Here is a 55,492-nt window from a genome sequence, read left to right on the forward strand (position 1 = left end):
GCGGGAATAGCTCAGTTGGTAGAGCACGACCTTGCCAAGGTCGGGGTCGCGAGTTCGAGTCTCGTTTCCCGCTCCAAATTCTTACCTCAATAAAAAATATCCACAACGAATAATCGCGTTGGGGACGTTTTGTTTCGTCATTGACATACTCTTGTAAACAGACTTATCCACAGGTTAGGGTATTATTCCTGGAATGCAAAAAACTTCGATAGGTGAATAGTATCATTTTAACTGCTTGAAATTATTGGTTTAATTATCATTTCAAATTGTTAATGCGATCACTTGACGATTTTTTCCCTCTTGAATATCAATGTGTTTTTATTTTTATACACAAGCTGTGGATGACTTAAGCGTCGCGCGGTAGACCCTTTTCAATGACCCTGACCAAACGTTGTTTCTTCGGTAACTGCACCTCAACTACGCAGGCATTTCGCTTCTCGATTTGCTGAGCAACCGCCCAGTCTATGTGTTCGTCGAGAAGTGTGTACTCACCTCTGCGACTTTCCAGCGCGTGAATAACAGCGTCATCCCAGGGGGCATTACCCAACGCAACGGCGATATTTCGCAGCCAACGCAGGTGGCCAATACGACGAATGGCAGACCCCTCTGTGACTTTTAAAAACCACGCTTCGCTCCAGCTAAACAGCTCTATTAACTCTGGAGCATGAAGCTGCTTGCGCGGGCTGAAGTCATCCTCTGCCGTCAACTGCGAATAGCGATTCCACGGGCAAATAAGCTGGCAATCATCGCAGCCGTAAATTCGATTCCCCATCAAGGGACGAAATTCTTCCGGGATCGCGCCTTCCAGTTCGATCGTGAGATAAGAGATACAGCGGCGCGCATCCACCGTGTAGGGTTCGACGATGGCCCCGGTGGGACAGATGGTCATGCAGGCGACGCATTTCCCGCATCCTTCTTCTACTGGTTGGTCGACCGGCAAGGGTAAATCGATCAGTAATTCCCCGAGGAAGAAAAATGATCCGGCTTCACGATTGAGGATAAGTGAGTGCTTACCTGTCCAGCCAAGCCCGGCTTTTTCCGCTAACGGGCGCTCAAGAATGGGCGCAGAATCGACAAAAGGTCTAAAATTCAGCGAAACGCAGTGCTGTTGAATCATCTCCCCCAGCTTTTTTAAGCGGTTACGCAGCAGCTTGTGATAGTCGCGGCCAAGCGCATAACGGCTGACGTAACCCAGCGAAGGGTTTTTCAATGTGCTGGCAAAGGCCGCTTTGGCAGGAAGATAGTTCATACGTACGCTGATGACTCGTAGCGTACCGGGCAATAATTCGTGAGGTCGGGCGCGCATCATGCCGTGACGGGCCATCCAGTCCATCTCGCCGTGATAGTGTTTATCCAGCCAGGCCTGCAGTTTGGGTTCCGCTTCGCTGAGGTCGGTATCGGCAATACCGACCTGCTGAAAGCCAAGCTCCAGCCCCCACTGCTTAATATTTTGCGCTAACTGATTGAGATCGAGGGGCTCTGACATGACGGACCATACAATGAAGAAAAACCCCGCAAGTATACCACACTCCATCTGGCACGCCGATGACATCAGGCGGATGGAGCGAGAGGCGGCAGACAGTTTAGGGCTGACGTTGTACGAACTGATGCAACGGGCGGGAGAGGCGGCGTTTCAGGTCACCCGCGAGGCATATCCGAACGCCAGACACTGGCTGGTGTTGTGTGGTCATGGCAACAACGGCGGAGATGGATACGTAGTGGCAAGGCTTGCCAAAGCGCAGGGTCTTGATGTTACGTTGCTGGCGCAGGAGAGCGATAAACCGCTCCCCGGGGAGGCGCAGCAGGCCCAGGACGCCTGGCTTAACGCCGGTGGCGTCATTCATGCTGTAGATATCAACTGGCCAGATAGCGTGGACGTCATTATTGATGCGCTGTCAGGCACTGGCTTAAAACATGCGCCGCGAGAGTCCCTTTCGGCAGTGATCGAGCGTGCCAATAGTCATCCTGCTCCTGTTGTGGCGATAGACATTCCATCCGGTCTGCTGGCGCAAACAGGGGCGACGCCGGGAGCGGTCATCAACGCCGCGCACACCGTCACCTTTATTGCGCTCAAGCCAGGTCTGCTAACGGGTAAAGCGCGCGATGTCACCGGATGCCTGCATGTTAACGCACTCGGGCTGGATGACTGGCTGGCGGGGCAGAACGCGCCGCTGCAGCGTTTTGATGCTCAACAGCTTGCGCACTGGCTGACGCCGCGTCGACCCACCTCGCACAAAGGCTCCCACGGTCGGCTGGTGATTATCGGCGGTGACCACGGTACGGCAGGCGCAATACGCATGGCCGGTGAAGCGGCGCTGCGTGCAGGAGCCGGGCTGGTCAAAGTGCTGACCCGCAGTGAAAACATTGCGCCTATTCTGACTGCCAGGCCGGAACTGATGGTTGATGCGCTGACGCCGCAGACGCTGGAAGAGAGCCTGGCATGGGCGGATGTTGTGGTGATAGGGCCTGGGCTTGGTCAGCAGGAGTGGGGTAAAAAAGCGCTGCAAAAGGTCGAGAATTTTCGCAAACCGATGCTCTGGGATGCGGATGCGCTGAACCTGCTGGCAATCAATCCCGATAAACGTCACAATCGCGTGATCACGCCGCATCCGGGTGAAGCCGCGCGACTGCTGGGCTGTTCCATTGCAGAAATTGAAGACGATCGCTTACTTTGTGCACAACGTCTGGTAAAACGGTACGGAGGCGTCGTGGTGCTGAAAGGCGCGGGTACGGTTGTTGCCGCTGAACAGGCTGAGTTGGGTATTATTGATACCGGCAATGCAGGAATGGCCAGCGGCGGAATGGGTGATGTGCTTTCCGGTATTATTGGCGCATTGCTCGGACAGAAGCTTACCCCGTATGATGCAGCATGTGCGGGATGTGTTGCGCACGGTGCGGCGGCGGATGTACTGGCGGCGCGTTTTGGTACGCGCGGCATGCTGGCGACAGATCTCTTTACCACGCTACAGCGTATTGTTAACCCTGATGTGATTGACGTTTATCATGATGAATCGAGTAATTCCACTACCTGATGAGCAGGCGACTTTAGACCTGGGACTGCGGGTAGCCAAAGCCTGTGATGGCGCGACGGTAATTTATTTGTACGGCGACCTGGGGGCGGGTAAAACCACTTTCAGCCGGGGATTCCTGCAAGCGTTAGGTCATAAAGGTAATGTAAAAAGCCCCACCTACACGCTGGTTGAACCCTATTCGCTCGATAACTTGATGGTATATCACTTCGATCTGTACCGACTTGCGGACCCGGAGGAGCTGGAGTTTATGGGGATCCGCGATTATTTTGCCAATGATGCCATCTGCCTGGTGGAATGGCCGCAACAAGGTAAAGGTGTACTGCCAGACCCGGACGTCGAAATACACATTGAATACCAGGCGCAAGGTCGAGAGGCGCGCGTAAGCGCAGTCTCCTCATCGGGTGATTTATTGCTGGCGCGTTTAGCCGATTAACCTTAAGGGTGGCGGGATGATTTATCGCATCAGAAACTGGCTGATGGCAACCCTGGTCCTGCTGTGCGCGCAGGCAGGGGCTGCCAGCCTCTCCGATCTTCAGGTATCTAATGGCGATCAACAGGCGCGGATTACGCTGAGCTTTATTGGCGATCCTGAATACGCCGTTTCGCAGGACGGGAAACGAACCGTCGCGCTGGATATTAAACAAACCGGTGTGATTCAGGGATTACCGCTGCTGTTTAGCGGCAATAATCTGGTGAAATCTATCCGTTCCGGCACGCCAAAGGATGCGCAGTCTCTGCGCCTGGTGGTGGATTTAACCGAGAATGGCAAAGCCGATGCCGTAAAACGCCAGAACGGCGGCAATTATACCGTCGTGTTTACCATCAAGGCTGATGCACCGCCGCCGCCGCCTCCACCGCCAGTGGTTGCGAAGCGTGTTGAGGCGCCGGTTATCGCCACGCGTCCTGCCGAGCCTGCGCGTAACCCGTTTAAAGCGGAAAACGATCGCACTACCGTGGTGACCAACAGTAATACCTCCACACGACCTGCGGCGCGCGCCAGCACAGGTAGCGGCGAAAAAGTGGTTATCGCTATTGATGCCGGTCACGGTGGACAGGATCCTGGCGCTATTGGTCCTGGCGGCACGCGTGAGAAAAACGTCACGATTGCCGTGGCGCGCAAACTGCGCAGTTTGCTCAATGATGATCCGATGTTTAAAGGCGTACTCACCCGTGATGGTGATTACTTTATCTCGGTGATGGGGCGTTCAGACGTCGCGCGTAAACAAAACGCTAATTTCCTGGTCTCTATTCATGCGGATGCCGCGCCAAACCGGGATGCCACAGGCGCTTCCGTCTGGGTATTGTCAAACCGTCGGGCAAACAGTGAGATGGCCGGCTGGCTGGAACAGCACGAGAAGCAATCGGAGCTGTTGGGCGGGGCGGGCGATGTGCTGGCAAACAGCCAGTCCGATCCTTATCTCAGCCAGGCCGTGCTGGATCTGCAGTTCGGTCATTCGCAACGCGTCGGGTATGATGTGGCGACCAGCATGATCGGCCAGTTAGAACGTATTGGCTCGATGCATAAGCGTCGCCCGGAACACGCCAGCCTTGGGGTATTACGTTCGCCTGATATCCCGTCAGTACTGGTCGAAACCGGTTTTATCAGTAACAACAGCGAAGAGCGTCTGTTGGCGAGTGATGACTACCAGCAGCAACTGGCCGAGGCAATTTACAAAGGATTGCGTAACTATTTCCAGGCGCACCCGATGCAAAGCGGGCCGCAGGGCGCACCGGCGCAAACCGCCAGTGCGGTATCACCTGGTAACACGTTAACAAATTAAGGATTAGCCATGCCGATTCAGGTTCTACCGCCACAGTTGGCGAACCAGATTGCCGCAGGCGAGGTGGTAGAACGGCCTGCGTCAGTGGTGAAAGAGCTGGTGGAAAACAGTATCGATGCCGGTGCGACGCGCATTGATATTGATATTGAGCGCGGCGGCGCGAAGCTTATCCGTATTCGTGACAACGGTTGCGGGATTAAAAAAGACGAGCTGGCGCTGGCTCTGGCGCGTCATGCCACCAGTAAAATTTCTTCGCTTGACGATCTTGAGGCTATCGTAAGCCTCGGGTTTCGCGGCGAAGCGCTGGCCAGTATCAGCTCCGTTTCTCGTTTAACCCTGACGTCACGGACGCAAGAACAACCCGAAGCCTGGCAAGCCTATGCCGAAGGGCGCGACATGGATGTGACGGTCAAACCTGCCGCGCATCCGGTGGGAACCACGCTGGAGGTGTTAGATCTGTTCTACAACACCCCGGCACGGCGCAAGTTTATGCGCACCGAGAAAACCGAATTTAATCATATCGATGAGATTATCCGCCGCATCGCGCTGGCGCGTTTTGATGTGACGATTAATTTGTCCCACAACGGCAAAGCGGTGCGCCAGTATCGCGCAGTGGCTGCGGATGGGCAGAAAGAGCGCCGACTGGGCGCGATTTGCGGTACGCCGTTTCTGGAACATGCGCTGGCGATTGAATGGCAGCATGGCGATTTAACACTGCGCGGCTGGGTGGCCGATCCTAATCATACGACGGCGGCGCTGGCGGAAATCCAGTATTGCTATGTGAATGGTCGAATGATGCGCGACCGCCTGATCAACCATGCTATCCGTCAGGCCTGTGAAGATAAGCTGGGGGCCGATCAGCAGCCCGCTTTTGTGCTGTATCTGGAAATCGACCCACATCAGGTGGATGTTAACGTACATCCTGCCAAACATGAGGTCCGTTTTCATCAATCTCGCCTGGTGCACGATTTTATTTACCAGGGCGTGTTGAGCGTCCTGCAGCAGCAGCTTGAAACGCCGCTGTCGTTGGCTGACGACGACGAGCCCGCCCCAAGGCACATCCCGGAAAACCGCGTTGCTGCCGGACGTAACCATTTTGCCGATCCGGCTCCCGCGCGTGAACCTGCGACGCCGCGGTACTCAGCATCCGCTGGCGCTGGAAGCGGCAGCAGTGGTGGTCGTCAGGCGGGGGTTGGTTGGCCTCATGCCCAATCGGGATATCAAAAGCAGCAGGGTGAGATTTATCAGCAACTGCTGCAGACGCCGATTCCGCCGCGTAAAACGCCGGCCACTGAAACGCCATCGGCACCTCTGAGTGGCAACGGCCAGGGCTTTGGGCGGGTGCTAACGATTGTCGGTACGGACTGCGCGTTACTCGAGTGCGATGGCCAGATTCGCTTGCTGGCATTACCAGTGGCGGAACGTTGGCTGCGTCAGGCGCAGTTAACGCCGGGCGAGGGAGGCGTTTGCGCTCAGCCGTTGCTGATTCCTTTACGTCTAAAAGTGACCGCTGATGAAAAAGCGGCCCTGCAAAAAGGGCAGAGCCAACTGGCTGAATTGGGCATTGAATTTCAACTGGATGCGCAGCATGTGACCATCCGGGCGGTGCCTTTACCCTTACGCCAACAAAATTTACAAATCTTGATTCCTGAACTGATAGGCTACCTGGCGCAGCAGTCCGTATTCGAACCGGGCAATATTGCACAGTGGATTGCACGTAACCTGATTAGCGAGCATCCGCAGTGGAGCATGGCTCAGGCGATTACGCTGCTAGCGGATGTTGAGCGGCTCTGCCCACAACTCGTGAAGGCACCGCCGGGTGGTCTGTTACAATCTGTTGATTTACATTCGGTAATGAATGCCCTGAAACATGAGTGATACCCGTAAGGCGAGCCTGCCAAAGGCGATTTTTTTGATGGGGCCAACGGCCTCCGGTAAAACGGCTCTCGCAATTGAATTGCGTAAAGTTTTGCCCATAGAGTTGATAAGCGTTGATTCCGCCCTTATTTACAAGGGGATGGATATCGGTACTGCCAAGCCTGATGCAGATGAATTACAGGCCGCGCCGCACCGATTGCTGGATATCCGCGATCCGTCGCAAGCGTACTCCGCCGCTGATTTTCGCCGCGATGCGTTAGCCGAGATGGCCGATATCACCGCTGCGGGACGTATCCCGCTGCTGGTGGGCGGCACAATGTTATATTTCAAAGCCTTGCTTGAAGGGCTGTCGCCGTTACCGTCGGCGGACCCGCAAGTCAGGGCCAGAATTGAGCAGCAGGCGGCAGAGCTCGGGTGGGACGCGTTACACCGACAGCTTCAGGAAATCGATCCGGTGGCTGCGGCGCGTATTCATCCAAATGATCCGCAAAGACTTTCCCGGGCACTGGAAGTTTTTTTCATTTCGGGTAAAACTTTAACGGAGCTGACGCAAACGTCAGGAGATGCTTTGCCGTATCAGGTGCATCAGTTTGCAATCGCCCCGGCGAGCCGTGAACTGCTCCATCAGCGAATTGAGCAGCGTTTTCATCAGATGTTGGCTTCAGGTTTTGAAGCAGAAGTCCGGGCGCTTTTTGCCCGTGGAGATTTGCATACGGATTTGCCTTCCATTCGTTGTGTAGGGTATCGCCAGATGTGGTCATACATTGAAGGCGAAATTTCATACGATGAAATGGTTTATAGAGGTGTTTGCGCCACGAGGCAGTTGGCGAAGCGACAGGTAACCTGGTTGCGTGGTTGGGAAGGGGTGCACTGGCTTGACAGTGAAAAGCCTGACCAGGCGCGAAAAGAAGTATTACAGGTTGTTGGTGCTATCGCGAACTGAATGTGTACAATTGAAACGTATCGTGCGCAATTTTTCAGAATCGAAAGGTTCAAAGTACAAATAAGCATATAAGGAAAAGAGAGAATGGCTAAGGGGCAATCTTTACAAGATCCGTTCCTGAACGCACTGCGTCGGGAACGTGTTCCAGTTTCTATTTATTTGGTGAATGGTATTAAGCTGCAAGGTCAAATCGAGTCTTTTGATCAGTTCGTGATCCTGTTGAAAAACACGGTCAGCCAGATGGTTTATAAGCACGCGATTTCTACTGTTGTCCCGTCTCGCCCGGTTTCTCATCACAGCAATAATGCCACCGGCGGCACTGGCAGCAACTACCATCACGGTAGCAACGCGCAAGGTTCATCTGCGCAACAGGACAGCGAAGAAACCGAATAAGGTTGTTAGCTGTTTTACCCACGGGGAGCCAGCGATCCTGCGTTCCCCGTTGATATATATTAAGGGGTTGACGCTTGTTTGACCGTTATGATGCCGGTGAGCAGGCGGTACTGGTACACATCTATTTTTCGCAAGACAAAGATATGGAAGACCTCCAGGAGTTTGAATCTCTGGTTTCTTCCGCCGGTGTCGAAGCAATGCAGGTGATTACCGGGAGCCGTAAAGCACCGCACCCGAAGTATTTTGTTGGTGAAGGTAAGGCAATCGAAATTGCCGAAGCCGTAAAAGCGACTGGCGCTGCGGTGGTGATTTTTGATCATGCTCTAAGCCCCGCCCAGGAACGTAACCTGGAACAATTATGCCAGTGTCTTGTTATCGACAGGACCGGTCTTATTTTAGATATTTTTGCCCAGCGTGCGCGCACCCATGAGGGTAAATTGCAGGTTGAGCTGGCGCAGTTGCGCCATATGGCTACGCGTCTGGTCCGTGGCTGGACCCACCTTGAAAGGCAAAAGGGCGGGATTGGTTTGCGCGGTCCGGGTGAAACCCAGCTCGAAACCGACCGTCGTTTGCTGCGTAATCGCATTTTGCAAATACAGTCGCGCCTGGAAAAAGTTGAAAAGCAACGTGAGCAGGGGCGGCAGTCGCGCAAGAAAGCGGATGTCCCAACCGTATCACTGGTGGGATATACCAACGCCGGAAAATCCACCCTGTTCAACCAGATCACCGAAGCCCGGGTTTACGCAGCGGACCAGCTGTTTGCGACCCTGGATCCAACGCTGCGCCGCATAGACGTAGCGGACGTTGGTGAAACCGTGCTGGCGGATACCGTAGGGTTTATCCGCCATTTGCCGCACGACCTGGTGGCGGCATTTAAAGCCACCCTGCAGGAAACACGTCAGGCGACATTGCTGCTGCACGTTATTGATGCTGCAGATTTTCGTGTGCAGGAAAACATCGAGGCCGTCGACACGGTGCTCGAAGAGATCGATGCACACGAGATCCCGACCCTGCTGGTGATGAATAAAATCGATATGCTGGATGATTTTGAACCGCGTATTGACAGAGATGAAGAGAATAAACCCATTCGCGTTTGGGTTTCAGCGCAAACGGGTATTGGCATACCACAGCTTTTTCAGGCTTTGACAGAGCGTCTTTCCGGTGAGGTTGCGCAGCATACGTTGCGTTTGCCGCCGCAGGAAGGGCGTCTGAGAAGCCGGTTTTACCAACTTCAGGCAATAGAAAAAGAGTGGATGGAGGAAGACGGTAGCGTAGGTCTGCAAGTACGTATGCCGATCGTAGACTGGCGTCGCCTCTGTAAACAAGAACCGGCACTGGAAGACTATGTTGTCTGACCTGACGGATATGGCCTGAAGATTTTTTCGCCTCTATTCCTTGTGGTTTTGTGCAGCAGGAAGGCGGCAAGTTCTGAAATATCCCGAAGCATAGTCAACTATGTGACGGGAGTGAGGAACGTAGCCAACGCATCTGCAGCGCAAAAGACGCAGGTATAGCATCGCATAACAAATATGGAGCACAAACATGGCGTGGAATCAGCCCGGTAATAACGGACAAGACCGCGACCCGTGGGGAAGCAGCAAACCTGGCGGCAACCCTGAGGGAAATGGAAACAAAGGCGGTCGCGATCAGGGACCTCCCGATCTGGATGATATTTTCCGTAAACTGAGTAAAAAACTCGGTGGTCTGGGTGGCGGTAAAGGTACGGGTTCCGGCGGCGGTAGTTCATCGCAAGGTCCGCGTCCGCAACTGGGTGGTCGAGTCTTTACTATCGCAGCGGCAGCTATTGTCATTATCTGGGCGGCCAGCGGTTTCTACACCATTAAAGAAGCGGAACGCGGCGTGGTGACACGCTTCGGTAAATTCAGCCATTTGGTTGAACCGGGTCTGAACTGGAAACCGACCTTTATCGACGAAGTGACTCCGGTCAACGTGGAAGCCGTGCGTGAACTTGCCGCATCCGGCGTCATGCTGACCTCTGACGAAAACGTCGTGCGCGTTGAAATGAACGTGCAGTACCGCGTGACCGATCCGCAGCGTTACCTGTTTAGCGTAACCAGCGCGGATGACAGTCTGCGTCAGGCTACCGACAGCGCCCTGCGCGGGGTTATCGGTAAATACACCATGGACCGTATCCTGACCGAAGGGCGTACCGTTATTCGTAGCGATACCCAGCGTGAACTGGAAGAAACGATCCGCCCGTACAACATGGGTATCACTCTGCTGGACGTCAACTTCCAGGCAGCACGTCCGCCGGAAGAAGTAAAAGCCGCGTTTGACGATGCCATTGCCGCACGTGAAAACGAGCAGCAGTACATCCGTGAAGCAGAAGCATACACCAACGAAGTTCAGCCGCGTGCTAACGGTCAGGCGCAGCGTATTCTGGAAGAAGCGCGCGCTTACAAAACGCAAACCATCCTGGAAGCTCAGGGTGAAGTGGCTCGCTTCGCAAAAATTCTGCCGGAATATAAAGCCGCACCGCAAATTACTCGCGAGCGTCTGTATATCGAAACCATGGAAAAAGTGCTGAGCAATACCCGCAAAGTCCTGGTTAACGATAAGGGTAGCAATCTGATGGTTCTGCCGCTGGATCAAATGCTGAAAGGCGGTAGTGCGCCAGCAGCCAAGAGCGACAGCAGTTCAAACCTGCTGCGTCTGCCGCCAGCAACGACTTCCGGCTCTGGAGCAAGCAACACTTCGTCCACCAGTCAGGGCGATATTATGGACCAACGCCGCGCGAACGCGCAGCGTAACGACTACCAGCGTCAGGGGGAATAACGATGCGTAAGTCAGTTATTGCGATTATCATCATCGTTCTGGTAGTTCTGTTCATGTCCGTCTTTGTGGTCAAAGAAGGCGAGCGTGGGATTACTCTGCGCTTTGGTAAAGTTCTGCGTGACGATGAAAACAAGCCGCTGGTCGTTGCACCAGGCCTGCACTTCAAGATTCCGTTTATTGAATCTGTGAAGATGCTGGATGCGCGTATTCAGACCATGGACAACCAGGCCGATCGCTTTGTTACCAAAGAGAAGAAAGATCTGATCGTTGACTCCTACATTAAGTGGCGCATCAGTGACTTTAGCCGTTACTACCTGGCAACGGGCGGTGGCGATGTTTCTCAGGCTGAAGTCCTGCTGAAACGTAAGTTCTCTGACCGTCTGCGTTCTGAAATTGGTCGTCTGGACGTCAAAGACATCGTTACCGACTCCCGCGGTCGTCTGACCCTGGAAGTGCGTGACGCGCTGAACTCCGGTTCTGCTGGCACGGAAGATGAAGTCGCGACGCCGGCGGCAGATAGCGCGATTGCCGAAGCGGCTGAGCGTGTTCAGGCTGAAACGAACGGTAAAGTACCGGTCATCAACCCGAACAGTATGGCGGCATTGGGCATCGAAGTGGTTGACGTGCGTATTAAGCAAATCAACCTGCCTGCTGAAGTATCTGAGGCTATCTACAACCGTATGCGCGCTGAGCGTGAAGCGGTAGCGCGTCGCCATCGTTCACAAGGTCAGGAAGAAGCGGAAAAACTGCGTGCAACGGCGGACTATGAAGTGACTAAAACGCTGGCAGAATCTGAGCGTCAAGGCCGCATCATGCGCGGTGAAGGCGATGCGGAAGCGGCTAAACTGTTTGCCGATGCGTTCAGTCAGGATCCTGACTTCTACGCCTTCATCCGTAGCCTGCGTGCTTACGAGAAGAGCTTCGAAGGCAACCAGGACGTGATGGTCATGAGCCCGGACAGCGATTTCTTCCGCTACATGAAGACACCGAATACCGCAACACGCTAAGAGCAGTCCAGCGGTTTTAAAGCAGCAAAACCACCGGCATCTCCAGGGATGCGGTGGTTTTCTTTTTATTTAAGGGCGATGGATGAATTCAACAATTTTGCTGGCGCTTGCGCTGGTTTTGGTCCTTGAAGGCCTGGGTCCGATGCTTTATCCCAATGCGTGGAAGAAAATGATCTCCGCGATGGCCCAGCTTCCAGAAAATACTTTGCGTCGTTTTGGTGGAGGTCTTGTGGTTGCGGGCGTTGTGGTCTACTACATGTTGAGGAAAACGATTGGCTGATCAATAAGTAGCCTATTTTGCGGATTTTCGCATGCAAAAAGTGCTGTATATCTGAAAAAGCGGTGGTAGAATCCATTTTTAAGCAAACGGTGATTTTGAAAAATGGGTAACAACGTCGTCGTACTGGGCACCCAATGGGGTGACGAAGGTAAAGGGAAGATTGTTGATCTTCTGACTGAACGGGCTAAATATGTTGTGCGCTACCAGGGTGGACACAACGCAGGCCATACTCTCGTAATCAACGGTGAAAAAACCGTCCTCCATCTTATTCCATCAGGTATTCTTCGCGAGAATGTCATCAGCATCATCGGTAACGGTGTTGTACTGTCTCCGTCCGCGCTGATGAAAGAAATGAAAGGACTGGAAGATCGTGGTATCCCGGTTCGCGAGCGCCTGCTGTTGTCTGAAGCTTGTCCGCTGATCCTTGATTATCACGTTGCGTTGGATAACGCTCGTGAGAAAGCGCGTGGCGAGAAAGCGATCGGTACTACCGGTCGTGGTATCGGTCCGGCTTATGAAGACAAAGTAGCTCGTCGCGGTCTGCGCGTTGGCGATCTGTTTGATAAAGCAACCTTCGCTGAAAAACTGAAAGAAGTGATGGAATATCACAACTTCCAGCTGGTGAATTTCTATAAAGTTGAAGCAGTTGACTACCAGAAAGTGCTGGATGATGTAATGGCGATTGCCGACATCCTGACCGCTATGGTTGTTGATGTTTCCGATCTGCTGGACCAGGCGCGTAAGCGTGGCGATTTCGTCATGTTCGAAGGCGCGCAGGGTACCCTGCTGGATATCGACCATGGTACCTATCCGTACGTAACGTCTTCCAACACCACCGCGGGTGGCGTGGCGACCGGCTCCGGCCTGGGCCCGCGTTATGTGGACTACGTTCTGGGTATCATCAAAGCTTACTCTACTCGTGTCGGTGCGGGTCCATTCCCGACTGAGCTGTTTGATGACGTTGGCGAGTTCCTGTGCAAACAAGGTAACGAGTATGGCGCGACCACCGGTCGTCGTCGTCGTACCGGTTGGCTGGACTCCGTGGCCGTACGCCGTGCAGTACAGATTAACTCCCTGTCTGGCTTCTGCCTGACCAAACTGGACGTACTGGACGGTTTGAAAGAGGTGAAAATCTGTGTCGCTTACCGTATGCCGGATGGCCGTGAAGTAACGACTACTCCGCTGGCAGCTGACGACTGGAAAGGTATCGAGCCGATTTACGAAACCATGCCGGGCTGGTCTGAATCTACCTTCGGCGTGAAGGAGCGTAGCGGTCTGCCGCAGGCAGCACTGAACTACATCAAGCGTATTGAAGAACTGACCGGTGTGCCGATTGATATTATCTCAACTGGCCCAGACCGTACTGAAACCATGATCCTGCGCGACCCGTTCGACGCATAATTCTGGTTATAGCGTAGCGTCAAACGGCGCTGCGCTTGCACTAATTTAGGCCGGATGAGGCGTTTTGCATCAGGATCCGGCTTAAAATCACGTAAGTTCCTCGCTTTTTTCCTTCCCGAACTGAAATAAATTAGCGACCTGGCTGGTGGCTGGTTTATCATCAATGTAATTAATACCACCAGGTTTATCCGTTTTATCCCTTTTCCTGAGGTTGATGTGCAGTTAACAAGTTTCACCGATTACGGATTACGTGCGCTAATCTACATGGCGTCACTTCCCGAAGGACGTATGACCAGTATTTCTGAGGTGACAGAAGTCTACGGCGTGTCCCGTAATCATATGGTCAAAATAATCAATCAACTTAGCCGGGCGGGCTTTGTTACTGCTATTCGAGGAAAAAATGGCGGTATCCGCCTGGGTAAACCCGCTAAGGATATTGGTATTGGTGATGTGGTTCGCGAGCTGGAACCCTTATCGTTGGTCAACTGTAGCAGCGAGTTTTGCCACATTACCCCGGCCTGTCGACTCAAACAGGCGCTTTCTAAAGCAGTGCAAAGTTTTCTCACGGAACTGGACAACTACACACTTGCTGATTTGGTTGAAGAAAATCAACCGCTTTATAAATTATTGCTGGTGGAATAATGAATTCCAACGTATTTCGCGTCGCATCGCGGCGGCAACTGAGCGACTCCCCAGGAGCTTACAAAAGTAAGTGACTGAGGGGAGCAAAGGCAGCCAACAAAGAGGCGACGTGAAAGGCGAAGGAATTCCACCAGAGCTGACAATGGAGGAACCTCGATGTCACAAGATCCTTTCCAGGAACGCGAAGCTGAAAAATACGCGAATCCTATCCCGAGCCGGGAATTTATCCTCGAACATTTAACTAAACGTGAAAAACCGGCCAACCGCGATGAGCTGGCCGCTGAACTCAACATTGAAGGTGAAGAACAGCAAGAAGCGCTGCGTCGTCGCCTGCGCGCGATGGAGCGTGACGGACAACTGGTCTTCACCCGTCGTCAGTGCTACGCGCTGCCGGAACGTCTCGACCTGCTGAAAGGTACCGTTATTGGCCACCGTGATGGCTACGGCTTTCTGCGCGTTGAAGGGCGCAAAGATGACCTGTACCTGTCCAGTGAGCAGATGAAAACCTGCATACATGGCGATCAGGTGCTGGTGCAGCCGTTGGGCGCGGACCGTAAAGGTCGTCGCGAAGCGCGTATTGTGCGCGTACTGGTGCCGAAAACCAGCCAGATTGTGGGTCGCTACTTCACCGACGCTGGCGTCGGGTTTGTCGTTCCTGACGACAGCCGCCTGAGTTTCGATATCCTGATCCCACCTGAAGAAGTGATGGGCGCTCGCATGGGCTTTGTGGTCGTGGTTGAGCTGACCCAGCGTCCGACTCGTCGCACCAAAGCGGTGGGTAAAATTGTTGAAGTGCTGGGCGACAACATGGGAACCAGCATGGCCGTGGATATGGCACTGCGTACCCATGAAATCCCGTATATCTGGCCTCAGGCGGTTGAAAAGCAGGTCGCCGGGCTGAAAGAAGAAGTGCCGGAAGAGGCGAAAGTCGGGCGTGTCGATCTGCGCTCCCTGCCGCTGGTTACTATCGATGGCGAAGATGCGCGTGACTTTGACGATGCGGTCTACTGCGAGAAGAAACGCGGCGGCGGCTGGCGTTTATGGGTAGCGATTGCTGACGTAAGCTATTACGTTCGTCCGCCGACTCCGCTGGATCAGGAAGCGCGTAGCCGTGGCACATCTGTTTATTTCCCGTCGCAGGTTGTTCCAATGCTGCCGGAAGTGCTGTCTAACGGATTGTGTTCGCTCAACCCGCAGGTGGACAGGTTGTGTATGGTCTGTGAAATGACCATTTCGTCGAAAGGCCGCTTAACCGGCTTTAAATTCTACGAAGCGGTAATGAGCTCCCATGCGCGTCTGACTTACACCAAAGTCTGGCATATGCTGCAAGGCGATCAGGAGCTGCGTGAACAGTACGCGCCGTTGGTTAAACACATTGAAGAGCTGCATAACCTCTACAAAGTACTGGATAAAGCCCGTGAAGAGCGCGGCGGTATCTCGTTTGAGAGTGAGGAAGCGAAGTTTATCTTCAATGCTGAACGCCGTATTGAGCGTATCGAGCAGACGCAGCGTAACGACGCGCACAAGCTGATTGAAGAGTGCATGATCATGGCGAACATCTCCGCGGCGCGATTCGTTGAGAAAGCCAAGGAGCCGGCGCTGTTCCGTATTCATGATAAGCCGACGACCGAAGCGATTAACTCGTTCCGTTCGGTGCTGGCGGAACTGGGACTGGAGCTGCCTGGCGGCAATAAACCTGAACCGCGTGATTATGCTGAACTGCTTGAGTCGATTGCTGACCGCCCTGACGCTGAAATGCTGCAGACTATGCTGCTGCGTTCGATGAAGCAGGCTATTTACGATCCGGAAAACCGCGGGCACTTTGGTCTGGCGCTGCAATCTTATGCGCACTTTACCTCACCAATCCGTCGTTATCCGGACCTCTCCTTGCACCGGGCGATTAAGTATCTGCTGGCGCAGGAGCAGGGCCATAAAGGTAACACCACGGAAACCGGTGGCTACCATTATTCGATGGAAGAGATGCTGCAACTGGGTCAGCACTGTTCGATGGCCGAGCGCCGTGCGGACGAAGCGACGCGCGACGTTTCTGATTGGCTGAAGTGCGACTTCATGCTGGATCAGGTAGGGAATGTCTTCAAAGGCGTGATCGCCAGCGTGACCGGGTTTGGCTTCTTTGTCCGTCTTGATGAGCTGTTTATCGACGGTCTGGTGCATGTCTCCTCGCTGGATAACGACTACTATCGTTTTGACCAGGTTGGGCAGCGACTGACGGGGGAATCCAGCGGTCAAATGTATCGCCTGGGCGATCGCGTGGAAGTTCGCGTGGAAGCGGTTAACATGGACGAGCGTAAAATCGACTTCAGTTTGATCTCCAGCGAACGTGCGCCGCGCAATGAAGGTAAAACCGCGCGTGAAAAAGCGAAAAAAGGCGATGCAGGTAAAAATACCGGTAAACGTCGTCAGATGGGCAAAAAGGTGAATTTCGAGCCGGACAGCGCTTTCCGCGGCGAGAAGAAAGGCAGAGCCAAACCTCAGCCGGAGAAGAATGCGACTGAGAAGAAAGGCGACAAAAAAGCGAAAAAGCCATCGGCTAAAACGCTTAAAATCGCTGCCGCCACCAAAGCTAAACGTGCGGCGAAAAAGAAAATCGCACAGTAACAGCCATAAACAGTAAGCCGGGCAACTTCGCGTTGCCCGCGTTACGCATAAACTATTAACGAGTACATTCATGAGTGAAATGATTTACGGCATCCATGCGGTGCAGGCTCTGCTGGAACGTGCGCCTGAGCGCTTCCAGGACGTCTTTATTCTCAAAGGTCGTGAAGATAAACGCCTGCTGCCGCTGATCCACGCACTGGAAGCACAGGGTGTTGTCATTCAGTTGGCTAATCGCCAGTTCCTGGATGAGAAAAGCGAGGGTGCGGTACATCAGGGAATTATTGCTCGCGTGAAGCCGGGTCGTCAGTATCAGGAAAACGATCTGCCGGATCTGATTGCTACGCTCGATCAACCCTTCTTTTTGATCCTTGATGGCGTCACCGATCCACATAACCTGGGGGCGTGCCTGCGTAGCGCAGATGCTGCCGGCGTACATGCTGTTATCGTACCGAAGGATCGTTCTGCACAGTTGAATGCGACGGCGAAAAAAGTGGCCTGCGGCGCGGCAGAAAGCGTACCGCTGATCCGTGTGACCAACCTGGCGCGCACTATGCGTATGCTGCAGGAAGAGAATATTTGGATCGTCGGAACCGCAGGTGAAGCCGACCATACTCTCTACCAGAGCAAAATGACCGGGCGTCTGGCGCTGGTGATGGGCGCGGAGGGTGAAGGTATGCGCCGTCTGACCCGTGAACACTGTGACGAACTGATCAGCATCCCGATGGCAGGTAGCGTTTCGTCGCTGAACGTTTCGGTTGCAACGGGCATCTGCCTGTTTGAAGCAGTCCGCCAGCGCGGCTAAACTTACTTTTCAGACAAAGCCACTCGGATTCGGGTGGCTTTTTTTTATTTTAAACGAGTATGATAAAGGCTAGAAAATGATATTCATTTTATTTATTACTAATTAAATTATATATGGATAATATATGGCATGGACACCGCAGTTACTTGCTGAAGCACTACAAACTCGCCCTGAATTAAATATAGATATTGAATATGATGAGCAATCATTAATCGTTAAAATGAATGATTATGGCGATTTACCGCTCAATATTGTGTTTACTTCTCGCCAGATTATTATTGAAACAGTTATTTGTCCTGTTAGTAGTATTCATCAGCAGGATGAATTTAATATTTTCTTATTACGTAATCAGAAACTCCTTCCACTCTCTTCCGTAGGGATTTCCCGCGTTCAGCAGGATGAATATTACGTCGCATTTGGGGCTCTTTCGCTTAATTCATCGTTGAATGATGTGCTGCTCGAGATGACGACGCTTGCGGATAACGCGTTGGATCTGGCTGAAATCACAGAAGAATACACTCACGAATAACAAGGAACGCTATTTATGGGAATTTTAAAAAGCCTGTTTACCCTCGGCAAGTCCGTACTTTCTCAGGCGGAAGAGTCAATTGAAGAAGCGCAGGGGGTCCGCATGCTGGAACAGCATATCCGTGATGCGAAAGGTGAGCTGGATAAAGCTGGAAAATCACGAGTAGACCTGCTGGCGCGCGTGAAGCTGAGCCATGACAAGTTGAGCGATCTGCGCGAGCGTAAATCCAGTCTGGAAACACGAGTGCTGGAAGCGCTGAGTAAAAACGCTAACCCGTCACTGATCAACGAAGTTGCAGAGGAAATTGCCCGCCTGGAGAATGTCATTGCTGCAGAAGAGCAAGTACTCGCTAACCTTGAAGTGTCGCGGGATGGCGTTGAAAAAGCGGTGAGTGCAACCGCACAACGGATTGCACAGTTTGAACAGCAGCTTGAGGTGGTAAAGGCGACGGAAGCGATGCAGCGCGCCCAGCAGGCAGTGACCACCTCGACCGTCGGCGCGTCTTCCAGCGTGTCTACAGCCGCAGAGTCGCTCAAGCGTTTGCAAACGCGACAGGCAGAGCGTCAGGCCCGTCTGGATGCCGCTGCACAGCTGGAAAAGGTTGCGGATGGGCGTGACCTGGATGAGAAGCTGGCTGAAGCCGGCATTGGGGCGAGCAATAAAAGTTCGGCTCAGGATGTTCTGGCACGACTGCAGCGTCAACAAGGCGAGTAAACGTCGGCGAAATGCGTCAGCCTCGAAAGAAGGTTGGCTGGTCATAAAGGGAAAATGATGATGAGTTTTTTCCAGCGTTTATTTGGTAAAGCCGCTGCTGTTGCGCCGGCTCGCGGGCCGTTGGGGTTACATCTGAATGCCGGATTTACGCTTAACACGCTGGCATTTCTTCTGCTTGAAGAGTCTCTATTAATCGAATTACCCGGTGAGGAGTACACCGTTGCAGCCGCCAGCCACATTGATTTAGGCGGCGGAAGCCAGATTTTTCGCTACTACACGTCCGGAGAAGAGTTTCTGCAAATCAATACCACGGGCGGCTCAGACATTGATGATATCGATGATATCAAATTCTTTGTTTATGCGGAAAGTTACGGGATTTCGCAGAAAAAACACTGGCAGTCTGCCATTAGCCCTTCTGCAATAGGGACCCCGGCGCTGAGCTGGCAGGAAGAGCGTTGGCAGCGCTTTTTTAACGAGGAAGAACCCGGGAACATTGAGCCGGTTTATATGCTGGAAAAAGTAGAAAATCATCAGCATGCCACATGGGATGTACATAATTTTACCATGGGCTTTCAGCGACAGGTTACAGAGGATACATGGGAATACCTGCTGTTGAACGGCGAAGAGTCGTTTAATGAGCAGGGAGAGCCAGAGTGGGTATTCTCACGGGCGCTGGGTGTAGATATTCCATTAACATCACTTAATGTAATTGGTTAATTTCAGGGAAGGTTACACAATGCACATACTGGATTCATTACTGGCTTTTTGCGCCTATTTTTTTATTGGCGCGGCCATGGTGATCGTTTTTCTGTTTATCTACTCAAAAATCACCCCGCACAACGAATGGCAACTGATTAAAAATAATAATACGGCAGCGTCACTGGCCTTTAGCGGCACGTTGCTGGGCTACGTTATTCCATTATCCAGCGCGGCAATTAACGCCGTCAGCATCCCGGATTATTTCGCCTGGGGCGGCATCGCGCTGGTGATACAACTCGTCATTTACGGCGGTGTGCGTTTATACATGCCGGCACTGAGTGAAAAAATTATTAATCATAATACTGCAGCGGGATTATTTATGGGGACTGCTGCCCTGGCGGGGGGCATTTTTAACGCCGCCTGTATGACATGGTAATGGACGATCATGGCAAGAAAACGTAAATCTGGAAACAAAAACAGGGTGCCAGGGCATTCTGCCATCACGCGAATTGGACGCCCGGCGAACCCCTTTGCAAAAAAACGCAGCCGATACAGCGGAAAATACCTGACGCTGGCCATTATGGGCGGAGCGGCATTTTTTGTCCTCAAAGGATGTGCTGATGACGGCAATACCGATAACGATGGTGACGGTACTTTTTACTCGGCGGTGAGTGAATGCATTGACGATGGCAATAGCGCCACCGTTTGTGCCGATGGCTGGAACAATGCGAAAACAGAGTTCTACTCCAGCCTGCCAAAGCAAATGAACAAGCAGAGCTGTCAGACGCAGTTTGGCGACTGCTATCTCGATAGCACCGATCAAAGCTGGGTGCCGGTATTCACCGGTTTTTTACTCAGCCGCGTCATTCGTAAAGATCGCGACGAACAGTATGTTTACAGCAGCGGTGGTTCTTCCTATGTTTCGCGCCCGGTCTGGCGTACGACTTCCGGGGATTACAGCTGGCGTTCCGGTAGTGGAAAAAATGATACCGCAACCAGCCATAGCTATACGACGAAGAAAGTCTCGACGGTTTCACGCGGCGGCTACGGACGTTCGTCCAGCGCGCGTGGGCACTGGGGAGGTTAACGATGCTGCGACATGATGTCCCTGTTCGCCCCGATCTGGACAGGATCGCCTACGATCACGGCTTCGATTTTCATATTATCGATAACGAAATTTACTGGGATGAGAGTCGGGCATACCGCTTCACGCTCCGGCAAGTGGAAGAGCAGATCGAAAAACCTACTGCGGAACTGCACCAGATGTGTCTGGATGTCGTCGAACGGGCAGTTAACGACGAACTGATTATGCAGCAACTGGCGATCCCACCGCTGTACTGGGATGTTATTGCCGAAAGCTGGCGCCATCGCGATCCCTCCCTGTACGGCCGCATGGATTTTGTCTGGTGCGGAAATAACGCCCCGGTCAAGCTGCTGGAGTACAACGCGGATACGCCAACGTCGCTCTATGAGTCAGCCTATTTCCAGTGGTTATGGCTGGAAGATGCGCGTCGCAGTGGGGTGATACCACGCGACGCCGACCAGTACAACGCCATTCAGGAGCGGCTGATCTCCCGTTTTGCTGAGCTTTATAGTCCGGATCCCTTCTATTTCTGCTGCTGCGAAGATACCGATGAAGATCGTACCACGGTGTTGTATTTGCAGGACTGTGCGCAGCAGGCCGGGCAAGAATCACGGTTTATTTACGTGGAGGATCTGGGGCTTGGCATTGGCGGCGTTCTCACTGACATTGACGATAACGTCATTCGTCGCGCCTTTAAGCTCTATCCCCTGGAGTGGATGATGCGAGATGAGAATGGCCCCTTGCTGCGCCATCGCCGCGAACAGTGGGTTGAGCCGTTGTGGAAGAGCGTACTCAGCAATAAAGGGTTGATGCCTTTACTGTGGCGATTTTTTCCTAACCATCCCAATCTGCTGCCCGCCTGGTTTGACGGTGAAACGCCACAAGTTGCGGCTGGGGAAAGCTATGTACGCAAACCGATATTTTCCCGCGAGGGGGGAAACGTCACCATTTTTGATGGTCAGCAGCAGATTGTGGAGCATGCTGAGGGTGACTACGCCGAAGAACCGATGATCTATCAGGCATTTCAGCCGTTACCGCGCTTTGGCGACAGCTACACGCTGATCGGCAGTTGGATCGTGGATGATGAAGCCTGTGGTATGGGGATCCGCGAGGATAATACCTTGATCACTAAAGATACTTCTCGTTTTATTCCTCACTATATTGCGGGCTAACCGTACTTTTGTGATCTTCCTCCGTCGCGAATAATGTGGTTCTGGCCATACTTAAGGCGACGGCCATTGACGGAGGGAGACACAATGCACTGGCAAACGCATACCGTTTTTAACCAACCTGTACCACTCAATAACAGCAACTTATATCTGTCCGACGGCGCGCTGTGCGAAGCGGTTATCCGTGAAGGCGCTGGATGGGATAGCGATCTTCTCGCCAGTATTGGTCAGCAGCTAGGGACTGCCGAGTCGCTCGAACTGGGCCGTCTGGCCAATGCTTTTCCACCTGAACTGTTGCGCTACGACCCGCAGGGGCAGCGGCTGGATGATGTGCGTTTTCATCCTGCCTGGCATTTGCTGATGCAGGGATTATGCGCCAACCGCGTACATAATCTGGCCTGGGAAGAAGACGCGAGGCAGGGAACATTTGTTGCACGGGCGGCGCGTTTCATGCTGCATGCCCAGGTAGAAGCGGGCACGTTATGTCCGGTTACAATGACCTTTGCCGCCACGCCGCTGTTACTTCAGATGTTGCCTGCAACCTTTAACGACTGGCTGACGCCGCTGCTTAGCGACCGCTATGACTCGCATTTACTGCCCGGTGGGCAAAAGCGTGGGCTGCTGATCGGCATGGGAATGACCGAGAAGCAGGGTGGGTCAGATGTGCTGAGCAATACCACCCAGGCAGAACGTCTTGCAGACGGCTCGTATCGGCTGGTGGGGCATAAGTGGTTTTTCTCCGTGCCGCAAAGCGATGCCCATTTGGTGCTGGCTCAGGCAAAGGGGGGATTATCCTGCTTTTTTGTACCGCGATTTTTACCTGATGGGCAACGTAATGCTATTCGTCTTGAGCGACTGAAAGATAAGTTAGGCAACCGCTCCAACGCCAGCTGCGAGGTTGAATTCCACGATGCGATTGGCTGGCTATTGGGTGACGAAGGGGAAGGTATACGCCATATCCTGAAAATGGGCGGGATGACGCGTTTTGACTGTGCGCTCGGCAGTCACGCCATGATGCGACGTGCTTTTTCCGTCGCGATTTATCATGCGCACCAGCGACAAGTTTTTGGCAAACCATTGATTGAACAGCCGATGATGCGTCAGGTATTAGGCCGGATGGCGCTCCAACTGGAAGGTCAGACGGCGCTACTGTTTCGACTGGCGAGGGCCTGGGACCGTCGCGCTGATACCAAAGAAGCGTTGTGGGCCAGATTGCTCACGCCAGCGGCGAAATTCTCCGTGTGCAAAAGCGGGATGCCGTTTGTTGCAGAGGCGATGGAAGTGCTGGGCGGGATTGGCTATTGCGAGGAGAGTGAGCTGCCGCGCCTGTATCGGGAGATGCCGGTAAACAGCATCTGGGAAGGCTCCGGCAACATTATGTGTCTCGATGTATTGCGGGTACTGACAAAACAACCCGGCATATACGATATGCTCAACGAAGCCTTTGCGGAGGTAAAAGGGCAAGACCGACATTACGATCGAATGGTACGTCAGCTACAGCAGCGTTTACGCAAACCCAGCGAGGAGATGGGACGGGAGATTACGCAACAGCTTTTCCTGCTCGGTTGCGGAGCGCAAATGTTGCGCTATGCCTCTCCGCCAGTGGCGCAGGCCTGGTGTCAAATAATGCTTGATACGCGTGGCGGACTACGATTGTCTGAACAGGTGCTAAGCGACTTGCTCCTGCGGGCAACGGGGGGATTACGGTAATAATATGCCTGATGGCGACGCTGGCGCGCCTTATCATGCCTACGTTCAATGTAGGCCGGATAAGTTTACGCCATCCGGCAATCTGTTAAGCATAGAGTATGGCCTGTACGCGCCAGTTGTCGGGCTGCTGGTCTTCGTACATCTGAATGATCCGATACCATGAGGCACCCTGTTCATCCGCTTTTAACGCGACTACTCGTTCTACATCCTGCGGATTCCCTGCAATGTTACTGACAGATATCAGGCCAATTTCGTTCAGGCCCGTAACGCAGTCAGCACTGGCGAACTCGGCAGACTGCGCCGTAGTACCTACCAGTCCGGCAGAAAGCAGCAGTGAGGATAAGGCAAGTGATTGTTTCATCGTCAGCTCCATTATTCGTACCCCTACACACGGCAGGGCATTCCATCGCGATAATAAACCTCAAGCTTCCTGCTGTTGGTTTATTGTGCACAGGTAAACGCATAGGGGCGCAAAGCAATGTAAAACTGACTAAATTTCAACCCAATGTTATTTACGATACAAAATAGCTTGTGAATACCATTGGCCTGTCACGATGGTTTCATCCACTAATAAAACCACGTAGTAATCAGCTTTAGCCGCGACAGCTTTGGCACGGATTTCTGCCAGCGCATCATCCGGAGAGCCTCTTACCAGTGCACTAACCGTCCCTAATCGCTGTAACCCATTACTCTGGTCACGGCGGATCTCCTGCGGGTGGTCGGCAACGGGCGGTGCAGGTTGCGGCGTTCCCTGTAGCACGCTACAGGCGCTTAAAAACATCACCAGCAATAAAGAGGCAAACCGACGCATAACTCTATCTCGTTTCCTGATAGCCATAGTGTAGTGCCTTATCAATTTCCCTTTAGGGGAATGTTCCCGAATTGTTATCTCTCACGCGATTTTCGAATGAAAATGTTGCGAAAGCGTAACCCAGTTCTCAACATTATGAATCATTGCCGAACACATTCGCTTGCGTTAAGTATTGCTGCATGGCATACCAGAAAGAAAGAGGCGACAAATGATCGAAATTGAAACACGACAGTTGGCGGGTATCCCTGTCCTGCACGCCGTTCCGGCTGGCAAACGCGAATGTTCACTCCCTTGTATTATTTTCTATCACGGGTTTACCTCTTCAAGCCTGGTCTACAGCTATTTTGCCGTTGCTCTGGCTCAGGCTGGATTCCGCGTCGTTATGCCTGATGCGCCCGACCATGGTACGCGCTTCACGAGTGACGCCCAGGGGAGAATGTACCGCTTCTGGCATATTTTGCAGCAAAATATGCAGGAGTTTACGACGTTACGTGCGGCTCTGGTGGCAGAAAATTGGCTATCAGATGAACGACTTGCCGTCGGAGGGGCATCGATGGGAGGAATGACGGCATTGGGCGTTATGGCCCGCCATCCCGAGGTTAAATGTGTAGCTAGCCTGATGGGGTCGGGCTATTTTACCCATCTTGCGCAGACGCTTTTTCCGCCTTTACGGGTTCAGACACCAGAGCAGCAGGCGGAGTTCGATGCCGTCATCGCACCGCTCGCCGAATGGGACGTTACGCATCAACTGCAGCGCCTGGCCGACAGGCCGTTACTACTGTGGCATGGACAGGATGATGATGTGGTGCCGGCCGTTGAAACCTTCCGTTTACAGCAGGCGCTGATTCAGGCAGGGCTGGACAGCAATCTAACCTGCCTGTGGGAAGCGGGCGTGCGTCACCGCATCACGCCAGAAGCGCTGGCTGCGACGGTAACGTTTTTCCGCCAGCACCTTTAAACGCGCATAATGCTTACGCCCTGAGCTTCAAGCTGTTGCAGAATCTCAGGGTTTGCGTTTTTACCGGTAATGAGCATATCGATTTGATCGGCGCGACTGAACAGCATCCCCGCGCGTTCTCCGACTTTGCTGCTATCGACCAGCACCACCAGTTTACCCACCACGTTAAGCATCTTTTGCTCGGCCATCGCGGTCAGCATATCGGTTTTATACAGTCCGTCCGCGGTTAACCCTTTGCCGCTGGTAAACATCCAGTGTCCGGCGTACAGGCTATTTTCACTGCCCTGCGGGCTGAGTGTGATGGACTGACTTTTGTTATATTGCCCTCCCATGATGATCACGCTGTCATGCTCCTGGTCGATCAGATAGTTTGCCAGCGGCAGATAATTGGTGATGATCTGCACCGGCTTGCCGCACATTTCGCGACCCAGCAGAAAGGCGGTCGATCCGCAGTTGATCACTACGCTTTCACCTGCATTCACAAGCTGGGAGGCCGCCTTGGCAATACGAACTTTTTCATCGTGGTTCTGTGCCTGGTGCAGATTCATTGGCGTCCAGCGCGGACGCTGTTGGGTAATGGCTTCTGCGCCGTTGCGGACTTTCTTGAGTTTGCCGCTTTCGTCGAGCTTGTTGATGTCCCGGCGCGCTGTGGCGGGTGAAATCCCCAGGCGCTCAATTACGTTCTCAACGGTAACAAAGCCCAACTGCGCCAGCATATCCAGCAATATTTGATGTCTTTGTGCTTCAGTCATGAGCTATTCCGATACAAATTGATTTGAAAAGATGATATTTGAAATAGCCTGGAAATACTAAAGTAAATGGGAAAAAAATGCCGGGATGGCCCGGCATTTTGTGTGTATCACAAGAAGGATTTAAACGGTAAATCCGGTTCAATCGTGAAGCAGTCATCAAAGCCGCGCGGATAGTGATATTCAAAGTTATCTTTGTCCAGCGGCCAGGTGAACTTGCCGCCTACCTGCCAGATAAACGGCTTAAAGCCATACTTCAGCCGATCTTTTTTCATCTCCCACAGTACACGGATCTCCTGAGGGTCGGCCTGGAAGTTTGACCAGATGTCATGATGGAAAGGGATCACCACTTTTGTATTCAGCGCTTCCGCCATTCGCAGCATGTCGGAGCTGGTCATTTTGTCCGTAATCCCACGCGGGTTCTCACCGTACGAGCCGAGCGCGACGTCGATCTGGTGCTCGTTGCCATGTTTTGCATAGTAGTTGGAATAGTGCGAGTCTCCGCTGTGGTACAGCGTACCGCCCGGCGTTTTGAACAGGTAGTTTACCGCGCGAGCATCCATACCATCCGGCAGCACGCCAGCCGCTTTTTGATCGGCAGGGAGCGTAATCAATGCCGTACGATCAAACGCGTCAAGCGCATGAATTTCAATATCTTTCACTTTCACTACATCGCCTGGTTTTACCACGATACAGCGTTCTTTCGGCACACCCCAACCGATCCATAGATCCACACAGGTTTGCGGCCCGATAAATGGCACGTCATCGGCGCAGTTCTGCATGACGGCGGCTGCGACATTGACGTCGATGTGATCGTTATGATCGTGTGTCGCTAACACCGCATCGATCTGTCGAATTGCAAACGGATCAAGAACAAACGGCGTGGTGCGCAGGTTAGGCTGCAGTTTCTTCACCCCCGCCATACGTTGCATCTGGTGACCGGTTTTCATCAGCGGGTTACCGTGACTTTGTTTACCCGTTCCGCACCAGAAATCGACGCAGACGTTAGTCCCACCTTCCGACTTCAGCCAGATTCCGGTACAGCCAAGCCACCACATAGCGAAAGTGCCTGGTGCGACCTGTTCTTGTTCGATCTCTTCATTCAGCCAGCTTCCCCACTCCGGGAATGTGCTCAGGATCCATGATTCACGCGTGATGCTTTTTACTTTACTCATCGCAATTACCTTCATGTTTGTTCAAGTTGAATCAAATTGTGATTTGTTTTGATTGATACTGACATCATTTTATCAAGAAGGCAATGCGCTGATTTTTGGTGTTGAATAGAAAAGTGTGAACAAATTACAGCGTGGCAAGATGGTTTACATGAAATGTATTTTTGTATTTTATTGTTTTAAAGGGGTTTATTTTGGATTTGAAGAATTCGAAGAAAATCCACGCTGCAAGTAAGAGAATTATTTGCGTACTGCATCACATTTAATCAAATTCAATCTTGTTGTGATTACTTTTGAAAACTAGAGTGAGAGCACAACATCCTGGGCATCTGTAATGAATGTTCAGCAACTTCGTCTACTGGAGATCGTTATGGAGATCCTCTACAACATCTTTACCGTCTTTTTTAATCAGGTTATGACCAACGCACCGTTGCTGTTGGGTATTGTGACCTGTCTTGGTTATATCCTGCTGCGTAAAAGCGTCAGCGTTATTATTAAAGGCACGATCAAAACGATTATCGGTTTTATGTTGCTGCAGGCGGGATCGGGCATTCTGACCAGCACGTTTAAACCGGTGGTGGCGAAGATGTCTGAGGTTTACGGTATCAATGGCGCGATCTCTGATACCTATGCCTCCATGATGGCAACCATCGAACGCATGGGTGATGCCTACAGTTGGGTAGGGTACGCCGTACTGTTGGCGCTGGCGCTGAACATTTGTTACGTACTGCTACGGCGTATTACCGGCATTCGCACCATCATGCTGACCGGGCACATTATGTTCCAGCAGGCTGGCCTGATTGCCGTCTCTCTCTACATCTTTGGTTATCCAATGTGGACCACGATCATCTGCACTGCGGTGCTGGTGTCGCTCTACTGGGGCATTACGTCCAATATGATGTACAAGCCGACACAGGAAGTGACTGACGGCTGCGGTTTTTCCATCGGTCACCAGCAGCAGTTCGCCTCCTGGATTGCTTACAAAGTCGCGCCGTATCTGGGTAAGAAAGAGGAGAGCGTGGAAGATCTCAAGCTGCCTGGCTGGCTGAATATCTTCCATGACAACATCGTTTCAACCGCGATTGTTATGACTATCTTTTTCGGCGCGATCCTGCTCTCTTTCGGCATTGATGTGGTTCAGGCAATGGCGGGTAAAACCCACTGGACGGTCTATATCCTGCAGACCGGTTTCTCCTTCGCCGTCGCTATCTTCATCATCACCCAGGGCGTACGTATGTTCGTCGCTGAACTTTCAGAAGCGTTCAACGGTATCTCTCAACGTCTGATTCCCGGTGCTGTACTGGCTATCGACTGCGCGGCGATTTATAGCTTTGCTCCCAATGCGGTGGTCTGGGGCTTTATGTGGGGCACCATCGGCCAACTGATTGCGGTGGGCATCCTGGTGGGCTGCGGCTCTTCCATCCTGATTATCCCGGGCTTTATTCCGATGTTCTTCTCGAACGCCACTATCGGCGTGTTTGCTAACCACTTTGGCGGCTGGCGCGCGGCGCTCAAGATTTGTCTGGTGATGGGGATGATTGAAATCTTCGGCTGCGTCTGGGCGGTGAAACTTACCGGTATGAGCGCCTGGATGGGCATGGCGGATTGGTCAATTCTGGCGCCACCGATGATGCAGGGCTTTGCCTCCATCGGCATCGTGTTTATGGCCGTCATTATTCTGATTGCACTGGCTTATATGTTTTTCGCAGGACGCACGTTGCGCGCTGAGGAAGACGCAGAAAAACAACTGGCAGAACACTCTGCTTAATAAGGAGTTCCGATTATGACCGTACGTATTCTGGCTGTGTGTGGCAATGGGCAGGGCAGTTCCATGATCATGAAGATGAAGGTGGATCAGTTTTTAACCCAGTCAAATATTGACCATACGGTGAACAGCTGCGCAGTAGGTGAATACAAAAGTGAGCTGAGCGGCGCGGATATCATTATCGCTTCTACCCATATCGCCGGTGAGATTACGGTATCTGGCAATAAATATGTTGTTGGCGTACGCAACATGCTGTCCCCTGCCGATTTTGGACCAAAACTGCTGGAAGTGATCAAGGCGCATTTCCCACAGGATGTGAAGTAAGGAGGCGGCATATGAAATTACGTGATTCGCTGGCAGACAATAATTCCATCCTTTTGCAAGCCGAAGCCAGTACCTGGCAGGAAGCGGTAAAGCTGGGCGTGGATCTGCTGGTTAAGGCTGATGTGGTTGAGCCACGCTACTACCAGGCCATCCTCGATGGCGTCGAACAGTTTGGCCCGTACTTTGTCATTGCGCCCGGCCTGGCGATGCCGCACGGCCGTCCGGAGGAAGGGGTCAAGAAAACCGGTTTTGCGCTGGTGACGCTGAAAACACCGCTGGTGTTTAACCACGAAGATAACGACCCGGTCGACATTCTGATAACGATGGCGGCAGTAGATGCTAACACGCACCAGGAAGTGGGCATCATGCAGATCGTGAATCTCTTTGACGACGAAGCCAATTTCGACCGTTTACGCGCCTGCCGCACCGCGCAGGAAGTGCTGGATTTAATTGATAACGCCACTGCGGCGGCTGTTTAAAAGGATACCAAAATGTCATTACCTATGTTGCAGGTTGCGCTGGATAACCAATCAATGTCTTCCGCATATGAAACAACGCGTCTGATTGCCGAAGAGGTCGATATCATTGAGGTGGGCACTATTCTTTGCGTGGCAGAAGGCGTACGCGCCGTACGCGATCTGAAGGCGCTTTACCCGCATAAAATTGTGCTGGCGGATGCGAAAATTGCCGATGCGGGCAAAATCCTCTCCCGCATGTGTTTTGAAGCCAACGCTGACTGGGTCACCGTCATCTGCTGTGCGGATATCAACACTACCAAGGGGGCGCTGGAGGTAGCGAAAGAATTTAACGGCGACGTGCAGATTGAACTGACCGGTTACTGGACCTGGGAGCAGGCACAGGAGTGGCGTGACGCAGGGATTGGGCAAGTTGTATATCATCGCAGTCGTGATGCGCAGGCGGCGGGCGTGGCGTGGGGAGAAGCGGATATCAGCGCAATCAAACGCCTGTCCGAGATGGGCTTTAAAGTCACCGTCACCGGCGGTCTGGCGCTGGAAGATCTGCCGCTGTTCCAGGGAATTCCGATTCACGTCTTTATTGCCGGCCGCAGTATTCGCGATGCCGCCTCTCCGGTGGAAGCGGCCCGTCAGTTCAAACGTTCTATCGCCCAGCTGTGGGGATAAGGAGCGACTATGTTGTCGAAACAGGTCCCGCTCGGTATTTATGAAAAAGCGCTCCCCGGCGGGGAGTGCTGGCTGGAACGCTTGCAGCTGGCGAAGGAACTGGGCTTTGACTTTGTCGAAATGTCGGTTGATGAAACCGACGCTCGCCTGGCGCGTCTTGACTGGAACCGCGAGCAGCGTCTGGCGCTGGTGGCCGCTATCGCCGAGACAGGGATACGAGTACCGTCCATGTGCCTGAGCGCTCATCGTCGTTTCCCGCTGGGTAGTGAAGATGATGCGGTGCGCGAACAGGGGCTGGAGATCATGCGTAAAGCCATTCAGTTTGCGCAGGATATCGGTATTCGCGTTATTCAACTGGCGGGTTACGACGTCTATTACCAGCAGGCAAATAACGAAACGCGTCGTCGGTTTCGCGATGGGCTGAAAGAAAGTGTGGAGATGGCGAGTCGTGCGCAGGTGACGCTGGCGATGGAAATCATGGATTATCCACTGATGAACTCGATCAGCAAGGCGCTGGGGTACGCCCACTATCTCAACAATCCGTGGTTCCAACTGTATCCCGATATTGGCAATTTGTCGGCGTGGGATAACGACGTGCAGATGGAGCTGCAGGCGGGGATGGGTCATATCGTTGCCGTACACGTGAAGGATACTAAACCCGGCGTATTCAAAAATGTGCCGTTTGGTGAAGGGGTTGTCGATTTTGAACGTTGTTTCGAAACGCTCAAACAGAGTGGTTATTGCGGACCGTATCTGATTGAGATGTGGAGTGAAACGTCGGACGACCCGGCACGTGAAGTGGCGAAGGCGCGCGACTGGGTGAAAGCGCGGATGGCCAGCGCGGGTCTGGTGGAGGCGGTGTAATGCAAAAACGTAAACAGCAGGTGTTCGAGGCCAACATGGATCTACCGCGCTATGGGCTGGTGACGTTTACCTGGGGTAACGTTAGCGCCATCGACCGCGAACGCGGGTTAGTGGTGATTAAGCCCAGCGGCGTCGACTACCAAACAATGACAGTGGATGACATGGTGGTTGTGGATCTGCATGGCAACGTGGTGGAAGGACGCTATCGTCCTTCTTCCGATACCGCCACCCATCTGGCGCTGTATCGCCGCTATTCATCGCTCGGCGGCGTGGTGCACACCCACTCAACCCACGCGACGGCATGGGCGCAGGCGGGTATGGCAATACCTGCGCTTGGTACGACGCATGCGGATTACTTCTTTGGCGATATTCCCTGTACCCGGGCTTTAACTGAAGCTGAAGTTCAGGATGAATATGAGCTGAATACCGGCAGGGTGATTGTTGAAACGCTGGGGGAGGTGGAACCTTTACATACGCCTGGCGTAGTCGTGTACCAGCATGGTCCGTTTGCCTGGGGCAAAGATGCTCACGACGCGGTACATAACGCCGTGGTGATGGAGGAGGTGGCAAAAATGGCATGGATCGCGCGTGGCATTAATCCGGCTCTCAGCCCCATTGACGGTTATCTGATGAATAAGCACTTCATGCGTAAGCACGGTCCAAACGCCTATTACGGACAGAAGTAACGGCTAAGTCCTGGAGCCAAACTATTCAGGGGATGTTATCGATCTGGCTTCGGGACTTTTTTGCAAAAAAAGCCCCCGGTGAAGGGGGCAAATCAAACTGTGGCAATGTTCTCGTTGGTTATTTGCGGGTAGCTAGCGATAAATATCTGCACTGGCGTGCATATTTCCGTTACTACCGGGTTCCCTGGTGAGGATCACATGGTAGTAGGTTGCGCCTTGCGCATCTGTCTCTTCATTCAGGGCCTGAGTGGCTTCACTTTCAGTGGCGAAGTTATGATTTATGTAAATGACGCCTAAGCTCTGCACATCATCCATATTCCTGGCCTGATGATTGTCAATTTTGATGGCTGCCGTTGCATTTGCACTGAGCAAAAGCACAGCCAGAAGGGTCAAAACACGGGCTCGCATATGTACCTCCTCGACTGCGGTCTCTGGTTGCCTCTCTCCTGTGAGTGATTAGCTTCTGATGTAATTTTAACCGCTACTGGCGTAGTCGATAGCGACCATTTCTGATGCAGTTGTTCAAAAAATTACCGCATAGCCATCTTTTCTTTAATTAACAGTCTGCTGGTGTTTACCGCTGCGGTGAAAAATACCTGTCTTTCGCGCATAAGCTCTTACCAAATAGTCAATTTAATCGGCGGAGTACGCCGTTTATAGTGAGCCGGATAATTAATATAACTTTATGATAATAAGGCAAAAAGTTATGGATACTTCATTCATGGATTTCAGCTACTTTGTGATTATGTTCATGGTCGCGCTGGTGGCAGGCTTTATTAACGTGGTGTCAGGCGGCGGCGGTTTTCTCTCTATTGGCGCACTATTAATTTCTGGTTTACCCCCGGCTAATGCGCTGGCAACCAATAAAATTCAGGCGTTGGGCAGCTCGCTGACCTCCGGAATTTACTTTTTACGCCGGGGACATATCAACGTGCAGGAGCACAAGTATGTGTTTTTATCTGCCTTTATCGGTTCGGCGCTGGGAACGACGCTTATCCAGTTTATTGAACCGGAACTGCTGAAGAAACTGCTGCCAATCCTGATTATCGCGGTCGCCATCTACTTTATTTTTGCGCCAAATCTTAGCGAACCGAAAAGAAAGCGGCAGGTATCCCTGTTTCTCTTCTCATTGATCGGCGGGGGATGTATTGGTTTTTATGATGGCTTTCTCGGTGCCGGGGCTGGCTCCTTTTATACGCTCAGCTATATCCTGCTATGGGGATACAGTATCGATAAGGCGCAAATCCACTCGAATTTTATTAACCTGGCGTCGAACATCGCTTCGATTTTGTTTTTCATTTTCGGCGGTAAAATGATCTGGTCACTGGGGCTGGTGATGTTTGCCGGGCAGTCCCTCGGCGCACGTCTTGGCGCGACGGTCGTACTGACGCGCGGCAAGAAAGTTATCCGGCCGATGATTGTCATTGTCTCCATTTGCATCAGCATCAAAATGCTGCTGGATATGTATTAATGGCGGCATGGCAAATAATCGTACAATCACCTTGAGTTTACCTGCTGACCCCAGTATTATGACGCGTCATTTTTCAGCCGACCTTTAACACGTTCCTTGCCTCCATGGGCCTCGGCTGACCCAGACAGGAGGCTGAATAATCCGTAAGGAGCAATTCGATGCGTCATTACGAAATCGTTTTTATGGTCCATCCTGACCAGAGCGAACAGGTTCCGGGTATGATCGAACGCTACACTGCTGCCATCACTGGTGCAGAAGGCACGATCCACCGTCTGGAAGACTGGGGCCGCCGTCAGCTGGCTTACCCGATCAACAAACTGCACAAAGCTCACTACGTTCTGATGAACGTTGAAGCGCCGCAGGAAGTGATCGATGAGCTGGAAACTACCTTCCGCTTCAACGATGCCGTTATCCGCAGCATGGTTATGCGTACTAAACACGCTGTTACCGAAGCATCTCCGATGGTTAAAGCGAAAGACGAGCGCCGTGAGCGTCGCGATGATTTCGCAAACGAAACCGCAGATGATGCTGAAGCTGGGGATTCTGAAGAGTAATTTCTGATGACCAACCGTCTGGCGTTGTCCGGCACCGTGTGCAGGGCTCCCCTTCGAAAGGTCAGTCCATCAGGAATTCCTCATTGCCAGTTCGTGCTTGAGCATCGTTCTGTGCAGGAGGAAGCCGGATTTCACCGGCAGGCGTGGTGCCAAATGCCCGTTATTATTAGCGGACACGAAAACCAGGCCATTACTCACAGTATAACGGTCGGTAGCGCAGTGACCGTTCAGGGGTTCATCTCTTGCCACAAGGCAAAGAACGGCCTGAGCAAAATGGTTCTGCATGCCGAGCAGATTGAATTGATAGATTCTGGAGACTAGCCATATGGCACGTTATTTCCGTCGTCGCAAGTTCTGCCGTTTCACCGCGGAAGGCGTTCAAGAGATCGACTATAAAGATATCGCTACGCTGAAAAACTACATCACCGAAAGCGGTAAGATTGTCCCAAGCCGTATCACCGGTACCCGTGCAAAATACCAGCGTCAGCTGGCTCGCGCTATCAAACGCGCTCGCTACCTGTCCCTGCTGCCGTACACTGATCGTCATCAGTAATCGGTCACGGTCCATTAATACGACTTTGAGAGGATAAGGTAATGCAAGTTATTCTGCTTGATAAAGTAGCAAACCTGGGTAGCCTGGGTGATCAGGTTAACGTTAAAGCGGGCTACGCTCGTAACTTCCTGGTACCACAGGGTAAAGCTGTTCCTGCTACCAAGAAAAACGTTGAATTTTTCGAAGCGCGTCGCGCTGAACTGGAAGCTAAACTGGCTGACGTTCTGTCCGCTGCTGAAGCTCGTGCTGAGAAAATCAACGCACTGGAAACCGTAACCATCGCGTCTAAAGCTGGCGACGAAGGTAAACTGTTCGGTTCCATCGGTACTCGCGACATCGCTGACGCTGTAACTGCAGCTGGCGTTGAAGTAGCTAAGAGCGAAGTTCGTCTGCCGAACGGCGTTCTGCGTACCACTGGCGAGCACGAAGTGAGCTTCCAGGTTCACAGCGAAGTGTTTGCTAAGCTGACTGTAAACGTAGTTGCAGAATAAGTTTTTATTCTGATGACCGCGTAAAAGCGCCGGCCCTGTGCCGGCGTTTTGCTTTTCTGTTCCCCCGCTTTTCTCTCTGGCTATTCTTTATCCTTTTCGGGATAATCACAAAAATAAAACATTATTTCAAAGTGGTGATGGAATGGAACCAACGCACCAACCTCTGTTTGCGCGTAAAAATGTTGTCTACCTGAGCGCGGCGTTCTGCTGCCTGCTGTGGGGGAGCGCCTATCCGGCGATCAAAAGCGGATATGAGATCTTCCAGATTGCCACGGATGACATTCCCTCAAAAATTGTCTTTGCCGGCTATCGCTTCCTGTTTGCAGGATTATTGCTGCTACTGCTGGCGGTGGCGCAACGTAAACCGATTGGCCGGTTAAGCCCGCGTCAATATGGTCAGCTCACGCTGTTGGGGCTGACGCAAACCTCGCTGCAATACATCTTCTTCTATGTTGGCCTGGCGTTCACGACGGGGGTGAAAGGGTCCATCATGAACGCGACCGGGACCTTCTTCAGCGTACTGCTGGCGCATTTCATCTACCATAATGACAAACTGAGCTACAACAAAGCGCTGGGTTGTATCCTCGGCTTTACCGGCGTAATGGTGGTGAACTTTAGCAGCGGAATGGATTTTAGCTTCAGCTTGTTAGGGGATGGCTCAGTGGTGATGGCGGCCTTTATTCTCTCTGCCGCCACGTTATACGGTAAACGTATTTCTCAGACGGTGGACCCGACGGTAATGACAGGGTATCAACTGGGCGGTGGCGGTCTGGCGCTGGTTATCGGTGGTTACGCTTTTGGCGGCACGCTGACCGTTCATGGCGCGTCTTCGGTGGCGATTCTGGGTTACCTGACGTTACTCTCTTCGGTCGCCTTTGCCTTGTGGAGTATTCTGCTCAAGCATAATCGCGTGGGGATGGTAGCGCCGTTTAACTTCCTGATCCCGGTGTCGGGGGCGGTGCTGTCGGCGATTTTCCTCGGCGAGAACATTCTTGAATGGAAATATGCGCTGGCGCTGGTGCTGGTCTGCTCGGGGATCTGGTGGGTGAACAAGGTGAAGCGTTGACGCTTCACCTTGATGCCTGATGGCGCTATCGCTTATCAGGCCTGGAATCGCGGGGCCACGGCGGTTAACGGGCGCGAATAAAACTGCCGTTAGGCTGGCGGGTAAACAGTACCTGCTGGCCATTGCCGGTATCAATGGTTAATCCCGTCACCACGCCGCTGGCATTCTGCCTGATCTGCACCATCTGACCGTCTTTCAGGTTACTTAGCGGTTTTCCGGCGCCTTCAACCTGCGCCATCGCGTATACATCGGTTGGCGGGAGGTTATGGTCACGGAATACCTGCGCCAGCGTTTTGCCTGAATCAACGCGATAGGAACGCCACTGCTGGTCAATTCCGCTATCCTGTTGGAAAGGCTGCGTTTGCGGCTGAGATTGCTGAGCCTGAGCGTCAGGTTCGCCTTCCTGGATTGGTTCCGGGGCAACCGGAGCGACCTGGCCTGGATCGTTTTGCGGCGCGACGAGCTGTGCCTGCAGCTGAGCCTCGGTCGGCGGCTGCGACTGCGACTGTAAATCCAGCTGAGCAGTACGCGTAACCACAGGGGCATCGCTGGTGTCACTGGAAGGGAGCAGGAAACCTATCACCAGCACGATAGCAGCAATAATAATGCCGCGGCGGTGCATAGGCGGTAGCGGATCCATAATGCGAAAATTGTCCGGTGCATGCCAGATTTTCGCCAGGGTTGGTTTTAATTCAAAGCGCCCGGGCATGGCTTTCCTCCTGCTCCGCGTCTCGTTCCTCGATCATAGAGTATAGATGGCTAACGCTATGATGTTCGTCATATTACCCGCTTTCGTGACGTCAACGCGGGATATTCCTATTGTTTATGTTTCCTCGCGATTTGTCATCTGTTCCCGAGACAAAGTTTTACCGGATGCGGCATGGCTGATATGCTGCCCGCTACTTTACATCCGATGAAAGGAAATATGATGGCTAACCCGACTTTTGACACTATCGAAGCGCAAGCAAGCTATGGCATTGGTTTGCAGGTAGGACAACAGCTGAGCGAATCCGGACTGGAAGGACTGTTGCCTGAAGCGCTGGTAGCGGGTATCGCTGACGCGCTGGAAGGTAAGCACCCGGCAGTGCCTGTTGATGTTGTGCATCGCGCGCTGCGTGAAATCCACGAACGCGCTGATGCAGTACGTCGCGAACGTTTCCAGGCTATGGCGGCTGATGGCGTCAAATATCTGGAAGAAAACCGTGAGAAAGAGGGTGTGAACAGCACTGAATCCGGTTTGCAGTTCCGTGTTCTGACTCAGGGCGAAGGTGCTATTCCGGCGCGTACTGACCGCGTTCGCGTGCATTACACCGGTAAACTGATCGACGGTACCGTGTTTGACAGCTCTGTCGCACGCGGCGAACCGGCTGAATTCCCGGTTAACGGCGTCATCCCTGGCTGGATTGAAGCGCTGACCCTGATGCCAGTAGGTTCCAAATGGGAACTGACTATTCCTCAGGAACTGGCTTACGGCGAGCGTGGCGCTGGCGCGTCCATTCCTCCGTTCAGCACGCTGGTGTTCGACGTTGAGCTGCTTGAAATCCTGTAAGCAGTGACTTCTGTTCCCCCCGAGGCCGGGGGGAGCAAAAAAATAGCGAGAAAAGCTATAGTTACGCCGTTGTCGATATATTATCTTGCAAATACCGCGCTAGCGTGTATTTTTGTGAGCTAATTCGCGCTATCAGAGTGATATGACACTCACTTTAAACATTAAATTAACATTATATCTAAATCTTAGTATTCATCCCGCCAATTCTTACCTAATATCGATGAGTCCTGATAACAGGATCGTCGTATCATAGACACACTAAAGGCCGTAGAGCCTGAACAACACAGACAGGTACAGGAAGAAAAAAACATGGTAGATCAGGTAAAAGTCGACGCCGCTGAAGAGGCATCGTCTGAACAGTCGCTACGGCGCAATCTCACAAACCGTCATATTCAACTTATTGCCATTGGTGGCGCTATCGGCACCGGCCTGTTTATGGGCTCCGGTAAAACCATCAGTCTCGCCGGACCGTCGATCATCTTTGTTTATATGATCATCGGTTTTATGCTGTTTTTCGTCATGCGAGCAATGGGGGAATTGCTGCTCTCGAATCTGGAGTACAAATCGTTTAGTGATTTCGCCTCCGACCTGCTCGGGCCATGGGCCGGGTATTTTACCGGCTGGACCTACTGGTTCTGCTGGGTCGTTACCGGAATGGCAGACGTTGTCGCGATTACCGCGTATGCGCAATTCTGGTTTCCCGAACTGTCAGACTGGGTCGCCTCGCTGGCGGTGATCGTGCTGCTGCTGAGCCTCAACCTTGCCACTGTAAAAATGTTTGGTGAGATGGAGTTCTGGTTTGCGATGATCAAAATCGTCGCCATCATCGGCCTGATTGTCGTCGGTCTGGTGATGGTGCTGACGCACTTCCAGTCGCCAACCGGCGTTCAGGCATCGTTCACGCATCTATGGAATGACGGTGGCTGGTTCCCGAAAGGTCTGAGCGGCTTCTTTGCCGGCTTCCAGATAGCCGTGTTCGCGTTTGTGGGTATTGAGCTGGTGGGAACGACCGCTGCGGAAACCAAGGACCCGGAGAAATCTCTGCCGCGCGCCATTAACTCGATTCCGATCCGTATCATCATGTTCTACGTTTTTGCGCTGATCGTGATTATGTCCGTAACGCCATGGAGCTCGGTAGTACCAACCAAGAGCCCATTCGTTGAACTGTTTGTGCTGGTTGGTCTGCCTGCTGCGGCGAGCCTAATCAACTTTGTGGTACTGACTTCAGCGGCCTCTTCTGCAAACAGCGGCGTGTTCTCTACCAGCCGTATGCTGTTCGGCCTGGCGCAGGAGGGCGTTGCGCCTAAAGCGTTTGCCAAACTCTCAAAACGCGCAGTTCCGGCGAAGGGTTTAACCTTCTCCTGTATCTGCCTGCTGGGCGGCGTGGTGATGCTGTACGTGAATCCGAGCGTGATTGGCGCGTTCACCATGATCACCACCGTGTCGGCGATTCTGTTCATGTTCGTCTGGACCATCATTCTTTGCTCGTACCTGGTGTACCGCAAGCAACGTCCGCACCTGCATGAAAAATCAATCTACAAGATGCCGTGGGGTAAGCTGATGTGCTGGGTATGTATGGCGTTCTTCGTCTTCGTACTGGTACTGCTGACGCTGGAAGATGATACCCGTCAGGCGCTGATTGTCACGCCGTTGTGGTTCATCGCGCTGGGTCTGGGCTGGTTGTTTATCGGTAAGAAACGTATGGCAGGCGTGCGTTAATCGCTAAGACGTGAGATGTAGGCCGGATAAGGCGTTTACGCCGCATCCGGCACTATGCTGGCGGGATTGCCTGATGCGGCTTCGCCTTATCAGGCCTACGTTCGAGGTCGTTGTAGGCCCGGTAAGCGCTAGCGCCACCGGGCTTTTTTATTCACCTGCGAGGGCACGCGGGAACAACACATTGTTTTCCAGGCTGATGTGTTCCATCAGGTCGTCGATCATCTCGTTGATGCCGTTATACATGGCTTTCCAGGTGGTGCAGGCTTCTGGCGGCGGCGTCACGTTATGGGTGATGTGTTTGATCACTTCGACCAGTTCACCCGCATCGTCATGTTCGCTTTCCATCACGCTGATTGGCCCCATCGCCTGGCTACCCATGCCCTGTTTGATCATCGGGAACAGGATCTGCTCTTCTTTCATCATGTGGCTGGACAGCTCTTCATGCAGCATGGTCAGGTTTTTCGCCAGACCGCGCGGTACGTTCGGTTTGTCTGCATGAACGCGTTCAACTTTAGTGGCCTGCAGGATCAACTCCGGCAACTGTTCGCGGTGTCTGTCGTGATAACGCACGATGATATGGTCGATGATTTCAGCCAGAGCCACGGTACGCCAGTCTTTCTCCAGCGGTTGTTCAGCCAGCTGCGCGAGCTGCGCCTCAATAACGTCTAAATCCAGCTCTTTACGCGCGGCAGCGCGTGCCAGCGTTTGCTTACCGCCGCAGCAGTAATCCATATCGTATTTACGAAACAGGGCCGAAGCGCGAGGAATAGAGAGCGCCAGTTCACCTAAAGGTTGATCGCGATAAGACATTGCCGTTACCTCATTCTCAATAATATAAGATGTATTTTAAATACAACTTATGGCGAAGGATATAACCCTTTCGGGGTGGGGTGTTTTGTGATGAACATCACGAAAATTTCTTATTTCGTTAAGGTGCTGAATCTTATTGGAAAGGAGGGAGACGGCGAAAAAAGCCGCGTCACAGGATTAAATAAGCGCACGCCGCTGCCGATAGTTAGACCTCAGACAATACCTGCATAATAAAAGGCTACAGATGTTTAAACGAATCAAAGTGATAACCTTACTTATCACCGTGTTACTCGCCCTGGGCGCAATGCAGCTCATCTCCGCGGGCGTCTTTATTGGCGCGCTCAATAACGATAAGCAAAACTTCAACGTTTCTCAGCTTTCCAGCCAGAACGTGGCCGAGTTTACCGATGCGTGGATTAGCCTGAACCAGGCTCGCGTCACGCTCAACCGTGGGATGCTGCGTTTACAGGGAACGATGGCCAGCGATATTAACGGCGGTCAGTTGAAGGAGTTGGTGAACACGGCAAATCGCCTGTTGGCCGAGTCGAAAGCGCATTACGATAAATACTACGCTCTGCCGGAAACGCCGGGGCTGGATGAGCATCTGGCCGATCGACTGGAAGAGCAATATGGCATCTATTCTGCGACGCTGGCAAAAATGAACGCGCTGCTGGCTGAAGGAAAGCTGGAAGAGATGTTCAAGCAGAATGCCGAGCAAAAGCAAACGGCCATGCAGGAAGTTTATCGGCAATGGCGTAGCGCGCAAACGGCGCTGGCCACTGCTGGAGTGCAGGACAATGAGAGTGATTATCAGAAGATAATCTGGCTGCTGTCTGCGGTGATGCTGATTGTCGTCACCGTGATTATCGCCAGTTGGCTGGCAATGCAGCGGGTGCTGCTCAAGCCGCTGCATGAGGTGATGGGACATATTCGCCATATTGCCGCAGGTGATCTGACGCACCGCATCAACGCCGATGGCAGTAATGAAATGGCGCTGCTGGCAGGCAACGTCCGCGACATGCAGCGGGCGTTGGCGAACACGGTCAGCGTGGTGCGTGACGGGGCTGACACCATTTATACCGGCGCGGGTGAAATTGCTGCTGGCAGTAACGATCTCTCTTCACGTACCGAACAGCAGGCCGCCTCCCTGGAAGAGACCGCAGCCAGCATGGAACAACTCACCGCGACCGTGAAGCAGAACGCGGATAACGCGCGTCAGGCGACCAGTCTGGCAAAAAACGCTTCACAAACAGCGCAAAAAGGCGGAAACGTGGTCGATGGCGTGGTACGTACGATGGATGAAATCGCCACCAGTTCCAGCAAAATCGCGCAAATAACCAATGTTATTGACGGCATTGCCTTCCAGACCAACATCCTGGCGTTGAACGCTGCGGTGGAAGCGGCGCGGGCGGGCGAGCAGGGGCGCGGGTTTGCCGTGGTCGCCGGCGAGGTTCGTACGCTGGCGCAGCGTAGCGCTCAGGCGGCGAAAGAGATTAAGGCGCTGATTGATGACTCGGGAAATCGGGTCAATGCGGGTACGGCGCTGGTGCATGAAGCGGGCGAAACGATGGCGGAAATTGTTAGCGCCGTGACTCGCGTGACCGATATCATGGGCGAGATTGCCTCGGCCTCTGATGAACAGAGTCGGGGTATCGATCAGGTAGGCCAGGCGGTTGCCGAGATGGATCGCGTCACGCAGCAAAACGCCTCACTGGTGGAGGAGTCCGCTTCCGCCGCCGCCGCGCTCGAAGAGCAGGCTGCACGACTGAATCAGACCGTGGCGGTATTTAAAGTGTCGCGCCGGATGGCGGCGTAAACGCCTTATCCGGCCTACATGAGATCGTACAGTCCTTGTAGGCCTGATAAGCGCAGCGCCATCAGGCATCCCCTGAAACCGGCACTACCGCCGGTTTCTGCGGTTTTGACCGCACAGCAATTACCACGCCTATTACCAGCAGCGCAATGCCGCTTACCGTCAGCAACGGCGGAAATTCCTGACGCAGGATAAAGGTATACAGCAGGCCAGCCAGTGTTTCAAAGACAATCAGCGGGCCGAGGATCACCGTCGGCAGCTTCTGGCTGGCGATGTTCCAGCACAGTGCGCCAACCCAAGAGCACAATACCGCAATGGCTATCATCAGGCCGATAAACACACCTGGGCGCGGGCCGAAGGGCAGAGCGAAGTCCGGCGTTTGCCCGTTCAGCCAGAGGCAGGCGGCAATATAACCGAGCAGAGAAACAGGCAGCGTCACCAGCGCCTGGGCCGTCGCCCACATCATCGGGTGCTTATCCGGATTCTCGCGCAACCAGCGGGCGTTACGCAGCGCATACCACGCCCAGCACACCACCGAAATAAGCGCCAGCACGATACCTGAGCCATAACGCCAGCCGCTAAAGTTAGGTAACCCCTGATTCAGCTCCGAGATATTCACGCACAGCAGACCTATGCCAATCAACACCAGCGCAGGCGCCAGACGCCACCATGATAATTTGCCGTCACGCTGGCTGTAGAGCAGGTTGGCGAAAACCGGGATCACCACCGGCAATGTACCGATAATCATCGTTGAAACCGGCGCACCGGTGCGTTGAATAGCGCTTGCCAGGCAGACGTAATAAATCAGATTACCCATCATCGTTAGCGCCAGCGCCGTTATCCAGTCTTTACGCGCCAACTGGCGCAGACGCACACGCCCCAGCCAGGCAATCGGCAACGCTATCAGCCCCAGCGCCAGATAGCGCCCCATCGACTGCAATACCGCCGGGTATTCCGGTACGATCAGCGGTCCAACAAAAATTAATCCCCACATCAGCCCGGCCAGCAGGGCATACAACACGCCGCTAATCATTTTTGACATCCACATCGCTTAACAATCAGTCGAGTGTAGGCAGGAAAAATGCCGCCGTATTGTATGAGATTGCTGATCAACGCCGGACGACTTGTTTCTGATAACGCACTGGCGTAATGCCGTAGCGATGGGTAAACGCGCGGGTGAGATGCGACTGGTCGGTGAGGCCGGTTGCGGCGGCGACCTCTGCGGCGGGCATTCCGTGAGTGAGAAAACCTTTGGCTCGCCACAGGCGGATCGCCATCAGCATCTGGTGCGGCGTGACGTGGAAATGAGACTTAAACTGACGCTGAAAATGCCAGGGACTCAGCGATGCAACCCGGGCCAGTTCATCGAGCGTGACAGGATGCATATAATTATCATGCAGATACTCGCGCACCCGTTCAAAGCGATGCGCGCCCTCCGGCAATACCGGCGCATGACGGGCCAGCGGCTGGAACGTGTCGATCAGATCGAGCAGGAGTCCTTTTTGCGCCAGCGGATCCTCAGTGTTCCACAGACCGTGGATCAGCGAGCAGAGCTGGCGTGAGCGCAGCGGATCGTGACGCGTTACGTCATGAAACCACCAGTGGCGGATCCCGGTGACCTCTTCCAGAAGAGAGGGGTCGAGATAAATCATTCGATAGCGCCAGCCGTCGGCGGTTTCGGCTTCGCCAGTATGCAGCTCATCGGGATTCATGGTGACGACAGAATGGGCGGGAGCCACGTACTGCGAGCCGCGATAGCGAAAACGTTCGGCGCCGGCTTCTATCGCGCCGATACCAAACGCTTCATGGGTATGTGGTTCAAAGGCGTAACGTGAGATGTGCGCATGATACAGCTCAACGCCCGGCACCTGCGCCAGATGGCGAAAGCGGGCGCTGTCTTTCTCATCAATAAACTGCTCAGGTACACCTTGCACGTTTTCTCTCCCCACGCATCATCCTGTCATTATCAGAGAGGATGCGCGGGGATGCCACCACAATTAACTAATTTTTAACACTTACACGATGCCTTTGACGCTGTCAGCCAACGAGGTGGTCGGGCGACCAATCAGTTTGCTCAGCGTATGGCTGTCGTCGAACAGGCCGCCTTTGGAGGCGCCAGTGTCTGAGTCAGCCAGCATGTCCGCCAGTCCGGCAGGCAGGCCCACACCTTTTAGCGCGGCGGCAAAATCAGCTTCGCTCAGGTTCTGATACACCACTTTTTTACCGCTCTGTTTTGCCAGTTCGGCAGCCAACTGGCTCAGGGTCCAGCCTGCGTCGCCCGCAAGCTCATAGGTTTTACCGGCATGACCGTCTTCACTGATGACGCGCGCGGCGGCAGCGGCATAGTCGGCGCGGGTCGCTGAGGCGATTTTGCCTTCACCAGCAGCCCCGATAAACACGCCATGTTCCAGTGCAGCCGGTGCGCTGGCGAGATAGTTCTCTGTGTACCAGCCGTTACGCAGCAGCGCGTACGCGATACCGGATTCAGCCAGCATCTTCTCGGTTGCGACATGCTCATCAGCCAGCCCCAGCGGGGAGGTGTCGGCGTGCAGCAGGCTGGTGTAGGCGATAAATTTCACGTGGGCCGCCTGTGCCGCGTTAATCACGTTGCGATGCTGCGGGGCGCGTTGTCCCACTTCGCTGGAGGAGATCAGCAGTAGCTTGTCGATACCCTGTAAGGCAGTCGTCAAGGCGGCTTCATCGCTGTAATCCGCCTGACGAACGGTAATGCCCTGCTGGCTAAGCGTCGTCGCTTTCGCGGGATTACGCACAATAGCCACAATCTGGCTGGCAGGAACGGTTTTCAGCAGAGATTCAATAACGTGTTGGCCCAGTTGGCCGGTGGCGCCGGTAATCGCGATCATGGGTGACTCCTTGGTATTGGTCTTGTGTTTAATCACGCTAACACCTAAACTAACTTTTAGTAAGTACGTACAAAAAGGTTAGTATGAAAATGACAGCTACGACGCTTTCCCAGCAATTACGCGATGGCAACCTGTTTGCCGAACAGTGTCCCTCCCGCGAGGTGTTAAAACACGTCACCAGCCGCTGGGGCGTGTTGATCCTGGTGGCGCTGCGCGACGGTACGCACCGTTTCAGCGATTTGCGCCGTAAGATGGGCGGCGTCAGTGAAAAAATGTTGGCGCAATCCCTGCAGGCGTTAGAGCAGGACGGGTTTATCAATCGGGTGTCGTATCCGGTAGTACCACCGCACGTGGAGTATAGCCTGACGCCGTTGGGTGAGCAGGTGAGCGATAAAGTCGCCGCGCTGGCGGACTGGATAGAACTGAATTTGCCGCAGGTTTTGGCGCAGCGGGACGAGCGGGCGGCGTGATGGGTTGGCGACGTATTTTGTAGGCCGGATAAGACGCGAGCGCGTCACATCCGGCACTAAAGTTACTTACTCAAATCCAACTGATAAATGGCAAAACCAATGTCATCGGTAGCGACTTTCTTCAGCGGATACTGGCCTTTCTCTTTAATAAATGCCGCGGCTTTATCAGACGGTGAGGTTTCAAAGCGAATATCCAGTGGTGTATCGCTGTGAATCGGCGCCAGACGCCAGTTGTTATCTGCCGCCGGGTGAATTTCACCGGCACGCTTCGTCTGTGCACCAATCCAGGCCGCCAGCACCGAGCGGTTTTCATCGGGAGATGCAAACGCGATGTGGCTGTCGCCGGTTCCGGCAAATTTCCCGCCGTAGGCGCGGTAGTTGTTGGTCGCGACGAGGAAGGTAGCATTCGGATCGACAGGCTTGCCATTAAAGGTCAGATTTTTAATACGCTCCGCTTTCGGGTTAATGGTCTGGCACTCGCCGTCGTAGCGGGCGGGTTGTGAAACATCAATCTGATAATTCACGCCGTCAATCACGTCGAAGTTATAGGTACGGAAACCATCCCAGTTAATCAACGACTGTGGTTTGCTGCTGTGGATGTCAATCTGATTGAACTGTCCGGCGGAACATTCCAGCCACTCCTTCACCTCTTTACCGCTGGCTTTCACCACCACCAGAGTGTTGGGGTAGAGATACAAATCAGCGGCGTTCCGGAAGGTTAACTGACCTTTTTCGACTTCTACGAAGCTTGCCGGATCGTTTTTGCGTCCACCAACCTTAAACGGCGCGGCGGCGGAAAGTACCGGCAGTTTTGCCAGGTCCGGATCGCCCTGGATAAAATGTTCCACATAGGCTTTCTGGGCGTTGTTCACCACCTGTACGGTCGGGTCATCCTGAACCAGTGCCAGGTAGCTGTACATGTTGTCGGCGGATTTACCGATCGGTTTGCTGACAAACTCACGCGTGGCGTCGTGATCGGCTTTCAGGATCTCAACGATTTTTTTGTCTTCTGCTGCCAGTGATTTTTTGGCCGCGGCGTCATAGATCGGGCGCGCCTCGGCTTTCGCCTGGGTGACCTGCCATTTACCGCTGTCATTATTCAACACAAGATCCACCACGCCCAGGTGATCGCCCCACATACCCGGCATCACCGCAGGAACCCCATTCAGCGTACCTTTTGCGATATCTGCGCCTTTAATATTGGCAAAATCTTTACCCGGGAAGACGGCGTGAGCGTGACCAAACATAATGGCATCCACGCCCGGTATTTCGCTGAGGTAGTAAACGGAGTTTTCCGCCATCGTTTGATACGGGTCGGCAGAAAGCCCGGAGTGAGCAACCACCACCACGACATCAGCGCCTTTTTCCCGCATTTCCGGGACATACTTACGTGCGGTTTCGGTGATGTCGTTCACCGTTACTTTGCCGCTGAGGTTGGCTTTATCCCAGGTCATAATCTGTGGTGGCACAAAGCCGATATAGCCAATCTTCAGCGTCTGCTTGTTCCCTTGCTGGTCGACCACCTCTGTATCTTTGATCAAATAAGGCGTAAACAGCGGCTTTTTGGTCTTAACGTCGATGATATTGGCGTTAACGTAAGGGAATTTCGCCCCGGCCAGCGCGTTGTGCAGATACTCCAGACCATAGTTGAATTCATGGTTGCCGAGGTTACCCACCGCGTAATCCAGGGTATTCAGCGCCTTATATACCGGGTGAGTTTCGCCCGCTTTCAGCCCTTTGGCCGCCATGTAATCCCCGAGCGGGCTGCCCTGAATCAGATCGCCATTATCAACCAGCACGCTGTTTTTGACTTCACCTCGCGCAGCGTTGATCAGACTTGCCGTACGTACCAGACCGAATTTTTCTGTTGGTGTATCTTTGTAATAATCGAAATCCATCATATTACTATGTAAATCAGTGGTTTCCATTATACGCAGATCGACGGTCGCGGCATTGACGCTGGCTGCAATCAGCGTTGCCAGAAGCGTTGCACTAAACTTAATCATCAGGGGCATCCTTTTAAGATCTAAGCCACAAAAGAAAATGTATATAAATCTTCTTGCTTACAGAACTGTGAATCATGACATGAATATAGCGTTTAAAACCGCAGACGCTATCACAGTTGGCGGATCCCCTGACGATCGGGTATAAGTAAAACAACGAGTTAACACCACTGATATAAACGAGGTGGAGAATGCTAGAACATGTATGCCAGCTTGCACGGAACGCGGGCGATGCCATTATGCAGGTCTACGATGGAATCAAACCGATGGAGATTACCAGCAAGCAGGACGATTCTCCGGTCACGGCGGCGGATATCGCCGCGCATACGGTGATCCTCGAAGGATTACTGGCGCTGACGCCGGATATTCCAGTCCTGTCTGAAGAAGCGCCTCCTGGCTGGGATGTTCGCCAGCACTGGCAGCGCTACTGGCTGGTAGACCCGCTGGACGGTACCAAAGAGTTCATTAAGCGTAACGGTGAATTCACCGTCAATATTGCGCTGATCGAGAAGGGAAAACCGGTACTGGGCGTGGTTTACGCGCCGGTAATGAAAGTGATGTACAGCGCGGCTGAAGGTAAAGCGTGGAAAGAAGAGTGCGGCGTGCGCAAACAAATCCAGGTTCGTGACGCGCGTCCGCCGCTGGTGGTGATTAGCCGCTCGCATGCCGACAATGAGTTAAAAGAGTATCTGCAGCAGTTGGGCGATCACCAGACCACCTCGATTGGCTCATCGCTGAAGTTCTGCCTGGTGGCGGAAGGGCACGCGCAACTGTATCCGCGTTTTGGGCCAACTAACGTCTGGGATACTGCCGCGGGCCACGCCGTTGCCGCCGCAGCCGGAGCGCACGTTCACGACTGGCAGGGGAAAACGCTGGATTACACCCCACGTGAATCGTTCCTCAACCCCGGCTTCCGCGTCTCTATTTATTGAGCAATTTGTGCAGCAGGGCAATCACCTGCTGCACTTCTTCCTGCGTTAACGCCCCATCTTTTGCCCACTGAACGCGTCCGTCCTTGTCGAGTACGGCAATAGCGGAGCTCTCTTCATCCAGTTGCCAGGCCTTACGCGCAACGCCATTGCTGTCGACAATAAATTGTGACCACGGGTAGAGCTTCTTATTGCTCTCCAGACTGCTACGCACAAACATACCGGAACCGGGAATTGCGTCATCCGTGTTGACGATAGTGGTGGTCTGGTATTTGTCATGCGGCAGGTTGGCCGTCTTGATTGCCTCGATCAGCGTTGCATTTTTCTCTTTGGCGGAGGTGCGCCCGGCAATGTGTTGCACAATTCGCACTTTCCCCGGCAACTGCGCGCTATTCCAGCTTTTGTAGCTAAACTTATCGTTATCGAGAATCAGTTCGCCGCGATCGGCGATTCCCACCGGCGGTACGCGCTGGTTAGTCTCAAACTTATGAGCGGAAGCAATCATCGGCAGCAGCAGACACGACAGCGCCAGCAGTTTTTGTAAGGTCATAGGTTTTCCTTCTTTCTTTATTTTGCAGGTGATCCGACCACTTGGGTCTGGAGTTTAATCATATGTGCGATTGCTGCTTTTTCCCGCAAGCGCGATGCCAGTTTGCGGACGGGCGCACAAATCCTGCGAAAATTGAAGGCTTATACTGAAGACAGCGAAGCGTTGAAAAGATAATTCTGAATAATTGTAACCTGAAGGTAAATAAACTTATACACGCTGGAAACATCAACGAGATAGTCTATAGTCATAGGGCATTAAAATTTGCGCCTGAGGATTGTCGGACCGATTGTGGTACCGCAAAGGCGTAATACTCAGCAGGAGACAACAATGAAAATTTTCCAACGATACAACCCGCTGCAGGTGGCGAAGTACGTGAAGATCCTGTTTCGTGGACGGTTATATATCAAGGATGTAGGCGCTTTTGAATTTGATAAGGGTAAGATTCTTATCCCAAAAGTGAAGGACAAGCTGCATTTTTCTGTGATGTCCGAAGTTAACCGTCAGGTCTTGCGTCTGCAAACTGAGATGGCTTGATCAAGTGCTATGCGGTAGTTAAAAAAACGGCTCCTGGACAGGAGCCGTTGATGTTTCTGTAAGGCGTTACGACGCCTTTGCCTCTTCTTTTGCATCTGGCAGCTTTGGTACCAGAACGGTAGGTTTACTGTCCAGACGCGTCACCAGCAGCTGATCGATCTTGTAGTTATCGATATCCACTACTTCAAATTTATAGCCTGAATACTTCACCGAGTCGGTGCGTTTCGGGATTTTACGCAGCATGAACATCATAAAGCCGCCGATGGTTTCATAGTTGCCGGACTGCGGGAACTCGTCGATATCCAGGACGCGCATTACGTCATCAATCGGTGTACCGCCGTCGACCAACCATGAGTTTTCATCGCGCGCCACAATCTGCTCTTCCAGACCCTGGCCTACCAGATCGCCCATCAGCGTCGTCATAACGTCGTTGAGCGTGATAATCCCCACCACCAGCGCGTACTCGTTCATGATGACGGCAAAGTCTTCGCCTGCGGTTTTGAAGCTTTCCAGCGCTTCAGAGAGCGTCAGCGTGTCCGGGACGATCAGCGTATTGCGGATCTGTACGCCGCTGTTCAACGCCATACTTTGGTTTGCCAGTACGCGGTTGAGGAGATCCTTTGAATCGACATAGCCAATGATGTGGTCGATATCTTCGTTACACACCAGGAACTTGGAGTGCGGATGTTCCGCCACCTTATTCTTCAGGCTTTGCTCATCTTCGTGGAGATCGAACCAGATAATATTCTCGCGCGAGGTCATTGAAGACGGTACGGTCCGCGATTCCAGTTCGAACACATTTTCAATCAGCTCATGCTCCTGCTTACGCAGAACCCCCGCCAGCGCACCGGCTTCGACCACGGCGTAAATGTCGTCCGAGGTGATGTCGTCTTTACGTACCATTGGGATCTTAAACAGACGGAAAATGTTGTTTGCCAGACCGTTAAAGAACCACACCAGCGGGCGGAAGACCAGCAGGCAGAAGCGCATCGGGTTGATGATACGCAAAGCGACAGCTTCTGGCGCAATCATACCGATGCGTTTCGGGGTTAAATCCGCGAACAGGATGAACAGGCCAGTAACCAGTGAGAACGACAAAATAAAGCTTAACTGTTCAGAGAGCTCTGGAGCGAAGTACTTCGAGAAAAGGCTGTAAAACGCCGGGGAGAATGCTGCATCACCGACGATACCGCCGAGAATGGCGACCGCGTTAAGGCCGATTTGCACGACGGTAAAAAACATGCCGGGGTTTTCCTGCATCTTCAAAACTCGTTGTGCGTTTACGTTGCCTTCGTCGGCAAGCAGTTTAAGTTTTATTTTGCGTGATGCAGCAAGCGAGATCTCGGATATCGAGAAAAACGCACTCACGGCGATCAGGCAGAGAATGACTAAAATACTGTTTAACATATCTTATCCGGCGCTGTGCCAGATCCTCGGAAGGGAGAAATTGATAAATCCATGCGAAAACCGGCTCGTGGAGTTGAGCCGGTAAATTCAGAAGCTAGTATAGCGTAAGGTACTGTAAAGTCGCCAGAGGAGCTTTTTTGGCCTTATTCTGTGGGATTCAGCCTGCGCACCATCTGCATCTCTTTTTCGCTATAGGGCGAACCATCTGGCTTTAGCACATCATGAAACCATAGTTGCGCCGTCGTTTCGTCAAGCGGGATATCCGGCCACGGCAGCCAGGTTTGCGTTTTCCCCTGCACCAATCCCCAGTGAAAGCTGGAAACGCGCTGGGCGCTAAACAGCGGCAGTTGTTCTTCTATTCGGCTATCGACATGGCGTGCCAGCCACTCGGTACAAAAGAGCGGCCTGCCAAATTCAGCCAACTGCGACAGAAGAGACAACTGGCCAGGGGTATCGACATACGCATGGTAGCTAATCAAGTCGGAAAGCCGCAGCGCGGCTATATCAACAGGATGCGTAAACGCATTCTCGCATGCCGCGCGATCGTCAATATGCCAGGCCGCTACGGTCAACGGTTGAGATGGTGACTCCTGCCGCGCCCAGCTAAACAGGTGGGTCATCAGGGTTAAGGCGTAAATTTCCAGTCTGTCGTCATAGCGGGCAAATTCGCCGGTATGACAAAAAATCCCGCCGTTGCCTGGCTCATTATATAAATCCCAGACGCTGATGCGCGAGTCATGGCGAAAGTAACGGATGATATCTCTGACGTAGGCTTCAATTTGCGGCCAACCGCGTCGGTCCAGCACGCAGGCACGGCCTGGGCTACCCGCAGCCTGGCTGTTGTGAACCCCTGGAACCGGGGATTTTTGCTGACCGATAACGGGTTCATCACCGGAAAACGCGCAGTCGTCGAGCAGCGTCAGCATCACTTTTATGCCGTGGCTATGGGCAATGCTCAGGAAGAGGTCGATGCGCTCGAGCAGCCCATCGCGATCATGCTGCCAGACGGTAAACGGTAAATTTGTTCGCAACTGGTTATAGCCATACTGGCTGGCCCAGCCGAGTTCCTGATCGATAGTGCTGCTATCGAAACTCTCTGCTTGCCACATTTCGAGCCAGTTAACCGCGGTGCGCGGCAAGTAGTTAAAACCGCAGCCCCAGGCTTGCTGTTGATACCAGCTTTGCGCCCGTACTTTGCTCCATGGGTTATACATGATGCGCTCCTTATTCTGCATCTGAGAGACTGACGCGTCCCGTTGCACGCTGCGTGGCGCTGCCACCCCAAACCTCATCGTACTCGTAGCCGGTGAGCTGTTTGATCACCACCCGGGTTTCTTCATCGCAGTCGCGATAGTTGCCACCCAGTTTGCGGCGGGCGATCTCTTTGAGCAGGATTTTGTGGGTTTCGCGAGTCAGTTTGAATTTGTAGGTGGCGTAGAAACTCACCGCCAGCAGCGCCGCGGTAGCAAAGATCATCAATCCGATAATAGCGTGGAGCGCGCTTTCCGGCTGCGCGCCGCTGCCTTTTACAAAGCCTGATTCTTCCAGCACCATGCCGATAAGCAAAATAGCGATTGCCACCGTACTTTTACGCGTGAGTACCATAACGCCGGCAAAAATCCCTTCGCGGCGCTGCTGGGTTACCATTTCATCAATATCAGGAATAAAGCTATAGATGTTCCATGGGATATAGTAAAGACCAGAACGCGCCATGCCGAGCAGGATAAAGATCGCAGAGAACAGAATATTGGATACCTGAGTTTCGGTATAATAAATAACAAATAAAAATACCAATACGCTAAATATACAAGTGTAAGAGAGGCGTAGTGCTGCTGATGGGGTTATATTGAGTTTATTCAGTAATAGCATAAATCCATAGGTGCCAAAAACTGAAGCAAAAGCGGCAATGCTTAACCAGCCAGAAACGGAGGCGGCATCCTGGCTCAAACAATAAACCACGTAATAGGTAAATACTGAACCGAATACATCCATAGCGGTAAAAGAGAAAATATAAATAATGATATGCAGGCGAAATGCCCGGATCCTGAAAGACGAGAACAGATCGAGTATCAAATATTTAAGGTGATTCAGTATCCCGCTATTGCGTTGCAGGTCAGCCTGGAATGTCTCTTCCTGAACGTCTTTAGCCTCCCACGTGCAGCGCCAGGTTATGAACACCGCGATGCAAAACACGACGGAAAAGATAAGCCCGGTTAGCGTATAGGTAAACGGATTATCTTTGCCGGTAAACTGCATCAGGATGCCGGGTACCGATACGGCCAGAAATCCGCCCAGCTGCGAGCAGATCATGCGCACGCCGGAGAGGCGGCTGCGCTCTTCGTAGCGGTTGGTCATTTCTGCGGCCAGGGTTTCCCACGGCACCAGCACCATCGCTGAAAGCAGCTCAATCGACAAATAGGTTCCCAGGTAATACCAGTAACCCATGTCGGTCAGCCACAGCAGGGCATAGAGAAACATTAAAGGAGAACTGAGTAATAAAAAGAAGCGGCGACGGCCAAATCTGCGGCCCAGCCACGTGTCGCCAAAGTTATCGGTGATATAACCCATAATTGGGCTAAGTACAGCATCAATCACGCGGGCAATGGCAAATATTGAGCCTGCTTCCAGCACGCTTAAACCGCAGTAGGTGGTGTAAAAAAATAAAAGCCATGTTCCGATAATGGCGAAAGCACCGCCGCCAAATAAATCAGTAATGCCATAGCCGATCGCTACACCATAACTGACTCTGCGTTCAGTTGGTTTGACCATAATATTTTTCCAGTATGTAGGGTATGCGTATTCCGGTATTATCCGGCTGGTGTTATTTAATTCTGCAGCGTTAAATTAATTTTAATTATTAATGGTTATCCATTGTCGGGTTTTAGATGAGTGATAAATAGCCTCAACCATCGCCAATGATTTGCGGGCTTCATTAATGTTGATATATTCTGTCTGACCTCCATGAGTAATTGCATGATAAAACTGACGAATAGCCTGCTGGTGGCCCAGACCCCAGTAACTTTTGGCGTGACCGTCCGGTGAACCATCGCAGTCCAGTTTCAGGCGTCGGTCCGCTGTAACGCGCCACAGGGTATTGTCCGTGAGCTGGAGCATGCCTTGCTCACAATGGATCTCCAGCAGCAGCGGTGAATCGAGGGTGTTGCAGTTGCTGGCGTAAAACAGACCGCGAGCGCCGTTGGCAAAGTGCAGGGTCGCCATCGCGCTGTCTTCGGCTTCGGTGACATCTGCCAGTTCACCGCTGTCCACCACGCCTTTCAAACGCGTCACGCCGCCGGCGAACCACTGCATCAGATCGAGAGTATGAATAGCCTGGTTGATCAGTAAACTGCCGCCTTCGCTGGCGAAACGCCCGCGCCACGGGCTTTCGCTGTAATAAGCCCTGGAGCGTGACCAGGTCAAAACAGCTTTAACGCTTAGCATTTTGCCAAGCGTATTTTTCGCCAGTTCATCGCGGATACGTAAACTGGTTGGATTAAGCCGGTTTTGATAGCACACGCCCAGAAGGCCCTGGGCGGATGCCGCTGCGTTAGCGATGTCTGCCACCTCTGTACAATTCAAGCCCACCGGTTTTTCGCAAAACACATGTTTCCCTGCGGCAAGCGCGGCGGTAATCATGTTTTTGTGTTCGAAATGAGGCGTGCAGATATGGACGACGTCGATGTCATTATCCAGCAGCATCTCACGGTAATTCTGGTAATAGCGGCAGTTATAAGCCATGGCCTGTTGCAAACCGGTGGCACTATCAATATCGACCAGCGCACGCAGCGTGACCCCCGGCAAAAGCCGGAGGGCGTTAACGTGACTGCGGTGAATAGCGCCCGCGCCGATGATGGCGGCATTTAGCGTTGTCATGTCACCTCCGGTTATGCGCGGGCATTCGCCAGCATTTGCGCCTTCACGCACAGTTCTGCGGCTTTAAAGGCGTGGGCCTGAGTCATGGCGTTTTCCGTGCGATTCAGACAATCGAGAATGAATTCGCCGAAGAAAGGAAAGCCGACTTTGCCCGCAACCGGGTAGCGGAATTCCCCGTCTTTATTCACCAGATACACCACGTCCTGTTCACCCCGGGTGATATCCACATACTTGCGGATCTCAATGTAACCTTCGGTACCCAGCAACGTCAGGCGTCCATCCCCCCAGCTACTGAGCCCCTGCGGCGTGAACCAGTCGCAGCGGAAATAGCCGGTCGCCCCGTTATCGCCCGCCAGCATGGCATCGCCAAAGTCTTCGAACTGCGGGTACTGTGGATGATTGACGTTACGCACCTGGCTGGCGACGATATGCGCCTCGCTGTTGCCGGTATAAAACAGAAATTGTTCGATTTGATGGCTGCCGATGTCGCACAGAATGCCGCCAAAATAGCGTTTGTCATAAAACCAGTCCGGGCGCCCGTGACCTTCGCGGTGCGGACCGGTGCCGAGGGTTTGCATCACGCGCCCAATTGCCCCCTGGTGGACAAGCTGACCGGCAAAAACAGCGCTTTCAACGTGCAGACGCTCGCTGTAATAGACTGCGTATTTGCGCCCGGTTTTCGCCACCATCGCTTTGGCGTCTTCAAGCTGTGCGAGGGTGGTTAACGGAGCCTTGTCGGTGAAGTAGTCTTTTCCGGCCGCCATGACCTTTAGTCCCAGCGGACAGCGCTCGGAAGGAATTGCCGCTCCGGCAACCAGTTGGACCTCGCGATCGTTGAGGATTGTCTCGAGCGAATCGGCCACCTGCGCCTGCGGATACTGCTGCA

At 53.0% G+C, this 55,492-nt stretch carries 58 protein-coding genes and 1 tRNA gene (1 of these 59 running past the window's edge); 41 read left to right on the forward strand and 18 right to left on the reverse strand.

The window, feature by feature from the left end; genetic code table 11:
- Positions 1–76 (forward strand) — tRNA-Gly (locus tag OGV94_RS18855).
- Between the two features lie 270 nt (positions 77–346).
- Here the strand turns inward: OGV94_RS18855 and queG are convergent.
- Positions 347–1,486, reverse strand: coding sequence for a tRNA epoxyqueuosine(34) reductase QueG (gene queG / locus OGV94_RS18860; RefSeq protein WP_087052279.1), 1,140 nt, complete (start codon positions 1,484–1,486; stop codon positions 347–349).
- Between queG and nnr the strand changes: the two genes are divergently transcribed.
- The 21 genes from nnr to OGV94_RS18965 all read left to right on the forward strand — a co-directional run bounded on the left by nnr (position 1,485) and on the right by OGV94_RS18965 (position 23,479).
- Positions 1,485–3,032 (forward strand): bifunctional ADP-dependent NAD(P)H-hydrate dehydratase/NAD(P)H-hydrate epimerase, encoded by a 1,548-nt coding sequence (gene nnr / locus OGV94_RS18865; RefSeq protein WP_100193860.1) that lies wholly within the window; start codon positions 1,485–1,487, stop codon positions 3,030–3,032. The two genes, queG and nnr, sit on opposite strands and share 2 nt — an antisense overlap.
- Positions 3,004–3,465, forward strand: coding sequence for a tRNA (adenosine(37)-N6)-threonylcarbamoyltransferase complex ATPase subunit type 1 TsaE (gene tsaE, locus OGV94_RS18870; RefSeq protein ID WP_008786002.1), 462 nt, complete (start codon positions 3,004–3,006; stop codon positions 3,463–3,465). Before nnr ends, tsaE begins: the two co-directional genes overlap by 29 nt.
- Positions 3,466–3,481: 16 nt before the next feature.
- Entirely contained in the window at positions 3,482–4,813 is a 1,332-nt protein-coding gene (gene amiB, locus OGV94_RS18875) for an N-acetylmuramoyl-L-alanine amidase AmiB (RefSeq protein ID WP_047406733.1), read from the forward strand.
- A 9-nt stretch (positions 4,814–4,822) separates the two neighbouring features.
- Positions 4,823–6,691, forward strand: coding sequence for a DNA mismatch repair endonuclease MutL (gene mutL, locus OGV94_RS18880; RefSeq protein WP_286523960.1), 1,869 nt, complete (start codon positions 4,823–4,825; stop codon positions 6,689–6,691).
- The gene (gene miaA, locus OGV94_RS18885) at positions 6,684–7,634 is read left to right on the forward strand and encodes a tRNA (adenosine(37)-N6)-dimethylallyltransferase MiaA (RefSeq protein WP_286523979.1); all 951 of its coding nucleotides are present in this window, start codon (positions 6,684–6,686) and stop codon (positions 7,632–7,634) included. Before mutL ends, miaA begins: the two co-directional genes overlap by 8 nt.
- An 84-nt stretch (positions 7,635–7,718) precedes the next feature.
- On the forward strand, positions 7,719–8,027 hold the full coding sequence (gene hfq / locus OGV94_RS18890; RefSeq protein WP_003025584.1) for an RNA chaperone Hfq: 309 nt from the start codon (positions 7,719–7,721) through the stop codon (positions 8,025–8,027).
- 74 nt (positions 8,028–8,101) lie between these two features.
- Positions 8,102–9,382, forward strand: a complete 1,281-nt coding sequence (gene hflX, locus OGV94_RS18895; RefSeq protein WP_003025589.1) for a ribosome rescue GTPase HflX — start codon at positions 8,102–8,104, stop codon at positions 9,380–9,382.
- A 187-nt stretch (positions 9,383–9,569) separates the two neighbouring features.
- Positions 9,570–10,823, forward strand: coding sequence for an FtsH protease activity modulator HflK (gene hflK / locus OGV94_RS18900; protein ID WP_043018172.1), 1,254 nt, complete (start codon positions 9,570–9,572; stop codon positions 10,821–10,823).
- Between the two features lie 2 nt (positions 10,824–10,825).
- On the forward strand, positions 10,826–11,830 hold the full coding sequence (hflC, locus tag OGV94_RS18905) for a protease modulator HflC (protein WP_003830491.1): 1,005 nt from the start codon (positions 10,826–10,828) through the stop codon (positions 11,828–11,830).
- A gap of 82 nt (positions 11,831–11,912) precedes the next feature.
- Positions 11,913–12,110, forward strand: a complete 198-nt coding sequence (locus OGV94_RS18910) for a DUF2065 domain-containing protein (RefSeq protein WP_043018173.1) — start codon at positions 11,913–11,915, stop codon at positions 12,108–12,110.
- 102 nt (positions 12,111–12,212) lie between these two features.
- Positions 12,213–13,511, forward strand: coding sequence for an adenylosuccinate synthase (gene purA / locus OGV94_RS18915; protein ID WP_043018174.1), 1,299 nt, complete (start codon positions 12,213–12,215; stop codon positions 13,509–13,511).
- Between the two features lie 216 nt (positions 13,512–13,727).
- Positions 13,728–14,153 carry a nitric oxide-sensing transcriptional repressor NsrR gene (gene nsrR, locus OGV94_RS18920; protein WP_003025609.1) on the forward strand — a complete coding sequence of 142 codons (426 nt, stop codon included), beginning with the start codon at positions 13,728–13,730 and terminating at the stop codon, positions 14,151–14,153.
- 156 nt (positions 14,154–14,309) lie between these two features.
- Positions 14,310–16,772, forward strand: coding sequence for a ribonuclease R (rnr, locus tag OGV94_RS18925; protein ID WP_286523981.1), 2,463 nt, complete (start codon positions 14,310–14,312; stop codon positions 16,770–16,772).
- Between the two features lie 70 nt (positions 16,773–16,842).
- On the forward strand, positions 16,843–17,574 hold the full coding sequence (gene rlmB, locus OGV94_RS18930) for a 23S rRNA (guanosine(2251)-2'-O)-methyltransferase RlmB (protein ID WP_003830482.1): 732 nt from the start codon (positions 16,843–16,845) through the stop codon (positions 17,572–17,574).
- A 124-nt stretch (positions 17,575–17,698) separates the two neighbouring features.
- On the forward strand, positions 17,699–18,103 hold the full coding sequence (locus OGV94_RS18935; protein ID WP_043018176.1) for a YjfI family protein: 405 nt from the start codon (positions 17,699–17,701) through the stop codon (positions 18,101–18,103).
- A 15-nt stretch (positions 18,104–18,118) separates the two neighbouring features.
- Positions 18,119–18,817, forward strand: a complete 699-nt coding sequence (locus OGV94_RS18940) for a PspA/IM30 family protein (protein ID WP_043018177.1) — start codon at positions 18,119–18,121, stop codon at positions 18,815–18,817.
- Between the two features lie 57 nt (positions 18,818–18,874).
- Positions 18,875–19,534 carry a DUF2491 family protein gene (locus OGV94_RS18945; RefSeq protein ID WP_502874143.1) on the forward strand — a complete coding sequence of 220 codons (660 nt, stop codon included), beginning with the start codon at positions 18,875–18,877 and terminating at the stop codon, positions 19,532–19,534.
- Between the two features lie 19 nt (positions 19,535–19,553).
- Positions 19,554–19,952: a DUF350 domain-containing protein gene (locus OGV94_RS18950; protein ID WP_003830474.1), complete on the forward strand. Its 399-nt coding sequence runs from the start codon at positions 19,554–19,556 to the stop codon at positions 19,950–19,952.
- A 9-nt stretch (positions 19,953–19,961) separates the two neighbouring features.
- Positions 19,962–20,603, forward strand: a complete 642-nt coding sequence (locus OGV94_RS18955; RefSeq protein WP_043018179.1) for a DUF1190 domain-containing protein — start codon at positions 19,962–19,964, stop codon at positions 20,601–20,603.
- A gap of 2 nt (positions 20,604–20,605) precedes the next feature.
- Entirely contained in the window at positions 20,606–21,772 is a 1,167-nt protein-coding gene (locus tag OGV94_RS18960; protein ID WP_075145317.1) for a glutathionylspermidine synthase family protein, read from the forward strand.
- A gap of 84 nt (positions 21,773–21,856) precedes the next feature.
- A complete protein-coding gene (locus OGV94_RS18965; protein ID WP_047406714.1) occupies positions 21,857–23,479 on the forward strand; it encodes an isovaleryl-CoA dehydrogenase in 1,623 nt (540 codons plus the stop codon).
- 85 nt (positions 23,480–23,564) lie between these two features.
- On the opposite strand, the gene yjfN is transcribed toward OGV94_RS18965, so the two are convergent.
- Complete coding sequence (gene yjfN, locus OGV94_RS18970; protein WP_016151420.1) at positions 23,565–23,840, reverse strand: DUF1471 family protease activator YjfN; 276 nt, start codon at positions 23,838–23,840, stop codon at positions 23,565–23,567.
- Positions 23,841–23,987: 147 nt separating this feature from the next.
- The gene (gene bsmA, locus OGV94_RS18975) at positions 23,988–24,317 is read right to left on the reverse strand and encodes a biofilm peroxide resistance protein BsmA (protein ID WP_003025640.1); all 330 of its coding nucleotides are present in this window, start codon (positions 24,315–24,317) and stop codon (positions 23,988–23,990) included.
- Between the two features lie 181 nt (positions 24,318–24,498).
- Here bsmA and yjfP point away from each other — a divergent pair, with 181 nt between their 5' ends.
- Positions 24,499–25,248: an esterase gene (gene yjfP, locus OGV94_RS18980; protein ID WP_080625821.1), complete on the forward strand. Its 750-nt coding sequence runs from the start codon at positions 24,499–24,501 to the stop codon at positions 25,246–25,248.
- On the opposite strand, the gene ulaR is transcribed toward yjfP, so the two are convergent.
- Together ulaR and ulaG are read right to left on the reverse strand one after the other, a co-directional pair.
- Complete coding sequence (gene ulaR / locus OGV94_RS18985) at positions 25,245–26,000, reverse strand: HTH-type transcriptional regulator UlaR (protein WP_003025646.1); 756 nt, start codon at positions 25,998–26,000, stop codon at positions 25,245–25,247. The genes yjfP and ulaR overlap by 4 nt on opposite strands.
- Before the next feature lie 107 nt (positions 26,001–26,107).
- Positions 26,108–27,172 carry an L-ascorbate 6-phosphate lactonase gene (gene ulaG, locus OGV94_RS18990; protein WP_003025649.1) on the reverse strand — a complete coding sequence of 355 codons (1,065 nt, stop codon included), beginning with the start codon at positions 27,170–27,172 and terminating at the stop codon, positions 26,108–26,110.
- Positions 27,173–27,539: 367 nt separating this feature from the next.
- Here ulaG and ulaA point away from each other — a divergent pair, with 367 nt between their 5' ends.
- From ulaA to OGV94_RS19020, 6 genes are read left to right on the forward strand one after another with little or no spacing between them, the layout of a single operon-like run.
- Positions 27,540–28,937 (forward strand): PTS ascorbate transporter subunit IIC, encoded by a 1,398-nt coding sequence (gene ulaA, locus OGV94_RS18995; protein ID WP_043018184.1) that lies wholly within the window; start codon positions 27,540–27,542, stop codon positions 28,935–28,937.
- A gap of 15 nt (positions 28,938–28,952) precedes the next feature.
- On the forward strand, positions 28,953–29,258 hold the full coding sequence (gene ulaB / locus OGV94_RS19000) for a PTS ascorbate transporter subunit IIB (RefSeq protein WP_003025655.1): 306 nt from the start codon (positions 28,953–28,955) through the stop codon (positions 29,256–29,258).
- A gap of 11 nt (positions 29,259–29,269) precedes the next feature.
- Positions 29,270–29,737 carry a PTS ascorbate transporter subunit IIA gene (gene ulaC, locus OGV94_RS19005; protein WP_006686330.1) on the forward strand — a complete coding sequence of 156 codons (468 nt, stop codon included), beginning with the start codon at positions 29,270–29,272 and terminating at the stop codon, positions 29,735–29,737.
- A 12-nt stretch (positions 29,738–29,749) separates the two neighbouring features.
- On the forward strand, positions 29,750–30,400 hold the full coding sequence (gene ulaD / locus OGV94_RS19010; protein WP_003025660.1) for a 3-keto-L-gulonate-6-phosphate decarboxylase UlaD: 651 nt from the start codon (positions 29,750–29,752) through the stop codon (positions 30,398–30,400).
- A 9-nt stretch (positions 30,401–30,409) separates the two neighbouring features.
- A complete protein-coding gene (locus OGV94_RS19015) occupies positions 30,410–31,264 on the forward strand; it encodes an L-ribulose-5-phosphate 3-epimerase (protein WP_043018185.1) in 855 nt (284 codons plus the stop codon).
- Positions 31,264–31,950 (forward strand): L-ribulose-5-phosphate 4-epimerase, encoded by a 687-nt coding sequence (locus OGV94_RS19020; protein ID WP_047406702.1) that lies wholly within the window; start codon positions 31,264–31,266, stop codon positions 31,948–31,950. The genes OGV94_RS19015 and OGV94_RS19020 overlap by 1 nt, the downstream gene beginning before the upstream one ends.
- 132 nt (positions 31,951–32,082) lie before the next feature.
- On the opposite strand, the gene yjfY is transcribed toward OGV94_RS19020, so the two are convergent.
- Complete coding sequence (yjfY, locus tag OGV94_RS19025) at positions 32,083–32,358, reverse strand: DUF1471 family protein YjfY (RefSeq protein WP_003025668.1); 276 nt, start codon at positions 32,356–32,358, stop codon at positions 32,083–32,085.
- Positions 32,359–32,656: 298 nt separating this feature from the next.
- On the opposite strand from yjfY, the gene OGV94_RS19030 reads away from it, so the two are divergent.
- The 6 genes from OGV94_RS19030 (at position 32,657) to OGV94_RS19060 (ending at position 36,085) form a co-directional block, all read left to right on the forward strand.
- The gene (locus OGV94_RS19030; RefSeq protein ID WP_043018187.1) at positions 32,657–33,421 is read left to right on the forward strand and encodes a TSUP family transporter; all 765 of its coding nucleotides are present in this window, start codon (positions 32,657–32,659) and stop codon (positions 33,419–33,421) included.
- A gap of 158 nt (positions 33,422–33,579) precedes the next feature.
- A complete protein-coding gene (rpsF, locus tag OGV94_RS19040) occupies positions 33,580–33,975 on the forward strand; it encodes a 30S ribosomal protein S6 (RefSeq protein WP_003025672.1) in 396 nt (131 codons plus the stop codon).
- Between the two features lie 6 nt (positions 33,976–33,981).
- A complete protein-coding gene (gene priB, locus OGV94_RS19045; RefSeq protein WP_003025674.1) occupies positions 33,982–34,296 on the forward strand; it encodes a primosomal replication protein N in 315 nt (104 codons plus the stop codon).
- Positions 34,297–34,300: 4 nt separating this feature from the next.
- Positions 34,301–34,528 carry a 30S ribosomal protein S18 gene (rpsR, locus tag OGV94_RS19050; RefSeq protein ID WP_000135199.1) on the forward strand — a complete coding sequence of 76 codons (228 nt, stop codon included), beginning with the start codon at positions 34,301–34,303 and terminating at the stop codon, positions 34,526–34,528.
- A 41-nt stretch (positions 34,529–34,569) separates the two neighbouring features.
- The gene (gene rplI, locus OGV94_RS19055; RefSeq protein ID WP_003025676.1) at positions 34,570–35,019 is read left to right on the forward strand and encodes a 50S ribosomal protein L9; all 450 of its coding nucleotides are present in this window, start codon (positions 34,570–34,572) and stop codon (positions 35,017–35,019) included.
- A gap of 142 nt (positions 35,020–35,161) precedes the next feature.
- On the forward strand, positions 35,162–36,085 hold the full coding sequence (locus OGV94_RS19060; RefSeq protein WP_043018189.1) for a DMT family transporter: 924 nt from the start codon (positions 35,162–35,164) through the stop codon (positions 36,083–36,085).
- A gap of 64 nt (positions 36,086–36,149) precedes the next feature.
- Here OGV94_RS19060 and OGV94_RS19065 read toward each other — a convergent pair whose 3' ends face one another.
- Positions 36,150–36,794, reverse strand: a complete 645-nt coding sequence (locus OGV94_RS19065; protein ID WP_213733400.1) for a LysM-like peptidoglycan-binding domain-containing protein — start codon at positions 36,792–36,794, stop codon at positions 36,150–36,152.
- A 219-nt stretch (positions 36,795–37,013) separates the two neighbouring features.
- On the opposite strand from OGV94_RS19065, the gene bamJ reads away from it, so the two are divergent.
- Both bamJ and cycA read left to right on the forward strand, forming a co-directional pair.
- Positions 37,014–37,634, forward strand: a complete 621-nt coding sequence (gene bamJ, locus OGV94_RS19070) for a BamJ family beta-barrel-assembly machinery protein (RefSeq protein ID WP_003025685.1) — start codon at positions 37,014–37,016, stop codon at positions 37,632–37,634.
- 309 nt (positions 37,635–37,943) lie between these two features.
- A complete protein-coding gene (gene cycA, locus OGV94_RS19075) occupies positions 37,944–39,353 on the forward strand; it encodes a D-serine/D-alanine/glycine transporter (protein ID WP_043018191.1) in 1,410 nt (469 codons plus the stop codon).
- 147 nt (positions 39,354–39,500) lie between these two features.
- Here cycA and ytfE read toward each other — a convergent pair whose 3' ends face one another.
- A complete protein-coding gene (gene ytfE / locus OGV94_RS19080) occupies positions 39,501–40,163 on the reverse strand; it encodes an iron-sulfur cluster repair protein YtfE (protein WP_003025690.1) in 663 nt (220 codons plus the stop codon).
- Positions 40,164–40,407: 244 nt separating this feature from the next.
- Between ytfE and OGV94_RS19085 the strand changes: the two genes are divergently transcribed.
- Positions 40,408–41,979: a methyl-accepting chemotaxis protein gene (locus OGV94_RS19085; RefSeq protein WP_047406696.1), complete on the forward strand. Its 1,572-nt coding sequence runs from the start codon at positions 40,408–40,410 to the stop codon at positions 41,977–41,979.
- A gap of 61 nt (positions 41,980–42,040) precedes the next feature.
- Here OGV94_RS19085 and OGV94_RS19090 read toward each other — a convergent pair whose 3' ends face one another.
- From OGV94_RS19090 to OGV94_RS19100, 3 genes are all read right to left on the reverse strand, one after another.
- Entirely contained in the window at positions 42,041–43,009 is a 969-nt protein-coding gene (locus tag OGV94_RS19090; RefSeq protein WP_043018193.1) for a DMT family transporter, read from the reverse strand.
- Positions 43,010–43,085: 76 nt separating this feature from the next.
- Positions 43,086–43,910 carry an AraC family transcriptional regulator gene (locus OGV94_RS19095; RefSeq protein ID WP_087051792.1) on the reverse strand — a complete coding sequence of 275 codons (825 nt, stop codon included), beginning with the start codon at positions 43,908–43,910 and terminating at the stop codon, positions 43,086–43,088.
- Positions 43,911–43,991: 81 nt separating this feature from the next.
- Entirely contained in the window at positions 43,992–44,840 is an 849-nt protein-coding gene (locus OGV94_RS19100) for an SDR family oxidoreductase (protein ID WP_047406691.1), read from the reverse strand.
- Positions 44,841–44,929: 89 nt separating this feature from the next.
- On the opposite strand from OGV94_RS19100, the gene OGV94_RS19105 reads away from it, so the two are divergent.
- Positions 44,930–45,310, forward strand: coding sequence for a winged helix-turn-helix transcriptional regulator (locus tag OGV94_RS19105; protein ID WP_043018516.1), 381 nt, complete (start codon positions 44,930–44,932; stop codon positions 45,308–45,310).
- A 62-nt stretch (positions 45,311–45,372) separates the two neighbouring features.
- Here OGV94_RS19105 and cpdB read toward each other — a convergent pair whose 3' ends face one another.
- Complete coding sequence (gene cpdB, locus OGV94_RS19110; protein ID WP_213733399.1) at positions 45,373–47,316, reverse strand: 2',3'-cyclic-nucleotide 2'-phosphodiesterase; 1,944 nt, start codon at positions 47,314–47,316, stop codon at positions 45,373–45,375.
- Between the two features lie 188 nt (positions 47,317–47,504).
- Here cpdB and cysQ point away from each other — a divergent pair, with 188 nt between their 5' ends.
- Positions 47,505–48,245 (forward strand): 3'(2'),5'-bisphosphate nucleotidase CysQ, encoded by a 741-nt coding sequence (gene cysQ / locus OGV94_RS19115; RefSeq protein ID WP_043018196.1) that lies wholly within the window; start codon positions 47,505–47,507, stop codon positions 48,243–48,245.
- Here cysQ and OGV94_RS19120 read toward each other — a convergent pair.
- Positions 48,235–48,792 (reverse strand): YtfJ family protein, encoded by a 558-nt coding sequence (locus OGV94_RS19120; RefSeq protein WP_043018197.1) that lies wholly within the window; start codon positions 48,790–48,792, stop codon positions 48,235–48,237. The genes cysQ and OGV94_RS19120 overlap by 11 nt on opposite strands.
- A 327-nt stretch (positions 48,793–49,119) precedes the next feature.
- Between OGV94_RS19120 and OGV94_RS19125 the strand changes: the two genes are divergently transcribed.
- Positions 49,120–49,326, forward strand: coding sequence for a DUF1107 domain-containing protein (locus OGV94_RS19125; protein WP_003025710.1), 207 nt, complete (start codon positions 49,120–49,122; stop codon positions 49,324–49,326).
- A 66-nt stretch (positions 49,327–49,392) separates the two neighbouring features.
- On the opposite strand, the gene paeA is transcribed toward OGV94_RS19125, so the two are convergent.
- From paeA to OGV94_RS19150, 5 genes are all read right to left on the reverse strand, one after another.
- Complete coding sequence (gene paeA / locus OGV94_RS19130; RefSeq protein ID WP_003025713.1) at positions 49,393–50,733, reverse strand: polyamine export protein PaeA; 1,341 nt, start codon at positions 50,731–50,733, stop codon at positions 49,393–49,395.
- 143 nt (positions 50,734–50,876) lie between these two features.
- Positions 50,877–51,947, reverse strand: coding sequence for a glycoside hydrolase 5 family protein (locus OGV94_RS19135; RefSeq protein WP_286524010.1), 1,071 nt, complete (start codon positions 51,945–51,947; stop codon positions 50,877–50,879).
- 10 nt (positions 51,948–51,957) lie between these two features.
- The gene (locus OGV94_RS19140; RefSeq protein ID WP_080625814.1) at positions 51,958–53,502 is read right to left on the reverse strand and encodes an MFS transporter; all 1,545 of its coding nucleotides are present in this window, start codon (positions 53,500–53,502) and stop codon (positions 51,958–51,960) included.
- Between the two features lie 81 nt (positions 53,503–53,583).
- On the reverse strand, positions 53,584–54,606 hold the full coding sequence (locus OGV94_RS19145; protein ID WP_043018200.1) for a Gfo/Idh/MocA family protein: 1,023 nt from the start codon (positions 54,604–54,606) through the stop codon (positions 53,584–53,586).
- Between the two features lie 11 nt (positions 54,607–54,617).
- Positions 54,618–55,492, reverse strand: partial view of a Gfo/Idh/MocA family protein gene (locus tag OGV94_RS19150; RefSeq protein WP_047406681.1) — the 3' portion only. The gene runs 193 nt beyond the window's last position; 875 of the gene's 1,068 nt are visible here — the last part of the coding sequence; the start codon falls outside the window, past its right edge — the gene reads right to left on this strand; it ends in the stop codon at positions 54,618–54,620.

It is taken from the genome of Citrobacter sp. Ce006 (genome assembly GCF_030336535.1).
GTDB classification, from domain to species: Bacteria; Pseudomonadota; Gammaproteobacteria; order Enterobacterales; family Enterobacteriaceae; genus Citrobacter; species Citrobacter europaeus.

What these genes read in the sequence shown, in the direction of transcription:
- nnr (WP_100193860.1), top strand. Translation starts at nt 1,485, where the DNA reads ATGACGGACCATACAATGAAGAAAAACCCCGCAAGTATACCACACTCC.
- queG (WP_087052279.1), bottom strand. Translation starts at nt 1,486, where the DNA reads ATGTCAGAGCCCCTCGATCTCAATCAGTTAGCGCAAAATATTAAGCAG.
- tsaE (WP_008786002.1), top strand. Translation starts at nt 3,004, where the DNA reads ATGATGAATCGAGTAATTCCACTACCTGATGAGCAGGCGACTTTAGAC.
- amiB (WP_047406733.1), top strand. Translation starts at nt 3,482, where the DNA reads ATGATTTATCGCATCAGAAACTGGCTGATGGCAACCCTGGTCCTGCTG.
- mutL (WP_286523960.1), top strand. Translation starts at nt 4,823, where the DNA reads ATGCCGATTCAGGTTCTACCGCCACAGTTGGCGAACCAGATTGCCGCA.
- miaA (WP_286523979.1), top strand. Translation starts at nt 6,684, where the DNA reads ATGAGTGATACCCGTAAGGCGAGCCTGCCAAAGGCGATTTTTTTGATG.
- hfq (WP_003025584.1), top strand. Translation starts at nt 7,719, where the DNA reads ATGGCTAAGGGGCAATCTTTACAAGATCCGTTCCTGAACGCACTGCGT.
- hflK (WP_043018172.1), top strand. Translation starts at nt 9,570, where the DNA reads ATGGCGTGGAATCAGCCCGGTAATAACGGACAAGACCGCGACCCGTGG.
- hflC (WP_003830491.1), top strand. Translation starts at nt 10,826, where the DNA reads ATGCGTAAGTCAGTTATTGCGATTATCATCATCGTTCTGGTAGTTCTG.
- OGV94_RS18910 (WP_043018173.1), top strand. Translation starts at nt 11,913, where the DNA reads ATGAATTCAACAATTTTGCTGGCGCTTGCGCTGGTTTTGGTCCTTGAA.
- purA (WP_043018174.1), top strand. Translation starts at nt 12,213, where the DNA reads ATGGGTAACAACGTCGTCGTACTGGGCACCCAATGGGGTGACGAAGGT.
- rnr (WP_286523981.1), top strand. Translation starts at nt 14,310, where the DNA reads ATGTCACAAGATCCTTTCCAGGAACGCGAAGCTGAAAAATACGCGAAT.
- rlmB (WP_003830482.1), top strand. Translation starts at nt 16,843, where the DNA reads ATGAGTGAAATGATTTACGGCATCCATGCGGTGCAGGCTCTGCTGGAA.
- OGV94_RS18935 (WP_043018176.1), top strand. Translation starts at nt 17,699, where the DNA reads ATGGCATGGACACCGCAGTTACTTGCTGAAGCACTACAAACTCGCCCT.
- OGV94_RS18940 (WP_043018177.1), top strand. Translation starts at nt 18,119, where the DNA reads ATGGGAATTTTAAAAAGCCTGTTTACCCTCGGCAAGTCCGTACTTTCT.
- OGV94_RS18945 (WP_502874143.1), top strand. Translation starts at nt 18,875, where the DNA reads ATGATGAGTTTTTTCCAGCGTTTATTTGGTAAAGCCGCTGCTGTTGCG.
- OGV94_RS18950 (WP_003830474.1), top strand. Translation starts at nt 19,554, where the DNA reads ATGCACATACTGGATTCATTACTGGCTTTTTGCGCCTATTTTTTTATT.
- OGV94_RS18955 (WP_043018179.1), top strand. Translation starts at nt 19,962, where the DNA reads ATGGCAAGAAAACGTAAATCTGGAAACAAAAACAGGGTGCCAGGGCAT.
- OGV94_RS18960 (WP_075145317.1), top strand. Translation starts at nt 20,606, where the DNA reads ATGCTGCGACATGATGTCCCTGTTCGCCCCGATCTGGACAGGATCGCC.
- OGV94_RS18965 (WP_047406714.1), top strand. Translation starts at nt 21,857, where the DNA reads ATGCACTGGCAAACGCATACCGTTTTTAACCAACCTGTACCACTCAAT.
- yjfN (WP_016151420.1), bottom strand. Translation starts at nt 23,840, where the DNA reads ATGAAACAATCACTTGCCTTATCCTCACTGCTGCTTTCTGCCGGACTG.
- bsmA (WP_003025640.1), bottom strand. Translation starts at nt 24,317, where the DNA reads ATGGCTATCAGGAAACGAGATAGAGTTATGCGTCGGTTTGCCTCTTTA.
- yjfP (WP_080625821.1), top strand. Translation starts at nt 24,499, where the DNA reads ATGATCGAAATTGAAACACGACAGTTGGCGGGTATCCCTGTCCTGCAC.
- ulaR (WP_003025646.1), bottom strand. Translation starts at nt 26,000, where the DNA reads ATGACTGAAGCACAAAGACATCAAATATTGCTGGATATGCTGGCGCAG.
- ulaG (WP_003025649.1), bottom strand. Translation starts at nt 27,172, where the DNA reads ATGAGTAAAGTAAAAAGCATCACGCGTGAATCATGGATCCTGAGCACA.
- ulaA (WP_043018184.1), top strand. Translation starts at nt 27,540, where the DNA reads ATGGAGATCCTCTACAACATCTTTACCGTCTTTTTTAATCAGGTTATG.
- ulaB (WP_003025655.1), top strand. Translation starts at nt 28,953, where the DNA reads ATGACCGTACGTATTCTGGCTGTGTGTGGCAATGGGCAGGGCAGTTCC.
- ulaC (WP_006686330.1), top strand. Translation starts at nt 29,270, where the DNA reads ATGAAATTACGTGATTCGCTGGCAGACAATAATTCCATCCTTTTGCAA.
- ulaD (WP_003025660.1), top strand. Translation starts at nt 29,750, where the DNA reads ATGTCATTACCTATGTTGCAGGTTGCGCTGGATAACCAATCAATGTCT.
- OGV94_RS19015 (WP_043018185.1), top strand. Translation starts at nt 30,410, where the DNA reads ATGTTGTCGAAACAGGTCCCGCTCGGTATTTATGAAAAAGCGCTCCCC.
- OGV94_RS19020 (WP_047406702.1), top strand. Translation starts at nt 31,264, where the DNA reads ATGCAAAAACGTAAACAGCAGGTGTTCGAGGCCAACATGGATCTACCG.
- yjfY (WP_003025668.1), bottom strand. Translation starts at nt 32,358, where the DNA reads ATGCGAGCCCGTGTTTTGACCCTTCTGGCTGTGCTTTTGCTCAGTGCA.
- OGV94_RS19030 (WP_043018187.1), top strand. Translation starts at nt 32,657, where the DNA reads ATGGATACTTCATTCATGGATTTCAGCTACTTTGTGATTATGTTCATG.
- rpsF (WP_003025672.1), top strand. Translation starts at nt 33,580, where the DNA reads ATGCGTCATTACGAAATCGTTTTTATGGTCCATCCTGACCAGAGCGAA.
- priB (WP_003025674.1), top strand. Translation starts at nt 33,982, where the DNA reads ATGACCAACCGTCTGGCGTTGTCCGGCACCGTGTGCAGGGCTCCCCTT.
- rpsR (WP_000135199.1), top strand. Translation starts at nt 34,301, where the DNA reads ATGGCACGTTATTTCCGTCGTCGCAAGTTCTGCCGTTTCACCGCGGAA.
- rplI (WP_003025676.1), top strand. Translation starts at nt 34,570, where the DNA reads ATGCAAGTTATTCTGCTTGATAAAGTAGCAAACCTGGGTAGCCTGGGT.
- OGV94_RS19060 (WP_043018189.1), top strand. Translation starts at nt 35,162, where the DNA reads ATGGAACCAACGCACCAACCTCTGTTTGCGCGTAAAAATGTTGTCTAC.
- OGV94_RS19065 (WP_213733400.1), bottom strand. Translation starts at nt 36,794, where the DNA reads ATGCCCGGGCGCTTTGAATTAAAACCAACCCTGGCGAAAATCTGGCAT.
- bamJ (WP_003025685.1), top strand. Translation starts at nt 37,014, where the DNA reads ATGGCTAACCCGACTTTTGACACTATCGAAGCGCAAGCAAGCTATGGC.
- cycA (WP_043018191.1), top strand. Translation starts at nt 37,944, where the DNA reads ATGGTAGATCAGGTAAAAGTCGACGCCGCTGAAGAGGCATCGTCTGAA.
- ytfE (WP_003025690.1), bottom strand. Translation starts at nt 40,163, where the DNA reads ATGTCTTATCGCGATCAACCTTTAGGTGAACTGGCGCTCTCTATTCCT.
- OGV94_RS19085 (WP_047406696.1), top strand. Translation starts at nt 40,408, where the DNA reads ATGTTTAAACGAATCAAAGTGATAACCTTACTTATCACCGTGTTACTC.
- OGV94_RS19090 (WP_043018193.1), bottom strand. Translation starts at nt 43,009, where the DNA reads ATGATTAGCGGCGTGTTGTATGCCCTGCTGGCCGGGCTGATGTGGGGA.
- OGV94_RS19100 (WP_047406691.1), bottom strand. Translation starts at nt 44,840, where the DNA reads ATGATCGCGATTACCGGCGCCACCGGCCAACTGGGCCAACACGTTATT.
- OGV94_RS19105 (WP_043018516.1), top strand. Translation starts at nt 44,930, where the DNA reads ATGACAGCTACGACGCTTTCCCAGCAATTACGCGATGGCAACCTGTTT.
- cpdB (WP_213733399.1), bottom strand. Translation starts at nt 47,316, where the DNA reads ATGATTAAGTTTAGTGCAACGCTTCTGGCAACGCTGATTGCAGCCAGC.
- cysQ (WP_043018196.1), top strand. Translation starts at nt 47,505, where the DNA reads ATGCTAGAACATGTATGCCAGCTTGCACGGAACGCGGGCGATGCCATT.
- OGV94_RS19120 (WP_043018197.1), bottom strand. Translation starts at nt 48,792, where the DNA reads ATGACCTTACAAAAACTGCTGGCGCTGTCGTGTCTGCTGCTGCCGATG.
- OGV94_RS19125 (WP_003025710.1), top strand. Translation starts at nt 49,120, where the DNA reads ATGAAAATTTTCCAACGATACAACCCGCTGCAGGTGGCGAAGTACGTG.
- paeA (WP_003025713.1), bottom strand. Translation starts at nt 50,733, where the DNA reads ATGTTAAACAGTATTTTAGTCATTCTCTGCCTGATCGCCGTGAGTGCG.
- OGV94_RS19135 (WP_286524010.1), bottom strand. Translation starts at nt 51,947, where the DNA reads ATGTATAACCCATGGAGCAAAGTACGGGCGCAAAGCTGGTATCAACAG.
- OGV94_RS19140 (WP_080625814.1), bottom strand. Translation starts at nt 53,502, where the DNA reads ATGGTCAAACCAACTGAACGCAGAGTCAGTTATGGTGTAGCGATCGGC.
- OGV94_RS19145 (WP_043018200.1), bottom strand. Translation starts at nt 54,606, where the DNA reads ATGACAACGCTAAATGCCGCCATCATCGGCGCGGGCGCTATTCACCGC.